The organism is Bacteroides zhangwenhongii, assembly GCF_009193325.2.
In the GTDB taxonomy this organism is placed as follows: Bacteria; Bacteroidota; Bacteroidia; order Bacteroidales; family Bacteroidaceae; genus Bacteroides; species Bacteroides zhangwenhongii.
In genome coordinates this window covers 1-57,671 of record NZ_CP059856.1, presented here as the reverse complement: position 1 = coordinate 57,671, position 57,671 = coordinate 1, and the positions used below count along the sequence as shown (strand labels likewise).

39 protein-coding genes and 3 pseudogenes (1 of these 42 running past the window's edge) are annotated in these 57,671 nt (G+C 48.6%); 15 read left to right on the top strand and 27 right to left on the bottom strand.

Going from position 1 to position 57,671, the window contains the following annotated elements:
- From GD630_RS00210 to GD630_RS00175, 8 genes and pseudogenes are all read left to right on the top strand, one after another.
- A protein-coding gene (locus GD630_RS00210) for a hypothetical protein (RefSeq protein WP_143865206.1) crosses the window boundary here: on the top strand, positions 1–884 show its end. Its footprint begins 2,851 nt before the window's first position; 884 of the gene's 3,735 nt are visible here — the last part of the coding sequence; its start codon lies off the left edge, out of view; it ends in the stop codon at positions 882–884.
- An 11-nt stretch (positions 885–895) separates the two neighbouring features.
- The gene (locus GD630_RS00205; protein ID WP_005943920.1) at positions 896–1,201 is read left to right on the top strand and encodes a hypothetical protein; all 306 of its coding nucleotides are present in this window, start codon (positions 896–898) and stop codon (positions 1,199–1,201) included.
- Positions 1,202–1,214: 13 nt separating this feature from the next.
- A pseudogene (locus GD630_RS00200) lies at positions 1,215–7,923 on the top strand (hypothetical protein).
- Positions 7,924–8,438: 515 nt separating this feature from the next.
- Positions 8,439–9,743: a reverse transcriptase domain-containing protein gene (locus GD630_RS00195; protein WP_005943911.1), complete on the top strand. Its 1,305-nt coding sequence runs from the start codon at positions 8,439–8,441 to the stop codon at positions 9,741–9,743.
- Positions 9,740–10,225, top strand: coding sequence for a DUF4376 domain-containing protein (locus GD630_RS00190; RefSeq protein ID WP_005943907.1), 486 nt, complete (start codon positions 9,740–9,742; stop codon positions 10,223–10,225). Before GD630_RS00195 ends, GD630_RS00190 begins: the two co-directional genes overlap by 4 nt.
- 179 nt (positions 10,226–10,404) lie before the next feature.
- Positions 10,405–10,647, top strand: coding sequence for a hypothetical protein (locus GD630_RS00185; RefSeq protein ID WP_004326021.1), 243 nt, complete (start codon positions 10,405–10,407; stop codon positions 10,645–10,647).
- A gap of 72 nt (positions 10,648–10,719) precedes the next feature.
- Complete coding sequence (locus GD630_RS00180) at positions 10,720–11,364, top strand: thymidylate synthase (RefSeq protein ID WP_004326020.1); 645 nt, start codon at positions 10,720–10,722, stop codon at positions 11,362–11,364.
- Positions 11,365–11,459: 95 nt separating this feature from the next.
- On the top strand, positions 11,460–12,314 hold the full coding sequence (locus GD630_RS00175; protein WP_005943904.1) for a DNA adenine methylase: 855 nt from the start codon (positions 11,460–11,462) through the stop codon (positions 12,312–12,314).
- Positions 12,315–12,440: 126 nt separating this feature from the next.
- Here GD630_RS00175 and GD630_RS00170 read toward each other — a convergent pair whose 3' ends face one another.
- The 20 genes and pseudogenes from GD630_RS00170 to GD630_RS00075 all read right to left on the bottom strand — a co-directional run bounded on the left by GD630_RS00170 (position 12,441) and on the right by GD630_RS00075 (position 41,463).
- Positions 12,441–13,319 (bottom strand): HpaII family restriction endonuclease, encoded by an 879-nt coding sequence (locus tag GD630_RS00170; RefSeq protein WP_143865204.1) that lies wholly within the window; start codon positions 13,317–13,319, stop codon positions 12,441–12,443.
- Entirely contained in the window at positions 13,300–15,042 is a 1,743-nt protein-coding gene (gene vsr / locus GD630_RS00165; RefSeq protein ID WP_117600066.1) for a DNA mismatch endonuclease Vsr, read from the bottom strand. The genes GD630_RS00170 and vsr overlap by 20 nt, the downstream gene beginning before the upstream one ends.
- Positions 15,043–15,229: 187 nt before the next feature.
- Positions 15,230–16,537, bottom strand: a complete 1,308-nt coding sequence (gene mobV, locus GD630_RS00160; RefSeq protein WP_117817874.1) for a MobV family relaxase — start codon at positions 16,535–16,537, stop codon at positions 15,230–15,232.
- Between the two features lie 267 nt (positions 16,538–16,804).
- Positions 16,805–17,776 (bottom strand): toprim domain-containing protein, encoded by a 972-nt coding sequence (locus tag GD630_RS00155; RefSeq protein WP_070737285.1) that lies wholly within the window; start codon positions 17,774–17,776, stop codon positions 16,805–16,807.
- Between the two features lie 251 nt (positions 17,777–18,027).
- The gene (locus tag GD630_RS00150) at positions 18,028–19,269 is read right to left on the bottom strand and encodes a primase-helicase family protein (RefSeq protein ID WP_182505678.1); all 1,242 of its coding nucleotides are present in this window, start codon (positions 19,267–19,269) and stop codon (positions 18,028–18,030) included.
- A 277-nt stretch (positions 19,270–19,546) separates the two neighbouring features.
- Positions 19,547–19,930: a hypothetical protein gene (locus GD630_RS00145; RefSeq protein ID WP_032536285.1), complete on the bottom strand. Its 384-nt coding sequence runs from the start codon at positions 19,928–19,930 to the stop codon at positions 19,547–19,549.
- 12 nt (positions 19,931–19,942) lie between these two features.
- Positions 19,943–21,163 carry a site-specific integrase gene (locus tag GD630_RS00140; protein WP_070737279.1) on the bottom strand — a complete coding sequence of 407 codons (1,221 nt, stop codon included), beginning with the start codon at positions 21,161–21,163 and terminating at the stop codon, positions 19,943–19,945.
- A 408-nt stretch (positions 21,164–21,571) separates the two neighbouring features.
- Positions 21,572–22,144 (bottom strand): annotated as a pseudogene (locus GD630_RS00135) (GTP-binding protein); the annotation flags it as partial.
- 225 nt (positions 22,145–22,369) lie between these two features.
- A complete protein-coding gene (locus tag GD630_RS00130) occupies positions 22,370–23,077 on the bottom strand; it encodes a hypothetical protein (RefSeq protein WP_087395705.1) in 708 nt (235 codons plus the stop codon).
- A gap of 328 nt (positions 23,078–23,405) precedes the next feature.
- On the bottom strand, positions 23,406–24,764 hold the full coding sequence (locus tag GD630_RS00125; protein ID WP_087395702.1) for an efflux transporter outer membrane subunit: 1,359 nt from the start codon (positions 24,762–24,764) through the stop codon (positions 23,406–23,408).
- Position 24,765: 1 nt separating this feature from the next.
- On the bottom strand, positions 24,766–27,879 hold the full coding sequence (locus GD630_RS00120; RefSeq protein ID WP_087395699.1) for an efflux RND transporter permease subunit: 3,114 nt from the start codon (positions 27,877–27,879) through the stop codon (positions 24,766–24,768).
- The gene (locus GD630_RS00115; protein WP_087395697.1) at positions 27,876–29,000 is read right to left on the bottom strand and encodes an efflux RND transporter periplasmic adaptor subunit; all 1,125 of its coding nucleotides are present in this window, start codon (positions 28,998–29,000) and stop codon (positions 27,876–27,878) included. Before GD630_RS00115 ends, GD630_RS00120 begins: the two co-directional genes overlap by 4 nt.
- A gap of 6 nt (positions 29,001–29,006) precedes the next feature.
- A complete protein-coding gene (locus tag GD630_RS00110) occupies positions 29,007–29,612 on the bottom strand; it encodes a GNAT family N-acetyltransferase (protein WP_087395694.1) in 606 nt (201 codons plus the stop codon).
- A 20-nt stretch (positions 29,613–29,632) separates the two neighbouring features.
- Positions 29,633–29,842 (bottom strand): annotated as a pseudogene (locus GD630_RS00105) (GTP-binding protein); the annotation flags it as partial.
- 657 nt (positions 29,843–30,499) lie between these two features.
- Positions 30,500–36,331 (bottom strand): N-6 DNA methylase, encoded by a 5,832-nt coding sequence (locus tag GD630_RS00100; protein ID WP_182505677.1) that lies wholly within the window; start codon positions 36,329–36,331, stop codon positions 30,500–30,502.
- Positions 36,321–36,773 carry a DUF1896 domain-containing protein gene (locus tag GD630_RS00095; protein ID WP_009292480.1) on the bottom strand — a complete coding sequence of 151 codons (453 nt, stop codon included), beginning with the start codon at positions 36,771–36,773 and terminating at the stop codon, positions 36,321–36,323. Before GD630_RS00095 ends, GD630_RS00100 begins: the two co-directional genes overlap by 11 nt.
- Before the next feature lie 239 nt (positions 36,774–37,012).
- Positions 37,013–39,103: a type IA DNA topoisomerase gene (topB, locus tag GD630_RS00090; protein ID WP_008672316.1), complete on the bottom strand. Its 2,091-nt coding sequence runs from the start codon at positions 39,101–39,103 to the stop codon at positions 37,013–37,015.
- Between the two features lie 62 nt (positions 39,104–39,165).
- Positions 39,166–40,734: a DUF3945 domain-containing protein gene (locus GD630_RS00085; RefSeq protein WP_005861701.1), complete on the bottom strand. Its 1,569-nt coding sequence runs from the start codon at positions 40,732–40,734 to the stop codon at positions 39,166–39,168.
- Positions 40,735–40,753: 19 nt separating this feature from the next.
- The gene (locus GD630_RS00080; RefSeq protein ID WP_005861703.1) at positions 40,754–41,104 is read right to left on the bottom strand and encodes a helix-turn-helix domain-containing protein; all 351 of its coding nucleotides are present in this window, start codon (positions 41,102–41,104) and stop codon (positions 40,754–40,756) included.
- 2 nt (positions 41,105–41,106) lie between these two features.
- Entirely contained in the window at positions 41,107–41,463 is a 357-nt protein-coding gene (locus GD630_RS00075) for a helix-turn-helix domain-containing protein (protein WP_005861705.1), read from the bottom strand.
- A 202-nt stretch (positions 41,464–41,665) separates the two neighbouring features.
- On the opposite strand from GD630_RS00075, the gene GD630_RS00070 reads away from it, so the two are divergent.
- Both GD630_RS00070 and GD630_RS00065 read left to right on the top strand, forming a co-directional pair.
- The gene (locus tag GD630_RS00070) at positions 41,666–41,965 is read left to right on the top strand and encodes a helix-turn-helix domain-containing protein (protein ID WP_004291426.1); all 300 of its coding nucleotides are present in this window, start codon (positions 41,666–41,668) and stop codon (positions 41,963–41,965) included.
- A 31-nt stretch (positions 41,966–41,996) separates the two neighbouring features.
- Complete coding sequence (locus GD630_RS00065) at positions 41,997–42,302, top strand: helix-turn-helix domain-containing protein (RefSeq protein WP_005861708.1); 306 nt, start codon at positions 41,997–41,999, stop codon at positions 42,300–42,302.
- A gap of 77 nt (positions 42,303–42,379) precedes the next feature.
- On the opposite strand, the gene GD630_RS00060 is transcribed toward GD630_RS00065, so the two are convergent.
- Positions 42,380–42,742: a hypothetical protein gene (locus GD630_RS00060; protein ID WP_005861710.1), complete on the bottom strand. Its 363-nt coding sequence runs from the start codon at positions 42,740–42,742 to the stop codon at positions 42,380–42,382.
- A 12-nt stretch (positions 42,743–42,754) separates the two neighbouring features.
- Positions 42,755–43,990: a site-specific integrase gene (locus GD630_RS00055; RefSeq protein ID WP_005861712.1), complete on the bottom strand. Its 1,236-nt coding sequence runs from the start codon at positions 43,988–43,990 to the stop codon at positions 42,755–42,757.
- Between the two features lie 355 nt (positions 43,991–44,345).
- Here GD630_RS00055 and mtaB point away from each other — a divergent pair, with 355 nt between their 5' ends.
- From mtaB to GD630_RS00035, 4 genes are read left to right on the top strand one after another with little or no spacing between them, the layout of a single operon-like run.
- The gene (gene mtaB, locus GD630_RS00050; protein WP_143864937.1) at positions 44,346–45,665 is read left to right on the top strand and encodes a tRNA (N(6)-L-threonylcarbamoyladenosine(37)-C(2))-methylthiotransferase MtaB; all 1,320 of its coding nucleotides are present in this window, start codon (positions 44,346–44,348) and stop codon (positions 45,663–45,665) included.
- 2 nt (positions 45,666–45,667) lie between these two features.
- On the top strand, positions 45,668–46,594 hold the full coding sequence (locus GD630_RS00045) for a lysophospholipid acyltransferase family protein (protein WP_143864938.1): 927 nt from the start codon (positions 45,668–45,670) through the stop codon (positions 46,592–46,594).
- Positions 46,591–47,619, top strand: a complete 1,029-nt coding sequence (locus GD630_RS00040) for a glycosyltransferase family 2 protein (protein WP_143864939.1) — start codon at positions 46,591–46,593, stop codon at positions 47,617–47,619. Before GD630_RS00045 ends, GD630_RS00040 begins: the two co-directional genes overlap by 4 nt.
- 4 nt (positions 47,620–47,623) lie before the next feature.
- Entirely contained in the window at positions 47,624–48,148 is a 525-nt protein-coding gene (locus GD630_RS00035) for a methylglyoxal synthase (protein ID WP_143864940.1), read from the top strand.
- A gap of 79 nt (positions 48,149–48,227) precedes the next feature.
- Here GD630_RS00035 and folB read toward each other — a convergent pair whose 3' ends face one another.
- The 4 genes from folB to GD630_RS00015 form a co-directional block, all read right to left on the bottom strand.
- Entirely contained in the window at positions 48,228–48,599 is a 372-nt protein-coding gene (gene folB, locus GD630_RS00030; RefSeq protein ID WP_143864941.1) for a dihydroneopterin aldolase, read from the bottom strand.
- A 10-nt stretch (positions 48,600–48,609) separates the two neighbouring features.
- A complete protein-coding gene (locus GD630_RS00025) occupies positions 48,610–49,638 on the bottom strand; it encodes an acyltransferase family protein (RefSeq protein WP_143864942.1) in 1,029 nt (342 codons plus the stop codon).
- Positions 49,639–49,721: 83 nt separating this feature from the next.
- Complete coding sequence (locus GD630_RS00020; RefSeq protein ID WP_143864943.1) at positions 49,722–52,403, bottom strand: 4-alpha-glucanotransferase; 2,682 nt, start codon at positions 52,401–52,403, stop codon at positions 49,722–49,724.
- Between the two features lie 14 nt (positions 52,404–52,417).
- A complete protein-coding gene (locus tag GD630_RS00015) occupies positions 52,418–54,961 on the bottom strand; it encodes an adenosylcobalamin-dependent ribonucleoside-diphosphate reductase (protein ID WP_007767037.1) in 2,544 nt (847 codons plus the stop codon).
- Positions 54,962–55,246: 285 nt separating this feature from the next.
- Between GD630_RS00015 and GD630_RS00010 the strand changes: the two genes are divergently transcribed.
- On the top strand, positions 55,247–55,990 hold the full coding sequence (locus GD630_RS00010) for an NADPH-dependent oxidoreductase (RefSeq protein ID WP_143864944.1): 744 nt from the start codon (positions 55,247–55,249) through the stop codon (positions 55,988–55,990).
- 80 nt (positions 55,991–56,070) lie between these two features.
- On the opposite strand, the gene dnaA is transcribed toward GD630_RS00010, so the two are convergent.
- Positions 56,071–57,495, bottom strand: coding sequence for a chromosomal replication initiator protein DnaA (dnaA, locus tag GD630_RS00005; protein ID WP_143864945.1), 1,425 nt, complete (start codon positions 57,493–57,495; stop codon positions 56,071–56,073).
- Positions 57,496–57,671 lie beyond the last annotated feature (176 nt).

Genomic DNA, 57,671 nt, shown 5'->3' with positions numbered 1-57,671 from the left:
GGAACGGTACAGGTGATTTTAAATTGAGTTTTACCGGTGATATTTACCTGTATATGCTCATATTGGGCACCGACCGTGTGGAATCCCTGACACACCGTTATAAAACCCTTTTCGAGCAGTCGGAGCGTCTGGTAAAGATTTCGGCGGCGGTGTTCGACAAAGACGAGAACCTGCTGGAAGAGACCGGCCTGATGGTTACTTCCAAATATTCCGGGTTGTATGCCATTGACGGTGATGGAAATTTGAAATCCCTTGTAGGTGTTGGGGGTGACGGCGTAAAAATCAAGGGCGATAATATCACTTTGGAGGGGCTTGTTACGGCTAATGATAATTTCAAGATTCTGGAAGACGGTAGTATTGAGACGCGCAACGCCAAGATTTACGGTACAGTGTATGCCTATGAGGGTAAAATCGGCGGTTTTACGATTGATTCCGGACGGTTGTACTGGAAAGCCGGTGATTATTTCGGCAATGATTCCCGCAGTCTGAAACTTGGTGTCTCACAAACGGACATGGAGGGTATTGTGGATGTGTCCTTTAATGCCGCCACGCAGGGACGGTTCGGTGTCAAGGCCGTAGGCTCGAATCTGGGTGGTGCCGCTATCTATGCCTCCAGCAAGTCCTCTGGTCAGAGCTATCCTATCAGTGCCAATACTTATGCCGGCTATTTTGACGGTGGTGTGCATGTGAACGGGGCGGTGTATTGTGGTGATATCCTGTCGAACAATTACGGTACGGGATGGAGCCTGGCCAGCGATGGGACATACAGTTACCGAAAGGGTGTTTCAGGTACCTTCCAGTGGGCTGTAAAGAGTGATTTTATAACTTATAACTATACCCTTGAGGTTGTTAATGGAATTGTCGTTAAGATGACATATATCTAAAAATAAAGGATATGAAAGTAAATTTTAATGTGTATTTTAAGGATTTCGACGGTAGCGTGCTGTTGATTGATAAGAAACCCCAGTGTATGGGAGTCATAGTCTCCCAGTGCCTGTTCAACGGTACCGGTTTCCGTCCGAGCGGTAATATTCAGACGGATAATGAAAAGAAATTACATGCTTACAGTCTTTGCATGAGGATTATGGGTTCCGATGCGGATGTGGATCTGACATCGGAGGATGCGGTTTTGATAAAGGAAGCTGTTACCGGTCTTACTCCGGGCTGTTATTCCCAAATAGTGAAACAGATAGAAGGGTAATGGAGGATTAGCCATGACAAATGCGGAAAAACAGGAGATCCTGAACGCTATCAAGGCCGAGAGCCAGAGCGTTGATGAACTTGTGGAGGTCAGCTCCCTTGACAATATCAAAAGTCTCCCCGCCCTTCGCGGCAGTGAGCTGGTGAGTGCTCCGCTTACCCTTTTGCGTAAACCGGCCGATGATGCCGCTGCCACGGCGAATGCGTCTGCCACGAAAGCGGATAATGCTGCGGCTTTGGCGAATAAAGCTGCGGGTATGGCGTCTGATGCGGCCGGTACCGCCAATCAGGCTGCTGAAACTGCAAATTCCGCCGCGGCAGCGGCATCCGCGGCTGCGAAACAGGCGGAGGATGCCGCCGCCGGTGTGAACGACGGTTTGGTCGGTGGCATGACGGCCGTCCCTGATGAGGAGAACGACACGGTGAAACTCACCCTGCTGGGGAAGACCGGGACGGAGATTGCCTCCGTTGATATTCCCGGTGGTACGGGTGGTGGCGGTAACACGTATAATGTGACGGCGGAAGTCCCTTTGGAGAGCGGTTATTATGTCCTTTCCTCCGCGATCGGTGCCGTGGATGAGAAATACCGTTACAAGGGCCGTTGCATCACCTATGAAGTCTCGCAGGGCAAATGGGAGACCAAACAGTTCGTGGGGACAAGTCTGTCGAGCTGGGAGCAGGAGGCGAGCTGGGAGGACTTCGGCGGTGCCGGAACGATGAAGAGCCTGACGGTGAACGGCGAGAAGAAAGTTCCCGACAGCGAGGGCAACGTGGATCTGACCATCGACAAGCTGGAAGTGGACGAGAGCCTGGATGCTGACAGTACCAATCCCGTCCAGAACAAGACCGTCGCCGCCAAATTCCAGGAGGTGGAAGCCGGTACCGTGTTCGGCATGAGCGCGGAAGTGAGCGACGACGAGAGCAGTGTCCGCCTTGCGCTGACCAACAAGAGCGGGGCGGAGATCGCGAGCGTTGACATCCCGGCCGGCAGCGGTGGCGGCGGTGAGTCCTCCACCACCAAGATCGTGCTGCTTGCCGAGACCGACAAGAAAACCGTGAAGGAAGGCGGAGCGGTGAAACTTACCTATACCTATGACCACCAGGTTGCCGGCGGTGATGACAAGGGTAGCAGTACCGGACAGAAAGCGACCGTCACCATCCAGGTGAAGCGCGGGACGACCACCACTTATTCCTCCTCGCTGAAGGAAGTGAGCAAGGGTACCTATACCCTTGACCTGACCAAATACCTGCTGGTGGGCACGAGCGATATCTACGTCATTGCCGAGACTACCGATCCCACCACGGGTAAGGCGCAGAAGAAGCAGGCGTACGTGAGCGTGAAGAGCGTCACCCTGTCCCTTTCCTGCGGTTACAACCTGGCGGCCACCATCCAGAACGGCGGTTACGGTACCTATGATTCCGCGAGTATACCCTACGCCGTGAGCGGTACCGGCACGAAAACCGTCAGCCTGTACGTGGACGGTGTACAGCAGAACGCGCATACGGTCACCCGCAGCGGCACGACGAACGGCAGTTTCGAGGTTTCCATGACCGGCCTGTCCGTGGGGCGGCATACCGCCCAGCTGGTGGCCGAGATGGAAACTGACGACCTCACGCTGAAAAGCGAGAGCATCCATATCGACCTGCTGAAGGCCGGAACCGGCGCGCCCTTCATCGGTTTGAAGCTCATTCATGCCGACGGGCATGTCCTCGGACGGGACGAGCATCTGGAGCCGGTCCTTGAAGCCGGCCGCTACGAGAAGCTCACTTTCGACTGGGTGGCCTATGATCCCGACCGTGTGCCCGCTGAAGTGGAGTTCTGGAAAAACAGCGTCAAGAGCAGTACCGTGAGCGCTTCTCGCAGCATGATGACCTACAGTAACCGGTTTACCGAGGAAGGCACGCAGACGCTTGTCCTGAAAGCCGGTCCGACCGGGTACACTTTGCGCATCGACGTGGGTGAGAGCGGTATCGATATCAGCGAGGCCACCTACGGCCTAGCGGTCAAGCTTGACGCGGCGGGTCGCAGCAACGGGGAGAGTAACCCCGGAACATGGGAGTCGAACGGCGTGGAGACCACGTTCGAGGGTTTTGACTGGAGCAGCAACGGCTGGACGGGTGAGGCGCTGAAGCTGACCAACGGTGCGAAAGCCGTCATCGGCTACCGGCCCTTTGCCACCGATGTGAAAAGTACGGGGCTGACCATTGAACTGACCCTCCGGGTAAGCAATCCCACTGACAGCGATACCGCAGTTGTGGACTGTCTCGACAGTGGCAAGGGGCTTTATATCACCCCTTCGGAAGCGAGTTTCAAGACCGGTGAGAAAGTGTCCTATACCAACGAGGACGACGAGCTGGTGGAGCGTGAGATCAAGCTGGGCACGAATTATGTGGAAGACCGGTGGATCAAGGTGGCCCTCATGGTGGGTACCCGCAATGAGAGCCGTCTGATGGAGCTTTATGTGGACGGCAACCGTACCGGTGCCGACATCTACGACAACGCCTTCAGCTTCCGCCAGGACAATCCGAAATATATCACCATTGACAGCGCCGGGGCGGACGTGGAGGTAAAGAGCGTGCGTATCTATACCCGCCGGTTGAGTGACGACGAGGAACTGGAGAACCGGATGGTGGACAGTGTGGACGGTGAGGAGATGATCGCGCTGTACGAAGAGAACGATATCCTGGGTGATACCGACACTGTGGATATGGACAAGCTGCGTGCCAAGGGTAAGGGGGTGCTGCGTATCGTGCGCCAGAACAAGCTCGATGACGTGTATGCCGAGAACAACAAGAAGACGGACTTTTCGGCTGATATCTTCTATTACTCCCCTTTCGGATCCGAATACGACTTCGTGCTTCGTGACTGTTATATCCGTATTCAGGGTACCAGTTCCACGAAATATCCGAGCAAGAACATCCGTATCTATATCAGCAAGGGCGGCACGAACCTTAGCTTCACCGTTGGCGGCAAGGAGCAGGCGGAAAAGAAATATCCCGTCCGTCCCGGTGGCATCGCCATGAACCTGATCTGTCTGAAGAGTGATTATTCCGACTCGTCCATGTCGCTGAACACAGGCGGTGCCAAACTGTTCAACGACGTGCTGAAGGAGATGGGGCTTCTCACCCCTCCGCAGCGTTACCAGTACGAGACGGGCGGCAGCGATTTGAACGCGGTCACCGTGCGTACCGCTATCGACGGTGTGCCTATCGACATGTTTGTGGCGGCTGCGGAGGACGGCGAGAACGACTATGTGGGGCAGTACAACTTCAACAACGAGAAAAGCAAGAGCGGCGACCTGTTCGGCCTTAGTGGCGTGGAGGGTTACGATCCTGCCTGTCCCCTCACTCTGGAAATGCTGAACAATACCGAGGCCATGTGCCTTTTCAAGACCACAAGTGACGCTCATCTGGAGGAGGTGTTTGATGCCGGTGCCGAGACCAACGTTCCGGATGATGTGAAATGGGCGGGCCTTGACGAGTCGCAGCGTACGGCCGTGAAACGGTTGTACGCATGGATACGCTCGTGTGTTCCGGACGGTGCGACGAGCGCCGACCTCTCCACTTTTAAGAGCGAGAAGTTCAGGGACGAGATAAGTGACTATTTCGACAAGGCTTTCCTGCTGACGTATTACCTCTGGACGGACTATTTCCTTGCCGTTGACCAGCGTGCGAAGAACATGATGCTGCGCACGTGGGACGGCCTGATATGGTACATCACCTACTACGACGGTGATACCCAGATGGGAAAACGCAACGACTGTTTCCTGGTGTATGACTACACCACCGACCGCGACACTTATGATGCCGAGGCCGGGAAATATGCCTTTGAAGGCCGTGACAGCTGGCTTTGGAACCTCGTTCTGGCCAACCTGGACGCTGACCTGAAGACACAGGCGCAGGCTCTTCGCGGTGTACTTACCACCAGCCGTGTCCTGGACATGCTGAACGTGGAGCAGGCGGGCAACTGGTGCGACCGTGCCTATAACAAGAGCAGCGAGCTGAAGTACATCCTGCCCGCCACGCAGGAGATGTACGGCAAGGTGTGGCCGTTCATCTACGCCCTTCAGGGCAGTAACCGTGCGCACCGTGAATATTTCGTGCGTAATCGTTTCGCCCTTCTGGATGCCAAGTACGGCACGAGCAATTTCACCAGTGACAACATCGACCTCTATCTGGCACGTACGGCTGCTGACACCCCCGACGTGCTGAAGATTACGGCCAACGAGGTTTATGCTTTCGGCTACGGTACGAACAACAGTCCGAATATAGGGAATACCGGCATCATCAAGAAAGATGCGGCTGCGAGCCTTTCCATCACCGGTGCCTATACGGTGAACGATCCCTTGAGGGTTTATGGCGCGAGCCGTATGAAGGTGCTGGATATGAGCGGGGCCGCCGACCACCTGAAAAACGCTTTCGACCTGGGCAAATGTACCGTGCTGCGCGAACTGAACCTTCAAAGTTCCGGCAACGGCAGTACCGGCTGGTGGTTGAACATCGGCAACTGCAAGCAGCTACGTAAACTCAACCTTCGTAACCAGGCACAGGCGAAAACCGGGGGAAGTACCAGTACCGAGCTGGATTTGAGTGCGCAGACCAAGCTGGAAGAACTTGAGACCCGCGGTACGCAGGTGCAGAGCGTGGTGCTAGCCAAGGGTTCTCCCGTGACGCTGCTCCACCTTCCCGGTACACTGACCAGCCTCCGTCTGGAATATCTGGGCAGACTGACCACCGGCGGGCTGACATTGGAAAGCTACAGCAAGGTGAAGACCTTCATCTTTGACAGTTGTCCAGGTATTGACTGGGAAACCCTGCTGGGCCGTTGCACGGGTGTGGAACGTATCAGAGTAACCGGTATTGACCGCGAGGATGACGGTACGTGGCTGAATAAGTTTGTCGGGATGGGCGGTGTGGATTCCGATGGCAATACTACGGACACGTGCGCTTTGGTGGGTACGGTACAGCTCACGCGCTACATTGATGACGATACGTACAGCGCTCTGAAGGCGCACTTCCCGGAACTGAATATCCGGCAGCCGGAATACACGATGATCGAGTTCGACGACGAGGTATCGGATGACGCGAACGTGAGCAACCTTGACAACGGTACCGGCTACAAGTATGACAACGCGTATGAGGTGAGCGGTCATATTTCCGCCATCCTGAAGCAGCGTCACCGTGTACTTGCTAAAGTGACTAAAAAAGCGACGACGCGGGGTGTGAACATGGCGAACGTTGATACCACGGTGAACAACCTGGACGGTGAGATGACCTACTACCCGCTGGACGACACGGACAGCAACAAGTACGCCGACGGCACGGCTGCCAGACTGGACGGCACTGAAGGTGACTGGATGATGTACGAGCCCTTCTTCTGGAGCAAGGGTATCAATGATTACCTGAACGGCAAGCATTACTCCTGTTACAGCAGTAACGGTTCGGATAACATGCCTTCCGTTCCGGATGCTGACGTCCTTACGCTTGACGACATTAAGGGCACGAGTGGCGGTTATCTTTCCGGTCGTAAGATCATGAGCGGAAAGGATACGCTTTCGAACAGCTACAGTACTGACAGTACGTATTCGGTATGCAAGGTGAACGTGGACGGTTACAAGCGTGTGCGTTTCCCGAGCGTTCCCGGTACAAGCCTTGTCGGAAGCATTTTCACAGACGATTCCGGCACGGTCATCAGTTCAATCGTCGTCCCTACCTTGAGCAACAAGTTCGAGGCCGGTATGTACCTGATTGCCGATGTTCCGGAGGGTGCCACTGCTCTTCACTTCTCCATTCTGAACACGGCAGAGTTCGATAAGGTTGTCCTTTCTAACAGTGACAGGATCGAGGATATGGAACCCGAATGGGTGCCTAATGACGAGCACTTGTGTGCCGTTGTGGGCAGCAGTGTTGTCGGTTCCAAACTTCGCGCCTGCATTACCGGCGGGAGCACTACGGCGAGCATGACCTGGGCTGATTTTCACTATTACAGTGTCCAGCGCGGTATGCAGCAGATTGATGCCCTTATGCACTCGCGCATCGCGAATCTTTTCTACGCGAAGTACGGTCGTCGTGACAGCCAGGAACAATGCGGCGCGGGCTCTCACACGAACAACCGTACTACGGGTGGTACTGCCAGCCGCGGGATGACGGACACGATCGGCTACGAGGAAGCCTCCTCAATCAACCCTAATGTGACGAACAGCCTGATAGAAAACTCCGTCCACCAGTATGCGTGGTACCGTGAGAAGGATGACTACGGCGGGGCCACGGTTACGCAGGTGAATAATATTTGCTGCCTTGGCTACGAGGACATCTATGGTCATAAATATGACATGATGGACGGCGTGGACCTCCCTAATGACACGGGCAATTCCGGGAAGTGGCGCATCTGGATGCCTGACGGCAGTACCCGCCTGGTTAAGGGTTCCGTGAGCTCCGGTATCTGGATTACCGCCGTGGCGCATGGCAAATATATGGACGTGATTCCGGTGGGTTCCGTTTCGGGTTCCTCCTCGACAAATTACTGCGACATCTACTACATATCCACTGCCTCCGGCCGTGTGGTCTATCGTGGCAGCACACGCGACCCGAGTGGCGGTGTTTCGATGTCGATGCGAGCGATTCCTCGATACGACACGCATCGGTTCTCGTCTGGCCTTCCGCGGCCGGCTCGTTAAGGCGTCGAGCGCCGTGGCGTTTAAAGCGATAAGCGAGGTTGCATGATCGGCCGCGTAAAGCGTCAAAGCGGGAGCGAAGCGACAAAACGTCCGGTGTTCCCCGAGCAGGGGAACGCCGTTCATTACGGGCGTCAGCCCGTCGAAAAATATTTTTTGACGTCAGGTTTTGTATCTGTTTGTTAAATAATAATTTGAAAATAGTACTTTTGCATTTGAAAGGTGGCGCCTCCCCATAGGCCGTGTGGTCTATCGTGGCAACAACAACGCGAACCCGAATGGCGGTGTTTCGATGTCGAATGCGAACAACGATTCCTCGAATACGAACACGAACATCGGTTCTCGTCTGAACAACAATCGAAAGGAAATTTTAATCGGCGTACAACACCGGGGACTTGTCCCCACCGTGGTGCCGAGGGGGGCAAGCCGCAGTAACAGCGGTCCGCAAGGGCCGGAAAACTGAAAAATAAAGTGTCGGGTAGGGTTTGGTAGGCCGGAAACGGTTCGAAGAAGCCGGGCCCGGGGGATTGAAGGCCCCGTATTAAAAGCAATAAACAGTAATTTATGCGCAGGGTTGGGTATATCATCGAGGAGATCGTGGAGCCTTCCAACATGGAGGCTTCCTTCCGGCAGGTCCTTCGCGGCAGCAAGCGTAAACGCAGCCGCCAGGGGGGCTATCTGCTCGCGCATAAGCCCGAGGTGTTGGAGGAGCTGGCCGCGCAGATCGCATCCGGTACTTTCCGCGTGAAGGACTACCGTGAACGCGAGATCATCGAGGGCGGCAAGCTGCGCCGCATCCAGGTGATCCCGATGAAGGACCGCATCGCCGTGCATGCCATCATGGCGGTGGTGGACCGCCATCTGCGGAAACGTTTCATCCGTACCACCTCCGCCAGTATCAAGAGACGGGGTATGCACGACCTCCTGGCGTATGTCCGCCGTGACATGGCCGAGGACCCTGATGGTACGCGTTACTGTTACAAGTTTGACATCACCAAATTCTACGAGAGCGTGAAGCAGGATTTTGTGATGTATTGCGTCAGCCGGGTGTTCAAGGACGCAAAGCTCGTGACCATGCTGGAGAGCTTTGTCCGCCTGATGCCTGAAGGTCTGAGTATCGGCCTGCGCAGCTCGCAGGGGCTGGGCAATTTGCTTTTGTCTGTGTATCTGGACCATTATCTGAAGGACAGGTATGCCGTGCGTCATTTCTACCGCTATTGTGATGACGGCGTCGTACTGGGTAAAACGAAAGCGGAACTGTGGAAGATTCGTGATGCCGTCCACGGGCGCATGGAGTGTGCCGGTCTCCTGGTGAAGGGGAACGAGCGCGTGTTCCCGCCGGGCGAGGGCATCGACTTTCTGGGGTATGTGACTTTCGGTGCGGACCATGTCCGCATTCGCAAGCGCATCAAGCAGAAGTTCGCCCGAAAAATGCACGAGGTAAAATCGAGAAGGAGGAGGCGTGAGCTGATAGCGTCGTTCTACGGGATGGCCAAGCACGCCGACTGTCATACGTTGTTTAAAAAATTAACAGGCAAAGACATGAGATCATTTAAAGACTTGAACGTTTCCTACAAGCCGGAGGACGGCAAGAAACGTTTTCCCGGGGTGGTGGTAAGCATCCGGGAACTGGTAAACTTACCGATTATTGTGAAGGACTTTGAGACGGGCATCAAGACCGAACAGGGCGAGGACCGCTGTATCGTGGCCATTGAGATGAACGGCGAACCGAAAAAGTTCTTTACCAACAGCGAGGAGATGAAGAACATCCTCTTGCAAGTGAAGGAAATGCCGGACGGCTTCCCGTTCGAAACCACCATCAAGACGGAAACCTTCGGCAAAGGTCGAACTAAATACATATTTACATGAAACGGGTAGAAGGAACATCCGGGATAAGACTGATCGAGTGCGTGAGCCCGGCACGCAACAGATGGCGCATCCGCTGGGATGTGCAGGAACGTGAAGACGGATCCGCTTCCTATATGGAGGAAAGCTTTGTCGGCAGACCTCACATGGATACTATAAAGTCCGTCATTACAGACTGGTATAATGAGCAAATTGACCGTGAGATACTTTCCGGTTTTCTCTATGAAGGTATGCCGGTATGGCTGTCAAGTGAAAACCAGTTCAATTATAAGGCAGCGTATGATCTGGCCGTACAGACTGGTGGTGCTACGCTTCCCGTGACATTCAAGTTCGGTACGGATGAGGTTCCCCAATATCGGGAGTTCGTCACACTGGAGGAACTGACCGATTTCTACACGAAAGCCATGAAGCATGTTCAGGACACGCTGTCTGACGGCTGGAGGAAGAAAGACGCTTTTGATCCGGAGAAGTACCGGGTGGAATAAATCCTTCGGGGGAGGATAAGAAAAAAGCCCCCGGCCTGTTAAAAAGTAACGCCAATCACTTTTATAAACATGAAACGCCAAACCGCGCGACCGGGGGCAAATACCCTCTGTCACGGTTTGACGTTTTTTTTGTTGTCTAAAAAATGATTGGCGATGCAAAGATATAATTTTTTTGTTGTATGAAAGTGATTGAGATATTAAACTTTAACCGGGAGCTGTTGAAAAGGCTTCAGGCGGCCGGCATCCGTCTGGAAGATGCCCGGTATATCGACCTGTACGCGGACTATACCCGCCTACTCGATCAAGGTGAAAAAGTCTCGTATGCTGTGGCCGTATTGTCCGAAAAGTATTCGGTGAGCGAACGCAAGGTTTATGCCTTGGTGAAACGGTTCCAGAGCGACTGCAAGACGCTTGCAGTGTGAACGGGTTGTTTTATGCCGTAGGGAGTGCCGTTTCCCCTTATCTTTAGGGTGTTTCAAATTTAGAAGGAGGAAATGGCTATGAACAAGTATTACCGTATCCTGGACAAGATTCTTGCCACGGGAAAGACACAGACCAACAAGAAGGGAAACATACAGTACCTTCTGAACGAGCAGCTCTCGCTGACACCGGCGGACCTGCTCGACATATTCGAGGGGCATAATATCGCCCGTAAGAAGCTCCGCAGCGAGTTGCAGTTATTTATGCAGGGTGAGCGCAACGTGGAGAAGTACCGGGAGGCCGGCATCAACTGGTGGGACTATTGCGGCTCCATCCTGGTGAACAGTTACCCGACCTATTTCGAGAAGCTGCCCCCGTTGATAGCGAAAATTAACCGGGAGAGGCGCAACAGCAAGAACTACGTGCTTTTCCTGGGCGAAACCGGTGCCGAGAGCAACCAGGCACCCTGTTTGAGTCTGGTACAGTTCCAGTTAGATGGCGGTGAACTGGTTCTATCCGCCTACCAGCGTAGCAGTGACGCGAACCTCGGGCTGCCTTCCGATATTTACCACCTGTACCTGATGGCGCGGCAGATAGAACTTCCCTTGAAGTCGATCACTCTCTACCTGGGCAATGTACATATCTACGAGAATAATATCCCGGGCACCCGTGCGCTGATCGCCGGTGACGAGACGGTCCGCTTCGGGTTGAACGTGTAGTTTGCTGTATATGTCTTGCAGCGGGAACAGTTCATGTTCCCCGCTGTTTTTCGTTTATTCTGGGGACCTTTGCGGCCGTTTTAAAGCAGAATGAAATGAAAAAGATGTATTTGTCCGCCCCGCTTCCTTTCGTGGGGCAGAAACGCATGTTTGCGAGGGAATTTATCAAGGTGCTGGGACAGTTCCCGGACAGCACCGTGTTTGTGGACCTGTTTGGTGGCTCGGGCCTGCTGTCACATATTACCAAATGTGTCAGGTCTGATGCCACCGTTGTGTATAATGACTTCGACAACTACCGCTGCCGACTTGTAAATATCCCGGCCACTAATGTGCTGTTATCCGATTTGCGTCGGATAGCTGAAGGGGAACCCAGAAACAAACGTATAACCGGGGAGATTCGCGATAAAATGTTTGCCCGTATTGAGAGGGAAGAAAAAGAGCACGGCTACGTGGATTATATCACGGTTTCCGCATCCTTGTTGTTCGCCATGAAATATGTGACCAGTTTGGAAGGAATGAAGAAAGAAGCCATTTACAATAGGATTCGGCAGACAGACTATCCCGAAGCAAAGGATTATCTGGAAGGACTGACTATAACCAGCGAAGACTACAAGGAAGTATTCAAACGTTACAAAGATGTTCCGGGTGTGGTGTTCCTGGTTGATCCGCCGTACCTCTCCACCGAGGTGGGTACTTACAAGATGTTCTGGCGTCTGGCTGACTATCTGGATGTACTAACCGTTCTGAAAGGGCATTCGTTCGTGTATTTCACTTCGAACAAGTCTTCCATTTTAGAACTGTGCGACTGGATGGACCGAAACCCATTTGTCGGCAGCCCATTCAAGGAATGCAGGAAAGTGGAGTTTAGTGCAAGCGTAAACTATCAAGCTAAATATACAGACATGATGCTGTACACGAAGCCGGATGAGGTGTCAGGTATAGCAGCCTAACATTGCATAAAGATAGTGAATTATTTTGAATCTGCAATGGCTTTTAAATGATATTTTAAAGCCATTTAAAGAGGGTTCAAGTGAAAGAAAAACGGTGGGCTTTGATCATGCTGAATAGGACCGCGCTCACCTTTTTTCTTGTACGTGTCGTTTTTGTACTTTTTGAAACGCATCGTTTTTGTTAAGCGGCACGTCTGGTTTTTCCGGATTTACTTGTTCTGTATCGTACCCCAAAGGGTTGGTTTCTGTAATCTGTTCTACCAATTCTTTCAATGTGGATACACCACTATTCAACTGTTCTAAAAGCAAATTGGCAATTATGGACGGCAGGTCTCCATCAAGCATAATGAGGTTATTACGAAATGTAGAATTATCCACTTTGTCAAATATCAATTTGCAACCTTTCTTTGTTATTGCTTTATATCTCTCTATAACCTTATTTCTTGTTGGATTCAAAGAATTGATTTTTGCAATATCTTCATCAGAAAGAGAAGTTCCCTCTATCTTAAAATTAAAGTTCGTGGCTTTACTTGCATTTAATAGTGTTGAATCCCCTCCGAGTTGAGATTTTATACTGAATCCCATTTCAGAATTTATCTTAGTTCTTCGGTCATGCAAAATGATTCGTATATCTGTTTTATCAGATGATTTCGCCTTCAAAGCATGGCAATAAATTCGATTCATGAAGGCTTCAATTTTCGGAACGGTAAATGCTCCATCATTTTCATTGATAGCTTTCAATAAATTCTCTGCTTCTACTAAAAACACTGATGCAGGGATTCTCAATAACTCTTCTCCTTCTGGGGTTTGAATCACTACATCTCTATCTTGTAGTTTGTAGTTGAAATTACCCTCTTTTTCTTGGCGAAGAATCATTATTATGGGATAGAACAAATCGTGAATTTTGTTCATGTGTTGGTCTCCGGCATAAACTTTTCCTTCTCCTAATAATTTGAGCAAAGTGTAGATTTCACTCCATTCTCCTTTATTTCCTGTCAGTGCCATATTTTTTGGATTTTGAAAGGTTGATTCGTTTAATTATTTCCTGTGCAGTTGCTTGAATTGCAGGTACTGCAACAGAATTTCCAAATTGCTTGTAAGCAGATGCATCTGCCACTCCGATTATGAAATTATCTGGAAAACCTTGTAAACGAGCCCATTCTCGTGGGGTCATCCTGCGCAATCCATCACGGTTTATTTCTCCTTTGATGTTGGTAACAGGTGTAAAATCTTCAAGACGATTATCAATTACAAGATTGCGTTCTCTCCCCATTCCGCCTACAACAATAGCATTTGCGACACCATTATCCGGTATTATTTCATATCCGAAACCGTTACCTTTTGCTGCGTGTCTTTCTTTATGTGCTACAAGTGTCTTCACATATTGAGTTGATAAATAATATTTTGCAGAAACTGTATTTTTTTCTTTTATATCAGCAAAAGTTTTAGTTGTATCAGTTGGGGTTGGATATGTAAATTCATTGACATTTTGGTCTTTTCTAAAGCCAACAATATACACTCTTTCTCTATGCTGCGGAACTCCGAAATTCATTGCGTTTACTATTTGAGGCTCTGGAACGTAATAATCCAAATCTTCTCTTAAAACTTTTAATATCGTTTGGATTGTTTTCCCTTTGTCATGAATAAGCAATCCTTTGACATTTTCCAAAAAAAATGCCTTTGGACGCTTACGACGTATGATTTCTGCTACATCAAAAAACAATGTACCTCTGGTTTCTTCAAATCCAAGACGTTTCCCGGCTAATGAAAATGCCTGACAAGGGAATCCAGCACACAGAATATCAAAATCATCGGGTATAAATGACTTCGTGGATTCTTTGGTAATATCTCCAAAGGGAACTTCACCGTAATTCAACAGGTAAGTTTTTTGTGCCTGTACATCCCATTCGGAAGAAAACACACACTTGCCACCAAGATTTTGCATTGCCATTCTAAACCCACCGATACCAGCAAATAAATCAATGAATGTAAATTCGGGCTTTTCTATCGGTAAGAACGGAACGGCAAACAAATCGGAGAACAAAGAATACTGAACACAAACATCTGATACACATTGTATATCAGATTTCTTTTGATGGATGTTGTATATATCCTCTATCAGACCTTCTGCTTTTATCTCATATGGTTTGGCGTATTTGTTGCCTTGATTGTGCAGGTAGTGAGACACAATCGCCATTTGTTCTTCAAATGAAATTATACTTCCATCCTCATTTAGCGAATGAGGTCCGTACATTTGCATCGATATTTTTCCTCCGCCACACATTTTTGTGATGGCTATTTTTTCGTCAGTTGTTGATTTTCTATTCATATAATTTAAAACCTCATTTAAACATACATCAGGATTCACTGTTATTTCTGTCTCCCAAAATCGAAAGACTTTCCAACCTTGTTTGCGCAATTCTTCATTGACCTCCTTGTCGCGTTCTATATTTCGCTCGATTTTAGAGTGCCAAAACTTACAATTGCTTTTATGGTCATTCTTTCTAATATTCCAATTTCTACCATGCCAAAACTCACCATCACAAAATATCGCAATTTTAGACCCTCTAAGGACAAAATCGGGTTTGCCAAATACCGACTTATCATTTTTGCGATACCTTATTCCAGCGTTCCACAGGAATTTTCCAAACATTATTTCAAGTTTGGTTCCTTTGCTTTTGTTTGCAGCCATATTTTTATGGCGTTGTTCCTTTGTCAAATGGTCCATTAGTAATTTCCTGCTTGGGGATGACGTATAACATATCCAAGCTACAAAGATACTTATTTTAATTCGATTGGAAATAATTGTTGTTCAATATTTTGTTAACACATGCACAATTAAACATTTAGATACAAGAACTCTCAGCTCCTTAATCCAAAACTAGACGGATGGCATAACCATCCGCCTTTCCAAATTAGTATTTTATACCACGATTTTGCCTCGGCTTCGGTATTCCGATAGCTTCTCTGAACTCATTCATTTTCTTTCTGAACCAGCTCACGTGTGAAACCCCGTCTATCTTGAAATCGAATTTACCGTTTTCATCCTGTTTGATGGAGCAGACGGAATGTCGGGTATCAAAACTTCGGTTAAATTCGGAAGAATAGAGTTCGCCTTTTATCCCGACCTCCTTGAACTCGCACAGTCTTCTGATTATCCCGTCATTAAAGCCCAAACGTTCACGCAGGAAACTTATCACGGGCATCAGCTTCTCCACATACGGAAAGTAGCGTCTGACAAAATCCGCAAACTCCGACAGCTTGCGGTGCTGTTGCTCGTAAGCGTTTCTTATCTCCTGTATCTGCTTGGCTTGTTGCCGTTCCCGTTGTCGGGCTTCGTCTTCAAGTTCAAGGATGCGGTCTTGCAAGTCCTCGTTCCTGCGTTCCAACGATTTCATCTTTCCACTTCCGAAAAGAGAGCCCACACTGCTTGCAAGGGCGGTTGCCGTATCGGTGGCTGCGCTTTTGAGCTTGTCGGTACGGATTTCCGCTTTCACCTGCTTCAGTTCCTCCTGCGCCTCGGCTTTCTTCTCCTGCAACAGTCTGGTTTCAGTTTCGAGGACTTCATTCTTCTTTTTCAAGTTCCTATAATACTGCATGGTGGTGGTGTGCCGTGCTTCCGAACCCCGTACCCCACGCTGCAATCCGTATTTCGCCATCACCCTTGCGTAATTGTCGTGGTAGGCGACCAGGGTCTGGCGGTTGAACAGGTCATCGGCACACAAACGGACGGAATTTGTTTTCTTGCGGTACTTGCGCTTACCGTCCGTCTGCTCTTTCTTGGCTTTGCGCCTTTCACCCGTCACGATGGGAACAACGGCTGCGTGGATGTGCGGAGTCTTCTCGTCCATGTGCAGATGTGCGGCAACCACATTGTCTTTGCCGAATGTGGCTTGCAGCCATTGGATGCTGTCGTTGCACCATTCATCGAGTTCTCCTTTTTCCTGTATGTTCATCATGTCCTCGTGCGTACCCGACAAGACCACCCGAACGACACGGACTTGGTCGTGTGTGATTTTCCGTCTGATGCCTGCTGTGTTCAGTCTGTGCGCAATCGCTTCATCCCTGCCGTGAACGCCATCGGGGTATTCGACAAGCACCCTGTTCAGATGTGTCCTTGTCGGGTCTGCATTTTTAGGTATTATCTTTCTCTCTATATGGTCGGACTGCGTGGTGTCCGATGTACCCTTTGCTTTCTTAATGTCCAATGAAAAATATCCCATATCATTACTGTTTTTGCGGTTATCGTTATGTTTCTTCTCTCTGCCTGTGGCATCGGCTCACAGGGTTTATTATGCAAATGAACCATTGCAGCACTCGGCATAATCCAAACGAGTTTGGCTTCTGCTCTCGTTTGCACAGGGTTTCCAAAGGGATTTCCCTTTGGCTCGATAGGGTGTTTTTAGCGTTACGGAGTAATGCGTGAAGAAAACGCCCTATTGAGCTATGGTATTTCTGTCTAAATACCTTTCGGAAAGCAGACGAGCATATTACAGATGAAATCCCCCTTTCTTTTTCGGTGGCTGCATCATCCGCCTTGCGGATTGGACTTGCTTCTTCTCCTTTATCGGCTCTGCCGATTGGGACAAGGGCTTACCGCACAGGTAGTCGTTCAAGTCCTTATACTCACGATAGTACATTGACTTGTCAAGCAGCCGTTCCCCAAACTTCTCTTTCAGCTTCTTGCAAGTGTTCCGTCCTGCCGTGTCGTTGTCAAGGAAACAGCCGATTCTGGTGTAGGTTTCCAATAAGCTTTCCGCTTTCGCAAGATTGGAAACGGAGTTCAGTATGACATAGTCCTGTGTGTCCAATTGCGGGTGTTGCGGATTGTTTCTCACTCGGATGGTAAGGAATGAGAGGTAATCCATGAACCCCTCGAACAGGTAACACATACATCGTTGTCCGTCCTGCTGTCGGATATGGGTGATGTCTTTCGGGGCGACACATCCCTTGAAGTATCTGTTGCGCACTTCATATCCTCCTGCCATGTTCGGAAAGCCGATGGCAAAATAGGGTTTGTCGGCATTCATAAACCGAAGCTCCCTGCATTCTCTTTTGGCAAGTCCGATGTTTATTCCCCTTTCTTGCAGATAGGCTATAAGAGCAGGAGAGGACAATTCTCCAACCTTTAATCCCTGATAAGGCTGATTGTCGGAATGCTGTCTGCCAAAAGAGAACGATGCAGGGCGGATGTATGCTGTCCGCTCCTCTATGCGTTTCAGCAGATAGGCTACATCTTCCGAACGGTAGAGTTCCGCTGCCAATGCGAGGATGTTTCCGCCTTTGCCGATGCCGAAGTCGTACCATTTTTCAAGCTCGGTGTTTACCTTGAACGATGCGTCCGTTTCTTCCCGTAACGGTGATTTGTACCACAGGTTCCTGCCTTGTTGCTTTACAGGCGTATAGCCCAGACTTTGCAGATAGTCTGCCAGTTTGATTTGCTTTACATCTTGGATTGTCATATTACATATGGTTTTGAAGTTGATGAAAATTTGTTGATTTGATGAATTGTCAATGTAATATATTTATATACAGCCTCGTAACCTCTCAACATCTTCTCAACAAACCACTCGCCAAAAGAGAAATTCACAAACGGGTGTCGGTGGTCTCTCAACTTCTCTTTTGGCTTGTTGAGATTTTGTTGAGAATGTATATCGTTTATTGTCAGTGTATTTATACCCATATTCAACAATTCAACAGAAAAATGATAGTGTTACAAGGATTCAAGTTGCTCCCTTGTGACGGTGTAGAAGCGTCCCACCCTCTTTATCGGCTCATAGTGACAACTTCTGTTGTAATTGCCCTGATAGGTGGTGTAGGTAAGCCCGTTTGGTGCAGGTGTCAGTTTCCAGCACTCCTGCACCACCTTACGCACTTGGTGCTTTTCCGCCTTTACCTGCGAGTGCACCAGCAGTACGACAAGGTCGTTAAGGCAGAATGAAACGCTATCCACATCCATTGCAACCATAATGTCAAGCAGCAGTTCCGACATCTCTATCTCCAGCCGATTGCGGTTGCTACGGATAATCTTCTGCAAGGCTTCTGTATGCAGCAATGTGGGGTTGAACCACATCCGGCTTTCCTTTTCGGTGGACAGTTTTCTGTGTTGCAGGAAATGGAGAAAGGCGGGTATCTCCGCTTTCAGCTTTTGCAGGAAGTCGGTATCATCGGACTGCAAGCGGTCTATCTTGCGTACCCAATAGCGTGTTTCCCCTGCGTCTATGATTACGGGCAGATGCTCGTTGTTGGAGCACAGCACGAATTTGGCGAAGAACGCAATCTCGTCACGGTCTTTGCCTTTGGCTTCCACCTTATAGGAAAGTGTGGTGCTGAGGTTCTTCAACCGTTCGCTGTCCTCCCTGCGGTTGAGCAACACCTCATCCACCACGATGAGCAGTTTGCCAGCCCAATCGGAATTGAACCGGCTTCGGAAGTCCTCGTTGGTGTTGAAAGTCACATTGTTCTGAAAGAGGAGTTTCAGAAAGTTCAGGAATGTGCTTTTGCCTGTGTTGCGTTCTTCCGATACCAACAGCAGGATAGGCAACTTCTGAATCGGTTGCAGGTAGAGCAGTTGCAGATAGTCCATCCCCAACTCGTATTGTTCCCCGAAGATGTGCCGTACCAAAGATTGGATATGCGATAAATCGCCCTCCTGCGGTCGGTGGTCTATCGGTTCGTAAAGGTTAAGGAACTTGCCGACCACGGAACGGTAGCCGATGTGTTCGGGTACGGTGCAGAAGCCGTCATACTTGGGAACACTGCCGATGTAATCCTTGCCGTAATCCTGTCGCAGGGTCTCGTTGTTCCATGCGATGCGTTTCTTCACATACCCTCCGTTCAGTCTCGGTTGCTCCACAATCTTGTAGAGCGTTGTCCCGACACGGATAAATTCTTCCTTTGCCATGCCGCCATCCGATGGCGGTCTGTGGCTGTCCTGTTGTTCGATAGCTGACATAATCAAATGGTTTTAAGTTTGAAAATTACCAGCTGCAAAAATATAATCAATTATCGGATAGGTTGTTATGCAAAACACGGCAGAATGGTGACAAATAGCCCCCGAAACAAAAACTTTCAATGGTTTGGGGCAGGAAACGGGTTGTGCAAACGGAAAAACTCCCGAAAAGCAAATGTCGGATTACGCTTTTCGGGAGAAAAAATCAGAGCGTCTGTCGTTCTGTCGTACTGACTTAATGAATTACTGACTTACCGAGTGAATAATGTCAGGCATTCAGCTACGAGAAGTATTCGGATTTGGATATACCGTTGGTATTCAGCGAGAAGAAGATGCTTGTTTTCTCTTTTCGCAGGTACAGTCTTTCAAGAACGGCATTGCGTACCCGTTCCGCTCCGAATGTGCCGATATGGAAAGCGAGGGCAACTATCGCTTCAAGGTTGTAAACCTCCATACTGCAATTATCGGATACCCGTATGCTTCGCCTTATCCCGTATTCCCTTAAAACTCCGCTCTTGCAAAGAGCCTTCAGCCCTGCACGGAATGTCGGGGCGGTTACTCCGAACAGGTCGCAAAGTTCCCATTCGCTCATGGCGGTTGCGCTAATGTCGGTCGGCAAGGTGATGTTGCCGTTGCCGTCCGTTGTGATGATGCTTCGTTTCATGGCTATGCTTGGTTATGGGGTTACACTTCCGAACGATGCGTTCAGCTTGTTGCCGAACATCGTCAGGTCATTGTCAAGTTTCTGCGTGGTTATCTTCGCATAGATTTGAGTCGTGACAATGTTCGTGTGTCCCAGAACACGGCTCACGCTTTCAATGGGCATCCCCTTGCTAAGAGCCAGTGTTCCAAACGTATGGCGGGCGCAATGGTAGGAGATTTGCTTCTCTATTCCGCATTCTGCCATTACCTTTTTCAGCTGTTTGCACATCGTCCAATAGTTGATTTTCCCGAAAACCAGCTTGTCTTCCGACAGATACTTGTACCGTTCGATTATCTGCAAGGGAATATCCAGCAACTTCACTTGGAACGGGACATTTGTCTTGTGCCGTTTCGACAATATCCATTTCTCACCGTTCACCTCCACTATTTCATCCGTTGTGAGTTCTTTCATATCCACGAAAGACAAGGCGGTGAAGCAGGCGAAAATGAACAGGTCTCGCACCAATGCGAGGGTGGGGTTGTCAAACTCGTGCGCCATGATTCTTTTGATTTCGTCCTCTGTCAGATACTCCCGTTCCTTAACATTCGGGCTGATATGGAACTGCGCAAACGGATTTCTCGGTATCAGTCCGTTATAGTGCGCACGCATGACCACGCCTTTCAGCCACATGCAGTTCAGCCAGATGGTGGCGTTTTTCAGTCCCCGTTCAGCCGTAAGATAAGCCGCAAACTCCTTGATGAAGTCGGGTGTAAGTTCCAGCATGGACATGTCTGTCCGTTTGTAGAATGACTTGATAAAGGCTGCGACATAGTTCCTTGCCCTTACCATGACCTTGTACGTGCCGATGCTGCGGTCTTTACCGACACGTTTCAGAAAGTTGGCGCAATCCTTGTCAAAAGCCTTTATCAGTGTCTCATACTCGCTTCCTACCCCTTGGTAGGCATTGCGCACCATTTCAGCCGTTACGTATGCCTCTCGGTCGGATATGCGCTGATAGTGCTTGATGATTTGCGCCTTGATGTTGTCCAATGCAAGATTGATGTTCCGTGCTTCGGCACTCTTGCCTTTGGCTCGGTTGCCTTTCGCATCCCAAAGGGTTTTCGGGATGGTCTGCTTGCAACTGAACTGCGCCACAGTACCGTTGATTGTCACTCGTCCCATGATGGGGACAATACCGTCTTTCTCCTTGCTGCCGTTCACGTAGAACAGCACTTTGAATGTACTTCTTGCCATACTCGTTTTTTGTTTGCAAAGTTAAATATCAACGAGTTAGACCTTGATACGCAAATCGGTGACAAACGGTGCAATAGCATCTCTCATATGTTAAATCTTACTCTTTCACGGGTAATGATTTGCAAACCATTCTTCTTCTTAAATCCGCTTTTCTTTGCGTTTTCCGATTTTTCGGCTTGTCATCATTTGACACCGTAACAACTCTGATATTAAGTCGTTTAGCATCATTTCTCCCGTTTTTCGAGGTTATTCCAGAGATTTTCAGTAATTTTGTCCTTGCTAATCATTAGTAATTTGTTTTTTGTTTCACTATAAAGTTACTAATAATCAATGTATTAGCAAAGGGTAAAACGAACTATTTTAGCTCGTTTTACCCTATTTTTTACGCAATCCTTATCCCGAACTCGCGTAAATAGTCTTTAGATTTTTAATCTTGATGAATTTTTCCGAATCGTTGATTCTTACAACGTCTCGAAGTCTCAGACTTCCGTCAATTATTTTAAGAAAACTTCTTTTATGCCCTTTGGGGTCATGCTCTATCTTATAGAGATAAGCTGAAAGTCTGTTTGAGACTGATGCCGGAGGAAGTATAAAAGAAGAAATGGCGTCCAACAACTCATTGATACCGATATTGAACATTGCTGATCCATGTAGCACCGGATAGACTTTGGCTTTTGCCACAAGAGCGATTATCGTATTCCAATAATCAGCCGGTGAAATTTCGCTATCCGCCAAATATCGTTCTAATATATCGTCGTCATGGTTGCATACAAATTCTTTGTATTCTTCCTTTATATATGTTTGGGAGCAAACCGGATAAACCGATCCATCGACAACAGTTTGCATAAACAGGACATCTTGCGACAGATTTGTTTTTATATCCATATACAAACGCTCCAAATTCACACCGGCACGGTCAATCTTATTGATAAATATAATTGTCGGGATTTGCAGCTTTTGTAAAGTACTGAACAGCAACTTGTCGAGCTTGACGGAACACCGTTCTCCCCATTGGGTATCTGTAATAATCTGTTGTTCATTCATTGTTACTTTGTTCTTTTTGATTCAACTTTCAGAGCCGTCGCCCCGTGTCTTGAAAGCTTTCGGCTGCAAAGTAACAATGAGACAGGGCATTGAAAGCAATATTTTGAGTGACACTTGCAAAGTATCACTCAAAATAGCACTGTCACTCAGGATTTTGGCCGTCTATCGGACATATTTCTCGCGTATATGCTTCATCAGAATGTCTATGTCATTCTTGTTGCTGAAGATGCCGTTGCTCCTTGCACGGTTGAGCGCGGACGAGAAATTGGAACGTGTCTGCGGCTTATTCTTCCCTTGCAACAGGATGGAACCGCTACGCTCAAGGACAGTCTGCCAGCAGCGGCTGACAAGGTTCATGGCACTCAGACAGTCAAAAAAATAGGCGATGCCCATAAGATTTAGTGCCACCAATGGAGTAGTGAGTGTTCCGTACATCAGACCGTTCATTTCCTGGACTGTGACTTTCTTTTGGAAGAAGCTGGAGTCATTAGCGCAGTCAGCAAGCAGTGGCATGTCCTCGGCTCGGATTGCACACGAGAGTCTTTGTTCCTGCACCCGATTCGCAGAGGCGGTTCCGGATGTTCCCGGATTTTGCTTTCCGTCATCACGACGTTCCGTATAGACAAGGAATATCACCTTATCTATATCTGGGGCTTCCAGTGAAGACCGGGTGAAGAATTGTTTGACAAGGTCGGTTCTTTCCAACAGGAGGATGCCGATTGCACCCAACGCCTTGCGGTGGATGTTCTTGTCTGCAGCGTTGTCATTTTCGGCATAATGATGACCGTCGAGGAACTGCAAGGCAAACACCCGCAGCGTCATTACGCCTGTGGCTACATAGTCCTGATACTCTCTGTGCGCTTCCAGCAACAGTTGGCGCAGGTGGTTCAGTCCTGCATCACCATTTACGGGCCGGGTAGAAAACTTCCCTGTAAAAAAAAGGAATAAGTTTTCGGATGAATGGATTTATCTCCATACTTCGGATGTTGTTAATGAATAATTTATATGAAAATAGCGCAATGCTCCCTGTAAAAGGAAGTCATCACGCCATAGATATTCTCAAAAAGCACACTTATGTACAAATAACTATATCACTATAATCTAATGAGAGATATTTGATAATTTCTCAAATGTTACAGGTATGCACTATGTTTGAGGGCTATATCAATATTTATAAAATCCATTTACACTTTAGGTCTTAACTCCTACCGCCTCCCAATGCATGATAAAGTTTGATAATGCTCTGTATGCGCTCAAAAGAGGTTTGCAGTTGCAATTGTTCTGCTTCAAGAAGTGACTGTTGGGCAGTTAATATCTCCAAATAGGTGGTACCGGAATGGCTCATCAGCAGTTCCGTCTTGCGCACCGCTTCACGCAAGGTCTCAACCTGCCGAGTGTTTATTTCATATTGCGACTTAGCCGTTTGCCATGCGGTTAAGGCATCGTTCACCTCTTTCCCCGCGTTCAGCAATGATTGTTGGAATAATAATTTGGCTTCTTCCTGTTTGGTTTGGGCAATCTTCAAGTTGGCGATATTCGCGCCCCGGTTAAACAATGGCTGCGTCAGGGAACCGATGGCTTTGAGTAGCCATTGCCCGGGATTGGTAATCGCCCCACCTCCATTGTTAGTCCAACCCAATGTGCCCGAAAGGGTGATATTGGGGTAGAAGGCTGTGCGGGCTACGTGGGTGGCGTAAAACGCCTGAGCCACTTCCATTTCGGCCTGACGCACATCGGGGCGGTTGGAAAGCAACTGCATGGGAACTCCGACAGATATGGTATCAGGGAAAGAGGCTTTGGTCAAGTCGCTCCGCTCAATCGCGTGTGACGGCATGGCAAGTATGGCAGACAAGGCGTTCTCCGTTTCGGCGATACTCTTGCATATAGCCAGTTGCGATGATTCGAGTTTCATCACGTTTGCCTTTGCCTGCAACACACCGGCTTCATTTGCCTTGCCCACCTTTTTCAACGCCTCGAGCGTGCGCACGGTAGCCCGCCAGTTTTCCAAAGTCCGGTTGTTTATCGCTATCTGCGCGTCAAGATGAGCAAGTGTGTAATAGCTGTCTGCTATCGTGGCGACAAGCTGTGTCTGCACGGCCTGCTGATAGTCACGGCTTCCTTGCAGTGCGGCAACCGCGCCACGCTTCGCAGCCGTAAGCTTGCCGAATATGTCAAGCTCCCAACTTGCACTCGCTCCGACATTGTATGTCTTTGCGGTAGCCCCGTCGTAGCGGCTGATGCCACCTTCGGCATTGATTCCCAAAGACGGAAGATAGGACAGTTTGGCCGTCATCAAAGCCGCCTCTGCCGCTTCAACGCGCAAACGCGCCACGTTGAGGTCGGTGTTCCGTTCAAGCCCGATCTCAATCAAAGACTGGAGTTCCCGATCTGTAAACATCTCCCGCCATGAAATGGATGCGAGGGTTGTTGTATCAACATTTTCCGGGATGTCCCCGTACAGACCCTCTGTCGGGAGGTCAGCCCGATGATACCGGCTGTATGTGCCGCAGCCGGTAAGCATCAGAGTTGATAATATAGATAGGATTATCTTATTCATTTTATTTACGTTTAACCTGTTCTTGAATATATTGGAATGTGATGAACAGCGACGGCACGAGGAACAGCAACGCCAATGTGCCCACTATCATGCCGCCTATTACGCCTGTGGCGAGCGAGCGGCTGCCGTTGGCACCCACGCCATGAGCCATCATCAGCGGAATAAGGCCGAACACCATCGACAAGACGGTCATCAGGATGGGACGCAGACGAACCTTTGCCGCGCTGTATGCCGCCTGTGACAGAGTCATGCCTTCCGACCGCCGCTTGCCGGCATATTCGGTCAGCAGGATGGCGGTCTTGGCAAGCAGTCCGATAATCATAATCAGTCCGGTCTGCATATAGATGTTGTTCTCCAGCCCGAACAGCCACGCGAACAGGAAGCTGCCCATCAGTCCGCAAGGCACGGACAGTAGCACGGCAAAGGGGATGAACACGCTTTCGTAGAGGGCGCAAAGTATCAGGTATATCAGCACCATGCAGAGGATGAATATCAATGCGGCATTGTTGGTGGTCTTGCTCTCCTCGCGCGACAAGCCTCCGAACTCATAGCTGCAAGTGGCGGGAAGCACCTCACGTGCCGTCTCGCCAATCGCCTTGATGACCTGGCCGGAACTGTAGCCCGATGCCGGAGAGCCGTTGATGGCGATGGCGTTGAAAAGGTTGAAGCGCGTAAGGTCGGAAGGCCCGTTGGTCTTGGTCAGGCGCACGAACTGACCCAACGGTGCCATGCTGCCGTCGGAAGTACGCACGTACATCCGGTTAAGCGACTCCGTATTTATGCGGTACTCCGCCGGTGCCTGCATGGTGACGTGATAGAGCTTGGAGAAACGGTTGAAGTCCGACACATACGACCCGGTATAATAGCCGGAGAGCGTGGAAAGCACATCGGCGGGAGATATGCCCGACTGCTCGCATTTCGCCGCGTCGATGTCCACCCAATACTGGGGATAGTCAGCGGCAAAAGACGAATAGACCTCTCCGATTTCGGGACGGCGGGACAATGCCTCTACGAATCTGTCCGCCTCCTTCTTGAATGCAGTGACATCGCCACCGGTCTTGTCCTGCAAGTAAAGCTCGAAACCGTTGCCCATGCCGTAGCCGGCAATCATCGGCGGCGACATGGCAAACATCGTGGCATCGGGAACATCAGCGGTGGCGGCATAAATCTTGCCTATCACGTCGTCCACCGATTGCCCTTCGTCCTTGCGCTGGTCCCAATCTTTAAGTGTCATGAAATACATGGCCTGTGAAGGGCCGGAACCGCTGAATGAGAATCCTCCGACCGCTCCGCTGTACTCAATCTCAGGGATGCTGTCAAGACGGCTGTTGATACGCGCCATCACCTTGTTGGTCTGCGCCATGGAGGAACCGGGCTTTGTGTTCATGCTTACCATCACCGTGCCGGTGTCTTCCTGCGGAATAAGTCCTGTCTTCGTGATATTGACCAGCAAGACCAGCAACCCGAACGAGGCGGCAATCGTTCCCCACAACAGCCACCGGCGATGGATGATATACAGTACCCCACGTACATAGCGGCGGCTCAAACGGTCGAATACGGCATTGAATGCCTTGCGGAAGCGTGCCGCAAAATTGTTCTTCGTGTTTCCGTGCTCGTCAATATAAGGTTTCAGGAACAAAGCGCATAATGCAGGTGAAAGGGTAAATGCATTAATAGCCGATATGCCCACGGCAACCGCCATCGTGATACCGAACTGGGCATAGAACGCCCCGGAAGTACCGCCCATCATTGCCACCGGGATGAACACCGCCATAAAGATAATGGTAGAGGTGAGAATGGCGGACGAAACGCCCTTCATGGCATCATCGGCGGCAAGCACCGGCGACTGATAGCCCTCGTCGAACTTCGCCTGCACCGCCTCTACCACTACGATGGCATCGTCCACTACCGTACCGATGGCAAGCACAAGGGCGAAAAGCGTAAGCAGGTTGATGGAAAAGCCTATCAGCGACATCACGGCAAACGTGCCGATGATGGAGACGAAGATGGAAACCGTGGGAATGAGCGTGGACTTGATGTCCTGCAAGAACACATACACCACCACGATAACCAGAAGTATCGCCTCGATAAGCGTCCGTATGACAGAATTGATGGAGGCATACAGGAACTTGTTGGTATCGGTCAGCACCACGAACTCCGCCCCTTCCGGCAGGTCGCGTTCAATTTCATCGAGCACCTCGTGAATCTCATTGATGGTGCTCGAAGCGTTGGAACCCGCTTTCTGGTTGATGAGCATCGTGGCAGCCGGATGTCCGTTCACCTCGGTGGAATAGTTGTAGAATTCATCGCCCAACTCCACATCGGCGACATCTTTCAGCCGAAGCACGTCACCGCCGGGCAGGGACTTGACGACCAGCTCGCCGAACTCTTCCGCCGTGGATAGGCGGCCGCGATACTTCATCGTGTATTCATTTGCCGTGGGATGATTGGCTCCGAACGAACCGGTTGCCGCCTCGATGTTCTGCTTCGCCAGCACGGAGGAGATGTCATCGGGAATCAGTCCGTACTGCGCCATCTTGTCGGGACGCAGCCAGAGGCGCATACTGTAGTTGGAACCGAACAGTTGCGCCTTTCCCACACCGCCGATACGTTTCAATCGCGGCTCTACGTTAATCTTCACGTAATTGTTGAGAAAGGTCTGGTCGAAACGGTTGTCGGGGCTGTAGAGGGCGAATGTCAGCAACTCGGCATTCTGCTGCTTCTCGGTGGTGACGCCGGTCTTGGTCGCTTCTGCCGGAAGCTGGCTCAACACGCCGTTCACGCGGTTCTGCACATTGACCGCCGCCATGTCGGCGTTGGAGCCCTGCTTGAAATAGATGTTGATGGAAGCATCGCCTGTATTAGATGCCGTGGAGGTCATGTAGGTCATGTCCTCCACGCCGTTGATGGCCTCTTCCAGAGGAACGATTACGGCTTTCTGCACCGTCTCGGCATTGGCTCCGGGATAGGACGCCCATACATTAATGGTGGGCGGGGCGATGTCGGGATATTGCTCCACGGGAAGGGCTTTCATGGCGATTACGCCCATCAGGACAATCACCACGGAGATGACACCCGAAAACACCGGGCGGTCTATGAAGAAACGCAGGTTCATGGCTTTGTGGTTTTAGGTGTGACGTTCATTCCTTCCTTTAGCTGCCCCACACCTTCGGTGATGAGGGTGTCGCCGACGGACAAGCCCTGTTCTACAACGAAGTGGTTGCCGTCGTTCAGGCGGTCCACGGTCAGGTAGGCGGCTTCGGCCTTTCCGTTTTTAAGGCGGTAGGCGATAATCTTGTCCTGCAACTCGACAGTGGCGGACATGGGGACCAAAATGGCATCCGTATTCACTCCTTGCAAGATGACGTTGCCGATAGTCCCGCTCAGCAGCTCGCGGTCGGGATTGGGGAACAGGGCTTTGATTTGCACCGCCCCGGTAGTGGGGTTCACAATGCCGCTGACGGTCTCTATGTGTCCTTTCTGCCCATAGAGCGTGCCGTCGTTCAGTTGCAGGCCGACTTCCGGCATCCGGGAAATCATCTTGTCGATCGACCCGTATTGCGCCCTGAGCTGACGCAGCTTGTTTTCGGAGACGGAGAAATAGGCATACATCTCCGAATTGTCCGACACCACTGTAAACGGTTGTTCGATGGTGGGACCGACGAGTGCGCCGATGCGGTAAGGCAACGTGCCTATAACCCCGTTGCTCGGACTCTTGATTTCGGTGTATGACAAATCGTTTCGGGCATTTGCTTCCTGAGCTTTTGCTTGTTCCAGCTCTGCCTGTGCCACTGCTAATTGGTTTCGGGCAACAGACAGTTCGTAATCGGATATGACTTTTTCATCGAACAACGACTGTTTGCCGTTCAGCTCGATACGCGCTGTTTCCACTTTTGCCTGTGCCGCACTGACGTTGGCGCGTGCCGTGCGCAAGGCTGCCTGATAGGGCACCTGGTCTATGACAGCCAGCACTTGCCCTGTTTTTACTTGCTCTCCCTCTTTCACGCATAGGCGGATGATGCGACCCGATACTTGAGGTATGATGTCCACATCCTGTAGCCCACGAATCGAAGCGGAATAGGTTTCTTCAAATTCAATTGGTTGGGAAGAAACCACCATGACGGGCAGTGCCTGTCCTGTTTCCTCTCCTTGCTGTTCCTGTTTGCAGGCTGCCAATGAAGCAGCCAGCAGGATCGTTGCCGTGATACCGGCAATCCATGTTCGTCTATTCATCATTAGTCCTTATTGTTTTTTTTCATTCATTTCGTGCATGTCCGTCACGACTCGGCATAATCCAAGTGAATTTGGCTTCTGCTCTCGCTGTTCCGTCCATTCTTTATTCAATATCGCATAGATGCAGGTGTCCTCATACCGTGGTGTCCCGTCAGGATAACATACAAACGATATGAACTCTTTCATACATCTCTCATACCTCATTCCGAGGCGTTTGCACAACCTTTTCGACCGCAAGTTATCGTCTTCGACAAATCCGTAAACACGCCGTGCACCGGCATCACAAAAGAGGTAGTCCAAAAATTCTGTTGCCGCTTCGTAGGCCAGTCCTTTGCCCTCAAAGCGTTGGTTGAAGTGCCAGCCCACACTAAATGTATCAGTATATTCACGCAAGGCGAAAACATCACCAATGATGAAATCGTCTTCCTTCAGACATACGGCATAGCGTAACATATCCTTTGGAGTATTGGATATATAAGCCAGCGCAGATTCCTCTGAATACAGACGATCGTCAGCAAAGCAATTAACACGTGGATGGGAGAGGTATTCCAATAAGCCCACGGCATCCTTCTCCTGAAAGTTTCTGATTATAAGATTCTTTGTTTTAATAATCATATAGCAATTTTAGGGTGCAAAATTAACGTGTATTTCCAGATAATAGATGTCGTAGAAGCCCGGACAGTAATTCCTCTACGTTTCTCTATATCCATAGAGTCCGTTATGGTGTCACCATTATCCACACGGCCGCACTTTTCCGTTGCTCCACTGGCAAACAGCAGATTCTCGGTTACGGAAGTTTTTCCTGCATCAATGTGAGCAAGAATTCCTAAATTTATAATATTCATTTGGATTAAGCAATAATATACTACAGTAGATGCATTGTCGAAACGCACCTTTTAATACCTCCTCGTAGCATATGAGAACTACAGGATTACTAACTCGTATTAATATGTATATTATTACTGCCGCATAACGATTACAAAATTACACAAAAAAATATATCTAACAAAAGTGGGAGGATTTTTTAACTTTTTACCATAGACATTTTATTAGGGAAGCGTAGGTTCAACTGGCAAGTACAAATAAGTAGAAATGTTTGAACAACACCGTTTTAGGAAGTTGAAAAATCAAGTTTCTCTCTCGGTATAGCGTTTATTTTGGCCAATATCTTCTTTAGTTTAGCATTTGTGTATTTCCCATTCGTGTTCTATTTAGCTCCTTATTATGAGTATGTAGCAAGTTACTTATCAAATTCAGCCTCTTTGAGGGTCAAATATGGTTTTGCAAATGGTGACTGACAAGACATAAACAAGGTCAGCAGGAATTTTTTACATAAATGGCCATGAATGTATATAACCTAAAATAAGAATAAATTTTAATAAGGGCTGCCCAAAAAGAAAAAAATGCAGTTGCCATCCTATAGATACTTGCAGAAAGGATAAAATTTACTTTTAGACCTTTTGGGATAGCCCTTATTAATACTTCAGATAAAATTCCTTAGGTTATATTTTCAATCCTTTGGACCGGGTTTCCTCCTTGGCATACAGTCCCGGACGCCCGATTATGACATGGTTGGCAACGATACTATCCGCCGGACTGCGTATCTGCGGCGGTGCATTTTCGGGATATTGCGCCTGCCTGTTCCTCACATCTTCCGCTTTCGGCTTGAGCTGTTGCCCTTCATTCTCCTTTTCTGCGACTTCGGGCGTGGGTGGCGCAAGCTCCAGCTGAATTTTTCGGTCAAGGGCGGCAAGTTCGGACTTCAACTGCTTCAGCTCGTCCTCCTTCTTCCACACCTTACCCGCTATCTCCTGTAACTGCGGTATCTCCATCTCCAGCACCTCGTTCTTCGCCTTGTACTGGTCGATGATGGAGGGTATCCTCTCCATCGCGTTGAGGAAGTTGCGGGCGGCGGCCAACGGGTCAGCCATCGCCAGATGCCCGTTGTTGTAGGTGTACTTGTAGTTCCCCTCGACCACGAAGCGGTTGTCGGTGAACTCCAATCCCTCTTTGAGTATCCTTTCGCTCACCACCTTTATCGGAAAACCGTAAAGTTCACCGACCTGCGTGTACAACCCTCCGGTCGTGGCATTCTTGGCTATCTCCTGCAAACGCTTTCCGATGACCTTCTCATCGGCGGAATCCACTCCGTCCACCTTTATTATATTAAGGCGGTTGCCCTCCTTGTCGGTCTGCACCACCGACAGGAAGCGGTTCCAGTCCTCCGTCATGGCATCTATGAAAGCCGTGTTGTTGCGCAACTCGCCGGTCTTTGACTCCAGCTTGAACTCCGAATCACGCTTGCCCTTGTTGAACGACTTGCGTTCCCCTTCGAGCGATGCGATCCGCTTTTCCAGTTTCGCCTTGTCCAACAGGTCGGTATTGCCGGAGAGCAACGCCATGTATTCCGAGAAATTCATGCCCGATTTTTCGTCCATTGCCCCCTCGTCGATGGTACGCGCACCCATCGCACCGCTTTTGAGCTGGCTTATGAAAGTCTGCTTGCAGTGCAGGAGGTTGAACTTGTAGCTGTCCAGTGACTTCTCCACCGCGTAGATGATTACATCCACGTTGTTCCCGGCGAAATGTTTGGCAATCTCATTACCTGCCCTAACTCCGCGTCCGTCACGCTGTTGCAAGTCGGACGGTCGCCACGGCGTATCGAGATGATGGATAGCCACACACCGTTTCTGGGCGTTCACACCCGTTCCGAGCATAGAGGTAGAGCCGAACAGCACACGCACCGTCCCGGCGTTCATGGCGTCTATCACCGCCTTCCGCGCCTTGTCGGTCTTGCACTCCTGAATGAAGCGCACCTCGCTTGGCGGTATACCGTAGTCCTCCGTCAGTTTGCGCTTGATTTCCGAATAGACGTTCCACCCGTCGCCCGGCTGGTATGTCCCCAAATCAGAGAAAACGAACTGCGTGCCTTTCTGGGCGTCGTATTTTTGATAATACTCCGCGATCATCTTGGCACAGTGACTCGCTTTGTTGTCGGGATGATCTTCGTAATTCGGGTCTATCATGCGCATGTCGAGTGCCATTTTCCGGGCATAGTCCGTGGCGATGAGCATCTTCGCCTTTTCTTCCGTTTCCGAAAGCGGCAGCCTGCCCAACAAGGTGGCATCGCCCGTCTTGGCGAACTGCATCAGTTTCTGTATGAAGTCCTCCTGTTCCGGCGTGGGCGGTATATGGTGCAGTATCTCGTTCTTGGCAGGACGGTCAACGCCCACATCCTCCGCCGTGCGGTAGTCCGTGATTTCATTATAGAAGGCGGCAAGCTCCGGCACTTTGATGAAGTAGCGGAAACGCTCCTTCTGGACCACATTGTTCGTCACGTTAAATTCAAAATCCGTCGTCTTCTTGGCAAATATCGCCGCCCAAGCGTCGAAACACCTTATGTCCTGCCGTTCCAGCTCCTTCGGGCGCAGGTACTTGAACAGCAGGTACAATTCAGTCAGTGAGTTGCTGATAGTCGTGCCGGAGAGGAAGGTCGCACCCAAGTCTTTTCCTGTGCGCTCCTGTATGGTGCGTATGGCAAAGAGCATGTTAAGTGCCTTCTGGCTTCCCTCGCTGTTTCCCAATCCCGCCACACGGTCGTGGCGCGTGTTGAAAGTCAGATTCTTGAACTGGTGGCTCTCATCTATGAAGATGTGGTCGATGCCCATCTGCTTGAAATCCACCACGTCGTCCGTGCGTGACTTTATGGCGTGTTCCACCTTCTCCAGCTTCGCTTCAAGGTTGTGCTTGCGCTTCTCCAATCCTTTCAGCATCGCCCGCGACACGTTCTTTCCCTGCTGCCGTAGCACTTCGAGGTTTTCCTCCACCGTGTCAAGCTCTGCTTGCAGGATGCGCTGCTGCAATTCCGGCGACTGCGGTATCTTGCCGAACTGGTCGTGCGACATGATGACGCAATCGTAGTCGTTGTTCTTTATATTATTGAAGAAGCGCACACGGTTGGCGGTCGAAAAGTCCTTCTCCGAAGCGTACAGAATACGTGCGTTGGGATATGCCGCCTGATAGGTGGCTGCAATCTCCGCAACGTTGGCTTTCAGCCCGATAATCATCGGCTTGTGTGCCAAATTCAGACGCTTCATCTCATGCGCGGCGATGCACATTATCAGCGTCTTGCCGGTTCCAACCTCGTGGTCGCAAATTCCGCCGCCGTTCTGCTTGAGCATCCAGACGCAATCCATCTGCGAGGGATAGACGCTCCTGATGCCCCGGCTTGCCAGCCCTTTCAGATTGAGGTCGGGGAAAGTCTGGTGCGAGCCGTCATACTTCGGGCGTACGAAACAGTTGAACTTGCGGTTATACATCGTCGTCAGCCGTTCCTTGAACTGCGGCGACTGCTCTTCGAGCCATTCGGAGAAACCGTTTCGTATCTCGTCAATCTTGGCGTTGGCGAGTTGTATTCCCTCGCTGTCGCGCACCTTGATGTCGTTGCCATGCTCGTCCTTGCCGATGGACTTCATCATGTCGGGGCAGGTGTTGTGCAGGGCATGTTTCAGGAGGTGCATACCGTCATAACTGCGGTAATAGCCCTTCACGCAGAACTCGTCCCATATCTTGAAGTTCTTGTGGCTGCACGCCACCGAAAACTCGTCCATGCTTGCGGAGTAGGCGATTTTCACCTCCGTGTCGAACAGACGGCTCATGTAGGCGGCATAGACACCCGTCGGAATCCATCGTTCCCCGAAGTTGAAATCAAGGTCTTCGAAGGCGATGCGCGGCGGTTCGGCGTCTTTCAAGGCTTCCAACGCCTGTTTCACTTCAGGCATACGCTCATTTTCGGGATTGTCACCAATCCAAGCCTCTATGCGTTCCGCCTTCTCTATCACGTTTCCGGCTATGAAACGGTCTTTGATCTCGTAACCGGTCACGAGCGGATTGTAATAGATACGTCCTTGCAGGGCTGTGAGCAACTCCTCCGCCGTGCTGTCGGTTATCTCCCGCATATAGTCGAGATCGACCGTGCCGAACTTGTTGAGCGACGCGGACAGTGCTTCTTCAGGAGAGCCTACGTTGGCATGGCTCTCCACCGCGAAGGAAACGGGACGCTCGAAGATGTCCGCCTTGACAAACTTTCCGTTCTTCACCCGTTCCAGCGAAAGGATGTCACGCCCGCCCGCGTCCATCATCACCAGCTTCACGTTCTGCTTGGCGTTGAGGTTGCCGTAACGCATGACGAACTCATCGTAACAGGTGTTCAGATGCTCACGCCACTGGACATTTGCTTCGTGCAGGTTCGATTCATAGCGGTACAGCCGCTCGTAGGCGTCACGGAGTAAAACATACTGTAACGCCTTCTCCTTCTGGTAGCCTTTCAGGTCGAGCGGCTGGAATGTAGCCCCGTATGGTGTGATGTCCTTCAGATAGCCGATGTTATGACGTCCCCAATCTGTCACTAACGACCCTTCGCGCAGGTGCATCTCCGGCGTGCGGTGGTAGGCACGCGGCGTAAGGTCCACGACTTCCTCCTTCGGCTTTTCCGGTTCGATGTCGGGAAAAAGGGAAGTCGCCACCGCTTCCGGTGGAGCAGCGGTAGCGGCAGGTGTGGCGGCAACCTCCGGCTGTGTTTTCTCCTGCCGGGGGTGTTCACGTGGTACTTCCGGCGTGACCGTCGCAACCGTTCTGTTTTCCTGTTTCTCATTATGCTGCCTTGCCAGCTCCCGAAGTTCCTTCCTGCGCTCCGGCGTGAGTCCCATCATCATCTCGTAGAAGCCGTTGATGGGAGGATTGGTTTCCCAGTCCAGCTTTGCATAGATGTCGTCCGGGTCGGCAGGCTTGGCGGCACTGTCCGCTTTCGCCTCTTTGTTTTCCGTAACATTCTTAGGGGTGGAAGCCGTCGGCACAGCCGTAACATTCTGTGTGGTCTGCACCTGCGACTTGGGCGTAACGCGCCTTGCCGGGCTTTCCTTTTTCGCCGTTTTTTTCTTTTTGGCGGTTTTAGGCTGGCTGACCTCTTCCGTCATGCCCCAGAGGTCGAGCAACGTGAGCTGCACTCCGGCGGAATATTTCGGACGAGGTTCTATCTCCGGCTTTTCCTCTGCGGATTGCGGTTTCTCCGTCGGAGTTTCCACCGCTTGTGCCGGAGGTACCGTTTCCAATTTTATGGCAGGACGCTCCATTTCCTTTTGTACGGCAACCCTCTCTTCCGTTCCCGCCTGCCGGATTGTTCCCGAATACAGGCGCATGGCGAGCCTGTAATGGAAATCCTCGTCAAGCATACGGCGCAAGTCCCCGGCTATGCCTGCGGTCTTGCCCTCGTGCAGATAGACCATAGCGGGTTTCCCGTAGGGGTCTGTGTCAAGTTTCGCCGTCGTATGCACGATGCGTTCCGGGTGGTGGATGAAATAGGCGTTGTCGGTCAGGTCGGTTTTCGTGTCCGTCTGTATCACGGTCATCAGCCGCTCGTCCTGCGACATTTCCTTCTTGCTGAGGTTCTTTTGCAGGACAATCAGGTCACTGCCCACTTCTGTCCCCGCGTTGTCCGTGAACAGGTTGTTGGGCAGGCGTATCGCAGATACCAGATTAGCCTGACTGAACAGCTCGTTACGCACGGAGGTCTTGCTGCTGTTCAATACCCCTTGCGAGGTGATGAACGCCACGATACCGCCGTTACGCACGGCATCCAGTCCTTTGAGAAAGAAATAGTTGTGGATGGCTTTCTGTGCCGATCGTCTGCCGAAGGACCCACTCTTTTCAAATTCCGCGTCGAACACGGCAATGTCACCGAACGGAATGTTGGACATCGCCAAGTCGAAATAATTGTTGAACGGTCTTTCGATTTTCTCAAAACCGCAGGTGCGCGTTTTCTTGTCGGGATAGAGATGCCGCAGGATTGTACCCGTGAGCAGATCCTTCTCGAAAGCCATCACGTCCGCACCGGGGCTGTGCCGTAGCACGGAATCCACGAACACGCCGACACCTGCCGACGGTTCGAGCATACGGGTGGGACGGACGCTGTAATCCGCCAGCACGTCCGCAAGGGTGTCGGTTATCTCTTTGGGGGTGTAGAAAGCGGTCAGCACGGACGCTTTCAGCGAATCCACAAACCGCTTGTACTCCGTTTCGTCATTGCTGTTCTCACGGATAAGCCTGTGCAGCTCCACCGTCGGGGCGAACAGTTCGAGGTCGGATTTCGCCCACCGGACGGCATCCGTCAGTTCCTTCGCAGGGTTGAGGATACATTTCAGACCGCCGAAACCGCAGTACCTTTGGAGTATGGCACGCTCTTCGGTTGTCGCCGTTCTCTGTTCCCTGTCAAGGATGAATGCCGTCCGTATCGCCTCGATGTTGTCCCGCAGTTTCTGTTTGCGGTTAAACGCCATATTCGTCTAAGTAAAGGACGGTTGCCCCCGTCAGCTCCGTGTAGAGCAGGTCGTAATCGGAAGACAGGGCGAAGTTGTCGTCCGAGAGGTCATAGACGGAGAACACGTTGCCGACAAGCGGCAGGAGTTTATGGATAAAGGCTTCACGCTTCTCTTCCGGCACTTCATCGGAAAACTCGTTCTCCACGACTTCGCGGAGGATGTCGTAACGGGAATAACGCAGCCCGCGCAGCAGCGTGTCCATAGCCAGTTCCTGCGCACCGTCGGCGGGATAGCCTTCGAGCCGAGCCTTTTCATACGTTTCGGCGGCACGGTCGGCGCGTTCCCGTATGAAAGCAGTGTCATCAGCCTGTTCAAACTTGTTCGTGCGGAGATAGTCCAGCAGGTACAGACCGTAATAGGAAAAGTCGGCCTGACCCTCGTTTTTCTTCTTGTTGTTCATTACTTTGGAGTTTAGTGGATTGATATTTAACGGGATAATCGGTTGAAAAAAGGAAGAAAAAGGCACTCGGTATCCCTCCGAGTGCCACCACTAAATCCAAAGTATGAGTGTAATCCGGTATTGAAGAACAATTCATTACTCTGAACAAGTGGCAAAGTTAGTGCAAATCGAAGACAATACGAAAAAAACTTGTTTGTTTCTATTGTTGAGATGCAGCCTAACTTATCAAAAGTTAGTGATTATTTCCTTTTTTTCGGATAGGAAGACTTGCATTTCTTTTCCGGGAACACGAACGTCGTGTTATAATCCCCGTCAAAGGCGACTATGGCATCGAAGTTCTTGCCCTGCTTGCTCTTGAAGCCTTTGAGCAGCTTGGTGTGCCCGTCAGTGAGCAGGTCTTTTATTTCATCGTCGGACAGGGTGCGTCCCGCTTTCAGCCGGAACACGAGAAGCCCGCACTCCGTGTTGTCGCAGCGTACCACCTTGCCGTAGAACCGCATCCTGCCCGTGCCGCACTTGGGACACGCGCAACCGGAATCGCGGCTGCCGAAGAGTTTGTCGCATGAGAGCAGTTCGGAGGTAATCTCCCGCGTGTACGCCTCTATCTTTTTGCGGAAGGTATCGGCGGACAGCTCCCCACGCTCGATGCGTGCAAGTTCCTTCTCCCATTCGCCTGTCATGGCGACATCGGCGATGCGCATCGTCTTCACCACGGAATTGAGTGCAAGCCCCTTTTCAGTGGGGACAAGCGATTTCTTGCAGCGTTCCATGTAACCGCGCTTGAAGAGCGTTTCGATGATGGAGGCGCGTGTGGCGGGAGTACCGATGCCGCAGTCCTTCATCGCCTGCCGCAGTGCGTCATCCTCGATTTCCTTGCCCGCCGTTTCCATTGCGGACAGCAGGGTGGCTTCGGTATGTAGCGGCTTGGGCTTGGTCTTCCCTTCTGTGATGGAAGAGGCTTTCAGTGTCAGCGTGTCGCCTTCCTGCCAGCCGGGGATAGTGGTTTCATCCTTGTTTTCCTCGCCATAGACGGCACGCCATCCGGCTTGCCTGATGACGCTGCCTTTCACGGTAAACTCCACTCCGGCACATTCCGCCATGACAGCAGTCACGTCCTTGACGCATTTTTCGGAGAATGCCTCTATCATGCGTCCGGCAATCATCTGATAAATGGTGCTGTCCTCTTTGGAGAGGAAGAGCGGTTTCTCTCCCGTGACGAGCAGGGCATGGTGGTCTGTTACCTTGCCGTCATCCACGCTGCGGCGTGTCGGGATGGCTTTTGCCCGCACCTTGTCTTTCCATTCGGGCTGCGTGCCGATAAAGGCGAGCAGCTTGGGGATTTCAGCGAACACGTCTTCGGGGATGTAGCGGCTTCCCGTTCTCGGATAGGTTATCAACTTCTTCTCGTAGAGCTTCTGCGCGATTTCAAGCGTCTGTTCCGCCGTGAAGCCGTGCTTGGCGTTGGCTTCTTTCTGGAGCGTGGTCAGGTCGTACAGCAACGGGGTATCCTCCGTTTTCTCCTTGCGCTCGGCTTTCGTTACCGTTGCGAAGCCTGTCGCCTTTACCTTATTATATAGCTCCGTTGCCGGTTCTTTCGACTTCCATTTTTCAGAGGATGAGAATTTCACGACCTTGCCGTCGCAACCGTCCGTTGCGATATGGAGCTGCCAGAAGGCTTCGGGCGTGAAACGGCGGTTCTCCCAGTAGCGTTCACACACCATCGCCAGCGTGGGTGTCTGCACCCGTCCGACGGAATACGTGCCGTGTCCGGCGGCGATGGAGAGTGCCTGCGTGCCGTTGATGCCCACGAGCCAGTCGGATTCGCTTCGCGCTTTGGCGGCGAGGTATAGGTTGTCATACTTGCCGCCGTCTTCGAGGTTGCGCAATCCCTCGCGGATAGCCTTGTCGGTGAGCGAGCTTATCCACAGGCGCACGAAAGGAGTGGTACTGCCCGTGTAGTGGTAGAGGTAGCGGAAGATAAGTTCACCCTCGCGTCCGGCATCGGTCGCCACGATGATTTGTTCGCTTGCATCGAACAGTCTTTTGATGACTTTTATCTGCGACACCACGCCGCTGTCGGGCTTGTAGCCCTTCTCTGTCCTGACCTGACGGGGGACGAGCGTGAAGGTGTCGGGGATAATCGGGAGGTTGTCACGGACGAATCCGCGCACGCCGTAGCCGTCAGGCATGGCAAGCTGGACGAGGTGTCCGAATGCCCATGTCACGGCATAGCCGCCTCCTTCGAAATATCCTTCCTCTCTTTTTGTCGCGCCCACGATGCGGGCGATTTCACGTGCCACGGAGGGCTTTTCTGCAATGATTGTCTTCATGTTTTCTTGCTTTTGTTGTTGATACTTTGGATTTTATTTTGGATTCAGTGGCGGACACGGGATTACATTTTCATGCCCTTGCCCGTTTTCTTCGGTTTGTCCTGCTGCTGTTGCTGGCGGGCGGTCTTCGGGGCTGTCTGACCTTTCTGCAAAGGCTCTTTCAGGTTCTTTGTCGCCTCGTTGGTCTTGCCCTCGTTGTTCACCGCCACCTGCGTGCGGCTCTCGTTGGACGGGGCGACCTGCTGCCCGACATCGGGGTTCGTGTCGTAGCGGTATGGGCGTCCCTTCTCCGGGTTGAACTTGATATACATCGTGGCATGGAAGCCCTGCTTGTCGGTCACGTTCTCCAGCTTCACGGCCTTGCCCGCCACATAGTCGGCTTTCTGCTGTTCGGTGAAGTTCACGCCGCTCCATTTGCTGATGGGGCGGATGCTGCCGTCCTCGTTCGTCCACGTGTTGCGGCGTTGCTCCTTCTTGGTCTGGTCGGCATTTTCCCCGCCTTGCGCCTGATTTTTCGAGGTGTCGCCTTTGGTTTCCTGCGTCTGTGCGGTACGGGGTGACTTGCCGGTTCCCGGCACGAACTCCACGCCGCGCTGCTCCACGTTCACTTGCAGGGTGGTGACGAACTTCCTGCCATCGTTGCGCTCGATGAGCTTGTCGCGCACGGGCAGTCCGGCGCGGAGCATGTCCCGTTCCTGCGCGGTGATTTCCGTCTTGCCGATGCGCTCCGGGATGCGCACCTTGCTCGCCGGAATGTCCGTGATTTCATTCGTCTTGCGGTCGATGCTGATGTAGGAGGGGATGATTTCGCCCGTTTCCCTGTCCACAATGTCCACGACCCTGCCGAGGTTGCCCGTTTCGCGGAGGTTCTTCCGGTCATTGTCGGAGAATTTGTGTTCCTTGTACTCATCTAACTTCTGCTCCTTGCGGATGAAGTGCGGCACGAGGCTGACATTCCCCTCGCCGTCCTTCTTGAAGGAGAGGCGGGCGTCCAGCTCGAACGATTCGCCGCCGAAGGTCGGTTTGACCTTCACCAAGTCGGACTTGCCGTAGTGGAGCATCTTCGTAAGGTCACCGGACTTTTCAAGGTCGTCACGCTTCACGCCCCATCTGTCCTCCAGTTCCTGCCAGTTGATTTTACTCTCGTCGATGGGCCGGTAGCCCCGTTTGCCCTGCGTCTGTTCGGAATTGTCCTGTTGCTGTTCTTTCTGTTGTTCCATGTTCTCCTGTTTTTGAGGTTCTTGTTTCTCTGTCTGTTGCGCAGCTTGCTCTTCCATCACCTGCTGTTGATAGGGGAAGGTGTCGATTTTGTGCGGTGCGAGGATTTGTTTGTTCTGGTACGGATGCTGGAGCAGGTCTTTCATCACGCCCAGCATGGAATCCACTTGGTCCGCCGCGATGCGGTAGAAACCGAAGCGGCTGGGTTCCTTGCACTGCCGGAAGAAGTTCTTGAAGAAGTTGTCCAGCACGTCGCCATGTCGGTCGAATTGCAGGAAACTCTGCGCGTTCTCCGCTTTCGCGGGGGTGCGTTTAGGTGTACCGTCTGCGTTCAGCCCGGCTACCACGCTAATCTCGCCCGTCTTCTCGTCACGGACTACCAGCACGTCCTTTTCGTCTTTTTTCTTTGCCATCTAAAAATGTTTTAATGGGTTATTTATGAAAGAAATTATGGATACGAGCCTTGTAGAAGGCTATATCTTCTTTTTTGAAGTCCTTGATATGGTTGGAAAGGAATGTCAGCACATCCTCCTCGCTGTAATAGGTTTTCTTGCCCAGTGTCTTGTAGGGCAATGCACCGACGCTGCGGTAGCGTTGCAGTGTGCGCTTGCTTATCTGGAGCAGCATGCACAGGTCCTGATTGTCGAAAAGGTGGATGCTTTCCGTGAGGGCGGGCTGTCGTTCCTCCGTCTTTATTGCCAGCAGCAGTTCGTCCTGACGGTCGAGCCGTTCCATCAGCTTCTGCATCCAGCCCTCGAAGATGTTTCGTGTGAGCAGTTCCATAGCTATGTCCTCCTTCCTTTGGGTGTGCCTCCCGTTCGTAGCGTGTGGTTGCGTTTCAGCTCCTGCGGTGTCGCGGCGTCCTCGTTGACGGTACACTCATCAAGCAGGCGGTCGATTTCAGACTGCCGGTAGCGGCATTTACCGCGAAGCACGACATAGACGATGCGTTGCTCGCTGCGCATACGCTGGAGGGTGCGGGTACTCACGTTAAGCAGCTGCGCCGCCTCGCGTGTGGTGAGCAACCTGTCGGACGATGCCGCTTTCTTGTCGCCGGAGGCGGCACGGACGTGTGCCGCAATCTCCGCTATCTGTTCCGTCAATGACCGGAAGACGGAACTTTCCATCGTTATCACTTTCATATTCAGTCCTTTCTTTTTGTTTCTGCGGCAAAATTCGGCAATAAACAAAAGGGGCTTTAACAACTCACTACGTGACTCACGTAAGATTTTTACGGAAGATGGCTCCATAACCCGGTCAAACGGCGCAACAGGCAGCCTTTCAGCGGAAAACGGTACGTGTTAAGGGCTGCATCGTTACCTTTGCGGGCAAACCGGTAATTGCATGAATATGGAAATAGTATCTATCGAGAAAAAGACTTTCGAGATGATGGTGGCGGCATTCGGCGCACTCTCGGAGAAGGTCGCCGCCCTGAGGCGCAAAAGCGACACGGGGCGCATGGAAAGATGGCTCACGGGCGAGGAGGTCTGCGGGCAGTTGAGAATAAGCCCGCGCACGTTGCAGACGCTGCGCGACAGGCGGCTTATCGGCTACTCGCAGATAAACCGCAGGTTCTATTACAAGCCGGAGGAGGTGAAGCGGCTGATACCGCTTGTCGGCACGCTCTATCCGCATGGCAGATGATTTGATTTATTCACCCACTGAATCCGAAGTTATGATGAACGAGACCAACGATGTTTTTACGATGGAAGACGAGCCGATAGCCTCTGTGATGCAGGATATGCGCAAAGGCTCTAAATGGCTGTCCGCATTTCTGGAAAGTTACCGTCCTCCGCTGGACGGGGAGCGTTACCTGACGGACGGCGAGGTGGCGGAACTGCTCCGTGTGAGCCGACGCACCTTGCAGGAATACCGCAACAACCGCGTGTTGCCTTTTATCCTTTTGGGAGGGAAGGTGCTTTACCCGGAAACGGGGCTGCGCGAGGTGCTGGAAGCGAACTACCGCAAGCCGCTGGAGTGAGGCGGTTGCATGAAAAAGTAAACGGGCGACACCTTTTGTGGTGCTGCCCGTTTACTTGTCTTATGGGGAATCTGTTTTTAACAGTACCCGACCTTTCCGTTCTGAATGAACATCACGTATGCCTGCCGGTTATCTTTTGAGAGTGCCTTTCCCACCAGCCATGTGCGGAACAGGTGGGTGTTGTAGGTGTTCAGCCGGAAAGCGACCGGGATGATGATTTCAAGCGCGTACACGTCCGCGTACAGCCCGTTTTCAAGCTGCATGTAGCGACACAACTCGTAGTCGTTAAGCACGTCCGACTTGCGGACTGCTTTGATGGCAGCGTTCACTGCCGGGACGGTCGTATGGAACAGTCCGGCGATTTCGGTGGCGGTCATCCACACTTCGTTACCGGTTACGCTGACCGCCTTGTCCTCTATGATGATTATGTCACGCTTCATGGCTTCTCTTTTTTAGATGGTACAACCTGCAAATTCCTCAATGCCGTTCAACCTTGCCGCAAGGATCTCCATGTCTTGATTGAGTTTTTCTTTGGTTATCTTCGCGTAAATCTGCGTTGTCTTTATGCTCTTGTGTCCGAGCATAGAACTGACCGTTTCGATGGGTACGCCGTTGGAGAGAAATACCGTTGTGGCCGCCGTGTGGCGGCTCTGATGCCACGTGATATGCTTGGTGATGCCGCAACGCTTGGCGACGGCACGGATACCGGCAAGGCACGTGTTGTAATGCGGGACGGGAAATATCCTGCCGTTCTCGCACAGTCCACGGTATTTGCCGATTATGCGGTTGGCGATGTCAAGCAGGCGGATGTTGGACACCACGCCCGTTTTCTGGCGGTTGATGTTTATCCACTCGTGTTCATCGAAATAGGTGCGGATATTCTCTTCCGTGAGGTTGCGCATATCCGAGAATGACAATCCGGTGAAAGCGCAGAACAGGTAGAGGTCACGGTACAGTTCCTGTTTGGCGTTTTTCAGTTTGCCCTCCATCAGCAGGCGGATTTCCTCTTTGGTAAGGAAACTGCGTGTCGTTTCCTCCTTCTTGATTTCATACTCGCGGAACGGGTCGCGCGTCAGCCACTCGTTGTTGATGGCGATGAATACCATCGTCCGTAGCGGGCAGACGTACAACCAGACGGTATTGGTGCAACAGTGCTTGTCCGTGCGCAGGAACATCTCGAAGTCGGAGATGAAAGCCGGGGTAAGCTCTTTCAGGGCGATGTCCTTCACATGGTAGCGGATGTCGAGGAACTCTTGCAGGTGCTTGTAAACGATACGGTACTTTTCCAGTGTGCCTTTGGCTTTCATGCCTGCCTCCACCTGTTTCTCATAGTCCTCGTTGTGCTGGCGGAACACCTGCATCAGCGTGTGATAGCGGTGTTCCAGTCCGAGAAAGGCGTTTTTCACCTTTTCCGCCGTGACGAAGTTGTCACGCTCCATGATTTCCTGATAGTGTCTGTTGATGCGTACCCGCATTTTGTCAAGCATACGGTTCGCTTCGAGTGCCGCCGTGCTTCTGCCCGTGACACGTCCCCCTTTGGTGTCCCACAGTTTCGGATCGACAGTCAGCTTGCAGCTGAACTGCGTCTGGCTGCCGTCCACCGTGATGCGTCCCATGACGGGAACTGTCCCGTCTTTTTTCACTACCTGACGCTTGAGATAGTAGATTACTGAAAATGTACTCTTCATCGTCCTTAATTTTTTTGGTTTCAAAATTAGTTGGTGAAGAGTCCGGTGTCGGTACGCAAAACGGGGAGGAACGGCGCAATCTTTTTCCGTAAGCAAATTTTTCGCGTGAGTTGTCGGTAACTCACTATTCCTTAGCGTCTTGTTTCGTCATCCGTACCCGTTTGTCGCATTTTCGGGCATGGTTACGAACAAGTAACGTTGCGGCGTCAGGATTTGGCTTTGGCAGGGATTGTAATGGCTTCACGAATTTTCGCCACTTCAACTAAAACCCTTGTAACTCAATTCTATCACTATATCTTTCCGCATTTCACTTTTTTGTAGTAACTTTGCAAAGTTAATGTGTTTATAACAGCTTATGATAGATACCACTGTGTTTCAAGATAAGACAGCCGTTTATTATACATTGGGCTGCAAATTAAATTTTTCAGAGACTTCAACTATCGGTAAAATTCTGCGTGAGGCGGGGGTTCGTACTGCACGCAAGGGAGAGAAAGCGGATATCTGTGTGGTAAATACTTGTTCGGTGACGGAAATGGCGGACAAAAAATGTCGGCAGGCTATTCATCGATTGGTGAAACAACATCCCGGTGCTTTTGTGGTAGTGACTGGGTGCTATGCCCAATTGAAGCCTGGTGATGTGGCAAAAATTGATGGAGTAGATGTTGTATTGGGGGCGGAGCAGAAAGGTGAACTGCTGCAGTATCTGGGAAATTTGCAGAAACATGAAAAAGGAGAGGCTATAACTACTGCAACGAAAGATATTCGTTCGTTTTCTCCTTCGTGTTCACGGGGAGACCGTACTCGTTTTTTTCTGAAAGTACAGGATGGCTGCGATTACTTCTGTTCATATTGTACCATTCCGTTTGCAAGGGGGAGGAGTCGTAACGGAACTATTGCTTCTATGGTCGAACAGGCTCGGCAAGCTGCAGCGGAAGGTGGTAAAGAGATAGTCTTGACTGGGGTGAATATCGGTGATTTTGGCAAGACGACGGGAGAGACTTTCTTTGATTTGGTGCAAGCGTTGGATCAGATAGAAGGAATCGAGCGTTATCGTATATCTTCCATTGAACCGAATCTGCTGACGGATGAAATTATTGAGTTTGTATCCCATTCCCGTAGTTTTATGCCACATTTCCATATTCCTTTGCAGTCTGGGTGTGATGAAGTCTTAAAATTGATGCGTCGTCGTTATGATACGGCTCTTTTTGCATCGAAGGTGAAGAAAATCAAAGAGGTTATGCCGGATGCTTTCATTGGCGTGGATGTGATTGTGGGTACTCGTGGCGAGACTGCGGAGTTTTTTGAGCAAGCTTATCGGTTTATTTCCGGATTGGACGTGACCCAATTGCACGTGTTCAGTTATTCCGAGCGTCCCGGAACGCAAGCCTTGAAAATAGATCATGTGGTGTCTCCGGAAGAAAAGCATCAACGCAGTCAACGGCTGTTGGCACTTTCGGATGAAAAAACACAGGCCTTTTATGCGCGCCATATCGGACAGACGATGTCGGTGTTGCTGGAAAAGTCGAAGGGGAGTACTCCGATGCACGGATTTACGAAGAATTATATTCGTGTAGAAGTGGAAAGTGATAACTCATTGGATAATCAAGTGGTTAACGTGCGTTTGGGAGATTTTAATGAGGACAAGACAGCGCTTAAAGGCACAATTCTGATATAAGTATGAAATCTAAACTTATCTATTGGCTGGTATATGGTGGGATGTGGCTGTTTTCAGCTCTTCCGTTCCGGGTATTGTATGTGCTTTCGGATTTCAATTATCTGTTGATGTATCATGTGGGGAGATATCGCCGGAAGGTAGTTCGGGAAAATCTGGAAAAGTCGTTTCCGGAGAAGACTGAGGCGGAAAGATTACAGATAGAACGTAAATTTTATCGCTATCTTTCGGATTATATGCTGGAGGACCTGAAACTGTTGCATATGTCCGCTGAAGATCTTTGCCAAAGGATGATTTATAAGAATACAGAACAATATTTGGAATTGACGGAAAAATATGGAGGTATTATTGTGATGATTCCCCATTATGCCAACTATGAATGGCTGATTGGAATGGGATCGGTTATGAAGCCCGGTGATGTACCTGTACAAGTTTACAAACCATTGAAGGATAAATACCTGAACGAACTGTTTAAGCAGATTCGTTCCCGTTTCGGTGGATATAATATTCCTAAGCATTCTACTGCACGTGAAATTATCAAATTGAAGCGTGAAGGAAAAAATATGGTAGTAGGTCTGATTACAGACCAATGGCCTAGTGGTGATCGGTATTGGACTACTTTTCTGGGGCAGGAAACTGCTTTCTTGAATGGAGCTGAACGTATTGCAAAAATGATGAATTTCCCTGTCTTTTATTGTGAACTGACGAAGACACGTAGGGGATATTGTGAGGCTGAGTTTAAATTGATGACTGAAGCTCCCAAAGAGACAGTCGAAGGAGAAATTACGGATATGTTTGCCTATGAACTGGAACAGACCATTCGTAGAGAACCTGCTTATTGGTTGTGGTCGCATAAGCGCTGGAAATTTACGAAGAAGGAATGCGAACAAAAAGAACAGGAAGAACTTATTAAGAGAAAAGATAAGAGATGAAAGTATCAGTCGTCATTCTGAATTGGAACGGATGTGATATGCTTCGTACTTTTCTTCCATCTGTCATTCGGTATTCGGAGGGGAAAGAAATAGAAATCTGTGTGGCTGATAATGGTTCTACGGACGATTCGGTAACTATGATTCAGCGGGAGTTTCCATCCGTCCGGATGATTTTACTCGAACAGAATCATGGCTTTGCGGACGGATATAATTTGGCTTTGCGACAAGTAGATGCAGAGTATGTCGTTCTTCTAAATTCGGATGTTGAAGTGACGGAACATTGGTTGGAACCGATGATTGCTTATCTTGATAAGCATCCCGAAGTGGCTGCTTGCCAACCGAAGATACGAAGTCAGCGCCAAAAGGATTTTTTTGAATATGCCGGAGCGGCAGGCGGATTCATAGATAAGTATGGTTATCCTTTTTGTCGGGGACGTATCATGGGAGCAGTCGAAAAAGATGAAGGGCAATACGATACGGTGATTCCGGTTTTCTGGGCAACAGGAGCTGCTTTGTTTATTCGTCGTATGGATTATCTGGATGTCGGAGGATTGGATGGACGCTTTTTTGCACACATGGAAGAAATAGATCTGTGTTGGCGACTCCGTTCTCGAGGACGTGGGATTGTCTGCATTCCGCAAAGTGTAGTCTATCATGTTGGAGGAGCCACGCTTAAAAAAGAGAATCCTCGTAAGACTTTTCTTAATTTCCGTAATAATCTTGTCATGCTTTATAAGAATCTTCCCCGGGAGGAGTTAAATAAAGTGATGCGTATTCGGACTTGTTTGGATTATGTGGCGGCACTTACTTTCTTTCTGAAAGGAGATTGGAACAATGCTCGCGCAGTAATTCGTGCTCGGGACGAATATAAACGGATTTGTCCGTCATTTTCTTCATTAAGAGAAGAGAACCTAAGAAAAAAAACTTTGAATTTAATACCTGAACGGATAAAAAGTAGTATCTTGTGGCAGTTTTATGCGAGAGGATGCAAACGATTCTCTCAATTGTCGGACTTAAAAGGATAACGAAATGGAATCAAAGGTTAGAAGGGGCATCGGGCTGGTGGCACATGATGCGATGAAGAAAGATCTTATCGAGTGGGTGTTGTGGAATTCAGAACTGTTGATGGGAAATAAATTCTATTGTACAGGTACTACCGGTACACTAATACTGGAAGCATTGAAAGAAAAACATCCTGATGTAGAATGGGATTTTACAATACTGAAATCCGGTCCATTAGGCGGTGATCAGCAGATGGGATCACGTATTGTCGATGGGCAGATTGATTATCTTTTCTTTTTTACTGATCCTATGACTTTGCAACCTCATGATACAGATGTAAAAGCTTTGACTCGTTTGGCCGGTGTGGAAAATATCGTATTTTGCTGTAACCGTTCAACAGCGGATCATATTATTTCCAGCCCGTTGTTTATGGATCCTGACTACGAACGTATCCATCCTGACTATTCTAGTTATACAAAACGTTTCCAGAATAAGCCTGTGGTAACGGAAGCTGTGGAATCTGTGAATAGAAGGAAAAAGAAAAGATTATAAGCTACCAATAGAACTTTTACCATAATTTATTGTCACGTCTGCTATTCTTGATTGGTTTGGAATGGCAGACGTGTTCGTTTTATTTTCTGCTACAATGAAGTTCTATTCCTGTCGATTCTATGTCTGCTCCCATCGGTGGGTTTCGTTTGGATAGAAGCAGATCGATGTCTTCAATAGTAGCGAATTGTTCGAATAGTTTCTTCACAATTCGTTTTCCTACATGTTCCAGTAATTTGGATGAAATATCCATTTCTGTTTTTATAACGTTATATACTTCAGCATAGTTTACAGTATCTGTCACTTCGTCTGTCTGCATTGCCTTGCTGATGTCAACACCTAGTTTTAGGTCGATAATATACTCATTACCAATCAAATTTTCTTGTGGCGCTACTCCATGGTAGGCGTAAAATCGAATCCCTTTCAAAAGGATATGGCTTTTATTTATTTTCATATACTATTTATTATTTGGTATGAATCTGTTTAAATTTTAACAAGTCTTTCTGTGCAACCATTTGCGGGATTACTTTCAGAAAGAGGGGAGTGAGTAGAATACATATACTTAATGTTATGAACAAAAGTATTGTTGCTTGTGCCCAACTATCATGAATGTAGCGTGCTACCAATGGCGCTAGAAAATGGAGTATGGGGCCGTGTATGCTTAAGGTGATGATAGAGTACCTTCCTAGATAAGAAATAATCTTTACTCTTTTCACTTTTTTACAAAGTAGCATAATCATAAATATTCCGGCGAATGCAGCGATGTATACTTGAAAGATATTCCCGGAGTAGTTGTTTGTTCTCATCCCCAATGTAGTAGCAGTAAAATGCATGACTAACAATGCCAACAAAACGAAAAGCGGAATCAACTTATCAAAACGGTGATTTGGAAATAGGAAGAAGTTATATCTACGAATCCAGAATCCTGCTACATAGAAAGGGAGAGCCGTCATGGCAACATCGAGATAGAGAGGGAGCGTTATTTGTGCTTTACCTAGATAAAATCCTGCACATCCGATCAATAAAGTAAGAGCAAACATGGCAGGCAGATATTTATTTCTTAGGAAATGGACTAGATAAAACAGGATATTACAGTTGAATAAGGCTACTAGAAACCAGATCGGCGGATTGAATTTGATAAGGTCATGCCCATGAAATACTATCAAAAGCTCTTTCCATGATACAGGTAAATGGAATACTCCCGGTGCTATTTTCCAAATGATGTATTTGAGGAGGAATGCACTTAGATAGAAGAAAAGAAACGGGATAATCAACTTGTTTATTTTCCGAAGAATGAATCCTGATAAAGATCCGTATGGTTTAAAGAAAACTCCCGATATAAAAAAATACAGTGGCATGCGGAAACAGGATAACATAGAACCCCTGTCGAGTAGCTCAAAAGCTCCACCAATATGTGTCATGACTACGAGAATGATGCAGACTCCTTTAGTTAAGTCTACAAAATCAATACGTTTACTCGGAGCCTTTTTCATTCTTTTAATAAGCTGTTTACACGGATTATACAGATTTAAAAAGGAATTTGTATAATCCGTGTTTAATATAGATAGAAGTCAAATTATTTCTCCGGGTTTCTTCCTGTGTATTGTATTAATTCACTTATCTTGCTATTCAGTTCTTTGGCTTTCATCAGTTGCTCTAATGTGATATGCATCCGATATCGCCAATAATTTCGTGGATTGGATGGAACGTTGATTCGTTCTTCTTCCACATTAGGATTTCTCCATTTTCCATCAATTGACAACCAATCTTGAAAAGACAGTATGCAGAGAATAGAATTACTGTTGAGGTGATTGCGTACAATCTCTTCACAAAGTTCCGGAGTTGCAACGGCGGGAGCTGTACCATAATGTCCCAACATTGTATTGTAATAACGTTGGGTCTGTTGATAATCCTCTTCCCACCAGCCACGTAGAGTAGACATATCATGAGTGGAAATGGTGCACACAGATCGGTATGGATATTCATTTAAATGTCCGAACTCATGCGATGGATCCTTTGGCATTCGTTGAATTTCCAAACTAAGAATACGTAACTCGTTCATTACGGAGGATACACAAGCAGGAATCATTCCTAAATCTTCGCCACATACCAACATACGGGTAGATTGTGTCAATTGAGGTAACTTTTTCATGGCCTGTTGGTACCAAAAGTCGTTGTGGCGATGATAATAATACTGGTTGTATAATTTGTTGAAAGCATTCTTGTCTTCTTCGCTCAACGAACGGAAAATGAAATCACGTTGCGCTCCGATGCGGGGATGGTACTTTCCTTGTTCCTTCTTGTCCGGAATAAACAGTACATTACTGATTAAAGAATATAATCCATCACGGACCCAGATACTGTTTTCGTCATTTTTACCGGCAAAGAATTGTTTGACTTCTTGCTGTGTCTCAAAGCCAGGTCTCATACGGTAAATACCGGATTCGTCCACTAACTGGAGAAAGTCTTGTTTTACGAGATTGGCATAAGGTCCGAATACCTGTCCGAGAAATGATTCATGAATGAATGGAGACAGGTATTCTTCTCGGAATGTGAAGCCATAATTTTCTATCTCTTCTCTACTCATCGGTAGGGAGGGAACGAATTGTCCTAACAATCCATGTACGGCATTCATCGGTATTTCCCAAATACGGAAGAAGCCGAGAATATGGTCAATTCGGTAAGCATCGAAATATTCGGCCATTTTCTGGAATCTTTTCATCCACCAGCGATATCCGTCCTTTTCCATTACGTCCCAATTGTAGGTAGGGAATCCCCAATTTTGTCCGTTGACCGAGAAGTCATCGGGAGGAGCGCCTGCTTGTCCGTTGAGATTGAAGTAATGAGGTTCTGTCCAAGCTTCCACACTGTTGCGGCTAATGCCAATTGGTATGTCTCCCTTTAGTACAACCCCATTTTCACGAGCATATTTTGTCGCAGCCAATAATTGCAGATGCAAATGATATTGGATATAGTAGTATAATGCGATGTGGGGATAATCTACCGTTTCCGGTTGACACATCTTTTCTATCTCCTGTGGATCGTATACAGAATGTCTCGGCCATTCACGGAAGTCAGGGGTTCGGTAAGCATCACGCAGATAGCTGAAGACAGCGTAAGGTCGCAACCATTCTTTGTTAGCTTCGAAGAACTCCTTGAATTTCTCGGAAGCCAATACTTTTTCCCCTTCTTGCTGGAATATCAGATGGAAGAATTCCCATTTAGCCCGGTTAACAGCCTCATAATCAATAGTTGTAAGATTATTCAGTTCTTGTTGTTTCTGATTGAACCTAGAGGCTGCTTCTTTGTCTTTCAGTGTTCCCATTTGCTTTATATCCGCATACATCGGATGAAAAGCATAGATGGAAATACTGTTGTAGGGATAAGAGTCCGTCCATGTATGGGTCATGGTCGTGTCATTAATCGGTAGAATTTGGATGACCTTCTGATGGGTGTTTACCGCCCAATCGATCATGAGTTTCAGATCACCGAAATCACCTACTCCAAAACTTTTTTCTGATTTCAGGGAAAATACGGGGATGGCAATTCCTGCACCTTTCCACATTGGAATATCAAAATAGGCATATCGGTCGGAAATCACGAGTGTCTCGTTCGTCTTTATTTCCGGGTCTGCCAGATAGCGATTAGGGTTTCTCTCCCAGCAATCAATTTTTCTTTCCTGTTTATGGCAAAGGATAAATTTGTATTCCAAAGGATATTTGAGCTTGCTTGCATCTAGTTCCACCTGCCATTCGGGGAAATTGGAGTCACTCATAAAAACGGCTTTTTCCGGATTCCAGTTACCTAATGCTTTCTGATTGCCGCAAATGGCCAGACAATAATCTTTGTTGATGCGCGGGGCATAAGCTTTTATTATTAGCCCTTTCTTGTACCCTTGCGGAATGTCTTCTCTTTCGGGATGTGATAATAATGCTTCTGTAAAGGCAGAACTGTAAAGGTATAGTTGCTCCGGGATATTTTTCCAGCAATCATTGATTCTATACTTTTTTCTAGGAGTACCGGATAGGAAAAGGCATCGTGGAAAATTGTTCCATTCTTTGCGGATGACAATTCCGTTTTGTTCTATCTGGTAGCTATAATGGATAGTCAACCCTTCTTGAGGAACTTCCAGTTCCACTTCTGCCGTCCAATATATACCGTCTGTAGTGTACATTGGGGTGGATTCCGTCGATAAGCCTGCAAGCTTGACTTCCTCCCCCCAATTGGTACGGTATTCGATATTAAATGATAAGATCATATATTATAGAATGTTTATCCACATCTGGAAGCCCCGCAAGTGGTACAAATCAGACATCCTTCCTGATAAACGAGAGTTTCATTGCCACAGTTCGGACATTTCTTGCCTTTTGCTTCGGTTCCATCCTGGATGTACTTCTTCAGAGCGCGTTCTACACCGTTTTTCCAAGTATTGATATTTTCACTGTTCAGTTGCAAAGAACCTACCAGTTTAATAACTTGTTCTATTGGCATTCGGTAACGGAGTACTCCGGAAATCAATTTGGCGTAGTTCCAATATTCTTTATTGAACTTCTCAGACAATCCTTCAATAGTCGTCTTATATCCGCGTTTGTTTTCAAATTGGAAGTCGTAACGCTTCGTTCCGTCTTCATCTATATTTTTGATGATACGTCCGCTAGTCACGCTCTTAGGTAATAAAATACCTTCATCATCATCTTGCAGACCGGTGAAGATTTCATAAGGATGTCCATCTAGCAGGCCAACGAAAGCCACCCATTTTTCTTTGTTATTCTGGAAACGTACAACATCTGCTTCTAATATTCGTGGACGCACTTCTACGACCGTAGGCGGTTTGCAGGGGGGAAGTTCCTCTTTCTTGTTTTTGTCGGATTTGGCTGAGATAAGTACACCGGAACGGGAGCCGTCACGGTATACGGTACAACCTTTACAACCGGATTTCCATGCTTCCACATATAAACGGTTTACCAGATCCTCGTCTACGTCATTCGGCAGATTAATGGTTACGCTGATGGAATGGTCTACCCATTTTTGGATTCTTCCCTGCATCTTTACTTTCATTAACCAGTCGACATCGTTGGAAGTAGCTTTATAATAAGGAGACTTGGCTACTAATTCGTCAATCTCTTCCTGAGAATAGCGTTTGGACGGATCGTATCCATTGGCTTCCATCCATGTGACAAACTTGTGATGGAATACAATATACTCTTCGAATGCATCTCCTGTTTCATCAACGAAGTCGACATGAACATTTGTGTCATTCGGATTCACTTTTCTTCTACGTTTGTAAACTGGCAAGAATACCGGTTCAATGCCAGAAGTTGTCTGAGTCATCAGGCTGGTTGTTCCGGTGGGAGCGATAGTCAGGCAGGCAATGTTGCGTCGTCCGTATTTCTTCATTTCTTCATACAGCTCAGGATCGGCTTCTGCCAAACGTTGGATGAACGGATTGTTCTGCTCGCGTTTGTTGTCGTATATTTCGAAAGCACCGCGCTCTTTCGCCATTTCTACAGAAGAACGATAAGCGCCAAGAGCTACTGTCTTATGTACTTTTTCTGAAAACTCGGTAGCCTCTTCTGTTCCGTAGCGTAATCCCAGCGCTGCGAGCATATCACCTTCTGCAGTGATACCTACACCTGTACGTCGTCCTTGTCCGCTTTTCTTATATATCTTTTCCCAAAGTACACGTTCTGCCCGCTTCACTTCGTCGTTTTCCGGATCCTCATCAATCTTGTGCATGATGCGTTCGATTTTCTCCAGTTCGAGGTCGATGATGTCATCCATGATACGTTGAGCTAATGCCACATGTTTCTTAAACAGATCAAAATCGAAATAAGCATTCGGTTTGAACGGATTCACTACATATGAATACAAATTGATTGCCAAGAGACGGCATGAGTCGTAAGGACATAGAGGTATCTCGCCACATGGATTCGTGGAAACGGTCCGGTAACCTAAATCTGCGTAACAATCCGGTACAGATTCGCGAATTATTGTATCCCAGAACAGAACACCCGGTTCTGCTGATTTCCATGCATTGTGAACGATCTTCTTCCATAGAGTGGAAGCATCTATTTCTTTTGTAAATGTAGGGTCGGAAGAATCAATAGGATATTGTTGTAAGTATGGTTTTCCGTCAACAGCAGCCTGCATGAAAGCATCGTCTAATTTCACGGAAACATTTGCTCCGGTTACTTTTCCTTCTGTCATTTTTGCATCGATGAAAGCTTCTGAGTCCGGATGTTTGATAGATACACTTAGCATGAGTGCTCCGCGACGTCCGTCTTGAGCTACTTCACGGGTCGAATTGGAATAACGTTCCATGAATGGCACAAGACCTGTTGAAGTTAATGCTGAATTTTTAACGGGAGAACCTTTCGGACGGATATGGGATAGGTCATGGCCCACTCCTCCACGTCTTTTCATCAGTTGTACTTGCTCTTCGTCAATTTTAATGATAGCACCATAAGAGTCGGCAGCACCATCTACGCCGATAACAAAACAATTGGATAGGGAAGCAACTTGATAGTCGTTACCGATTCCTGTCATCGGGCTACCTTGCGGAACAATGTATTTGAAGTGATCCAATAGATCGTACAGTTCTTTTGCTGTTAGAGCATTCGGATACTTCGATTCGATGCGTGCCACTTCATTAGCAATTCTCCAATGCATATCTTCCGGAGACTTCTCATAAATGTTTCCGAAAGAATCTTTTACTGCATATTTGTTTACCCAAACTCTTGCAGCAAGTTCGTCACCTTGAAAATATCGTAAAGATTCTTCGTAGGCTTCGTCATAAGAATAAATTTGTTTTTCCACGATGCAATATGCGTTAAATCTGATTTTTAATAAGTAATGTGTAGAAGTTTACTTATCGTTAACAAATGTGGATGCAAATCTAAGAATGTTTTTTCATCTATCAAAATAAAAATGAAATAATTTATTAACAGGCTGTAAGTTTTCTATTTGCTAATGATAAGTATTTGATAAACAGGGGAATTTGCTTTTTTATTAAAGGTTAAAGTTTTCCAAAAAGAAAACTATTCTGTTCTGTAGATATAGCAAAATAGATTTTTCTTTTTATATCTTTGCAATAAAAAAGAAATGTTTGAAACCGTAAAGAACAGAAGGACTATCAGGAAATATCTATCGAAGGATATTACTCCTAATTTGTTAAATGATTTGCTTGAAGCTTCATTCCGAGCTTCTACGATGGGAGGTATGCAGCTTTATAGTGTGGTTGTGACTCGTGACGCTGAAATGAAAGAGAAGCTTTCGCCGGCTCATTTTAATCAGTCTATGGTGAAGAGTGCCCCTGTTGTACTTACTTTTTGTGCTGATTTTCGTCGCTTTTCAAAATGGTGTGAGCAAAGAAAAGCTGTACCTGGCTATGACAATTTAATGTCTTTTATGAATGCGTCTATGGATACTCTGCTTGTCGCACAGACTTTTTGTACGTTGGCAGAGGAGGTAGGACTCGGAATTTGCTATTTGGGGACCACTACTTATAATCCTCAAATGATTATCGATACACTCCGGTTGCCTGAATTGGTGTTTCCTTTGACGACAATTACAGTCGGTTACCCGGATGGAATTCCTGCACAGGTTGATCGCTTGCCTTTGGAAGCTGCTGTACACGAGGAAATGTATCATGATTATACACCGGAAAAAATAGATAAACTCTATGCTTATAAAGAATCATTGCCTGAAAGCAAACAATTTATAGAGGAGAATAAGAAAGAAACTCTAGCCCAGGTCTTTACAGATGTTCGTTATACAAAGAAAGATAATGAGTTTATGTCTGAAAATCTATTAAAGGTGCTTCGTCGGCAGGGATTTTTGAAATAATAGTGAACTGAAATAATGGTTAGTGGAGTAGTGATTAGTGAATATGGCTTGTGAAACATGAATCATGAGCCTGCTAATCACTAATCATTAATTCCTTTTCTTTTTAGTAACGCTTCAATTTCCTGCACTTCTGCATTAAAACTCTTATCTACTTCCAGTTGCCCTTTCACGGTTTTGCAAGCGTGAAGTACGGTTGCGTGGTCTTTGTTGCCAATGAATTTGCCGATCTTAGAAGTTGAAAAGTCTGTGTGATTTTTAGCTAGATACATGGCAATCTGACGTGCTTGCACCACTTCTCTCTTTCTGGATTTAGTGTGTATAGCTGCAGGTTCCAAGTCGAAATGTTTACATACTACCTTAAGGATATCATCTATGGTGACGGCTTTCGTTTCGTTGTGAACAACACCATGCACGATATGTTGAGCCAGATCCATGTCTATTTCCTTATTGAAAATAGTAGAACGTGCCATGATAGCAATAACGATACCTTCCAAATCACGTACGCTTTCATTCACATTTTCGGCAATATAATCGATTACCTCCTCTGGAAATTGGAGTCCATCGCGATGTATTTTATTGCGCAGAATATTTTTGCGAAGTTCTACGGTCGGTTTTTCCAATTCAGCTACCATACCCCATTTGAAACGGGTAAGCAGACGTTCTTCAATACCTTGCAACAATACAGGAGCACGGTCGGAAGTCAATATAAGCTGTTTACCGTTCTGATGTAGATGATTGAAGATGTGGAAGAAATTGTTTTGTGTTTTGGTAACACCGGCAAATTCCTGGATATCATCAATGATTAATACATCGATATTTTGATAATATCTGATAAAATCATTAGTTGTATTGGTACGTACTGACTCCGTATATTGTACCTGGAATAAATGTGCCGATACGTACAATACACTTTTTTGAGGGTATAATTCTTTAATTTTGGTACCGATAGCATTGGCTAAGTGTGTTTTCCCTACTCCGGAAGCTCCATAGAGGAATAACGGGTTGAAAGCTGTTCCTCCTGGTTTCTCGGCGACGGCTTCAGCTACACTTCTTGAAAGTTTATTACTGTAACCTTCAATGAAGTTTTCAAAATTATAATTGGGATTTAAATGTGAATCTATATCTTGAATGATATGGTTCTCTAAGAAAGTGGGTATTTTCCGACCATCTGTCGATATGCTTTTAGGAGTTACAGCCGTAGAACGATTGCTTGCTTCGAGATTCACGGTTTGGTTCGGAATCGAAGTTTTGTCTACCATGACGTTGTACATCAACTTGGTTCCTTCGCCAATGACCTTATACAATGTCTTGCGTATTAAATCTACAAATCTTTCCTCCAGAATCTCATAGAAAAACTGGCTGGGAATCTGTAAATACAAAGTTTTGTCCTCATATTTTAATGGAACAATAGGGGCAAACCAAGTGTTATATGTCGTATCGGGAACATTGTCTTTTATGATATCGAGACAGCGGTTCCAAAGTACGACATGATTTGATTCTATCATAGTAACTTTTAATACATTTATTAATTAAGCAAAACTTCTACGTTTGCAAAATTGGGAATCTTATTCGGAAAAAACAAATCTATTTTTTCTTGTTTTTCTCAAGTGAATAATAACGTGTTTACTTTCAATGACTTATGTGTTTATGTCTTTGTTCTATCACTTATCCCAGTCTTGCT

Excerpts from the sequence above, each read along its gene's own strand:
- GD630_RS00180 (WP_004326020.1), top strand. The coding sequence starts at position 10,720 with ATGGCTATGAACAAGTATTACCGTATCCTGGACAAGATTCTTGCCACG.
- topB (WP_008672316.1), bottom strand. The coding sequence starts at position 39,103 with ATGAAGACAATCATTGCAGAAAAGCCCTCCGTGGCACGTGAAATCGCC.
- GD630_RS00070 (WP_004291426.1), top strand. The coding sequence starts at position 41,666 with ATGAATATGGAAATAGTATCTATCGAGAAAAAGACTTTCGAGATGATG.
- GD630_RS00055 (WP_005861712.1), bottom strand. The coding sequence starts at position 43,990 with ATGAAGAGTACATTTTCAGTAATCTACTATCTCAAGCGTCAGGTAGTG.
- GD630_RS00100 (WP_182505677.1), bottom strand. The coding sequence starts at position 36,331 with ATGGCGTTTAACCGCAAACAGAAACTGCGGGACAACATCGAGGCGATA.
- GD630_RS00075 (WP_005861705.1), bottom strand. The coding sequence starts at position 41,463 with ATGAAAGTGATAACGATGGAAAGTTCCGTCTTCCGGTCATTGACGGAA.
- GD630_RS00120 (WP_087395699.1), bottom strand. The coding sequence starts at position 27,879 with ATGAACCTGCGTTTCTTCATAGACCGCCCGGTGTTTTCGGGTGTCATC.
- GD630_RS00185 (WP_004326021.1), top strand. The coding sequence starts at position 10,405 with ATGAAAGTGATTGAGATATTAAACTTTAACCGGGAGCTGTTGAAAAGG.
- GD630_RS00060 (WP_005861710.1), bottom strand. The coding sequence starts at position 42,742 with ATGAAGCGTGACATAATCATCATAGAGGACAAGGCGGTCAGCGTAACC.
- folB (WP_143864941.1), bottom strand. The coding sequence starts at position 48,599 with ATGAAAATAAATAAAAGCCATATCCTTTTGAAAGGGATTCGATTTTAC.
- GD630_RS00205 (WP_005943920.1), top strand. The coding sequence starts at position 896 with ATGAAAGTAAATTTTAATGTGTATTTTAAGGATTTCGACGGTAGCGTG.
- GD630_RS00080 (WP_005861703.1), bottom strand. The coding sequence starts at position 41,104 with ATGGAACTGCTCACACGAAACATCTTCGAGGGCTGGATGCAGAAGCTG.
- GD630_RS00085 (WP_005861701.1), bottom strand. The coding sequence starts at position 40,734 with ATGGCAAAGAAAAAAGACGAAAAGGACGTGCTGGTAGTCCGTGACGAG.
- GD630_RS00195 (WP_005943911.1), top strand. The coding sequence starts at position 8,439 with ATGCGCAGGGTTGGGTATATCATCGAGGAGATCGTGGAGCCTTCCAAC.
- GD630_RS00115 (WP_087395697.1), bottom strand. The coding sequence starts at position 29,000 with ATGATGAATAGACGAACATGGATTGCCGGTATCACGGCAACGATCCTG.
- GD630_RS00175 (WP_005943904.1), top strand. The coding sequence starts at position 11,460 with ATGAAAAAGATGTATTTGTCCGCCCCGCTTCCTTTCGTGGGGCAGAAA.
- GD630_RS00095 (WP_009292480.1), bottom strand. The coding sequence starts at position 36,773 with ATGAACAACAAGAAGAAAAACGAGGGTCAGGCCGACTTTTCCTATTAC.
- vsr (WP_117600066.1), bottom strand. The coding sequence starts at position 15,042 with ATGGACCATTTGACAAAGGAACAACGCCATAAAAATATGGCTGCAAAC.
- mtaB (WP_143864937.1), top strand. The coding sequence starts at position 44,346 with ATGATAGATACCACTGTGTTTCAAGATAAGACAGCCGTTTATTATACA.
- GD630_RS00025 (WP_143864942.1), bottom strand. The coding sequence starts at position 49,638 with ATGAAAAAGGCTCCGAGTAAACGTATTGATTTTGTAGACTTAACTAAA.
- GD630_RS00065 (WP_005861708.1), top strand. The coding sequence starts at position 41,997 with ATGATGAACGAGACCAACGATGTTTTTACGATGGAAGACGAGCCGATA.
- GD630_RS00010 (WP_143864944.1), top strand. The coding sequence starts at position 55,247 with ATGTTTGAAACCGTAAAGAACAGAAGGACTATCAGGAAATATCTATCG.
- GD630_RS00145 (WP_032536285.1), bottom strand. The coding sequence starts at position 19,930 with ATGAAACGAAGCATCATCACAACGGACGGCAACGGCAACATCACCTTG.
- dnaA (WP_143864945.1), bottom strand. The coding sequence starts at position 57,495 with ATGATAGAATCAAATCATGTCGTACTTTGGAACCGCTGTCTCGATATC.
- GD630_RS00170 (WP_143865204.1), bottom strand. The coding sequence starts at position 13,319 with ATGGCACTGACAGGAAATAAAGGAGAATGGAGTGAAATCTACACTTTG.
- GD630_RS00110 (WP_087395694.1), bottom strand. The coding sequence starts at position 29,612 with ATGATTATTAAAACAAAGAATCTTATAATCAGAAACTTTCAGGAGAAG.
- GD630_RS00190 (WP_005943907.1), top strand. The coding sequence starts at position 9,740 with ATGAAACGGGTAGAAGGAACATCCGGGATAAGACTGATCGAGTGCGTG.
- GD630_RS00140 (WP_070737279.1), bottom strand. The coding sequence starts at position 21,163 with ATGGCAAGAAGTACATTCAAAGTGCTGTTCTACGTGAACGGCAGCAAG.
- GD630_RS00150 (WP_182505678.1), bottom strand. The coding sequence starts at position 19,269 with ATGTCAGCTATCGAACAACAGGACAGCCACAGACCGCCATCGGATGGC.
- GD630_RS00020 (WP_143864943.1), bottom strand. The coding sequence starts at position 52,403 with ATGATCTTATCATTTAATATCGAATACCGTACCAATTGGGGGGAGGAA.
- GD630_RS00035 (WP_143864940.1), top strand. The coding sequence starts at position 47,624 with ATGGAATCAAAGGTTAGAAGGGGCATCGGGCTGGTGGCACATGATGCG.
- GD630_RS00125 (WP_087395702.1), bottom strand. The coding sequence starts at position 24,764 with ATGAATAAGATAATCCTATCTATATTATCAACTCTGATGCTTACCGGC.
- mobV (WP_117817874.1), bottom strand. The coding sequence starts at position 16,537 with ATGGGATATTTTTCATTGGACATTAAGAAAGCAAAGGGTACATCGGAC.
- GD630_RS00045 (WP_143864938.1), top strand. The coding sequence starts at position 45,668 with ATGAAATCTAAACTTATCTATTGGCTGGTATATGGTGGGATGTGGCTG.
- GD630_RS00040 (WP_143864939.1), top strand. The coding sequence starts at position 46,591 with ATGAAAGTATCAGTCGTCATTCTGAATTGGAACGGATGTGATATGCTT.
- GD630_RS00155 (WP_070737285.1), bottom strand. The coding sequence starts at position 17,776 with ATGACAATCCAAGATGTAAAGCAAATCAAACTGGCAGACTATCTGCAA.